General features: G+C 70.2%; 58 protein-coding genes (1 of these 58 running past the window's edge). 29 read left to right on the top strand and 29 right to left on the bottom strand.

What is annotated here, in order from left to right; all coding sequences use genetic code 11:
* Both AB0E90_RS27955 and AB0E90_RS27950 read right to left on the bottom strand, forming a co-directional pair.
* Positions 1-366: the 5' end (the start) of a D-alanyl-D-alanine carboxypeptidase gene (locus tag AB0E90_RS27955; RefSeq protein ID WP_360412546.1), read on the bottom strand. The gene continues 909 nt to the left of window position 1, outside the view; only the first 366 of its 1,275 coding nucleotides appear in the window; its start codon is at positions 364-366; the stop codon falls past the left edge of the window.
* A complete protein-coding gene (locus tag AB0E90_RS27950) occupies positions 366-794 on the bottom strand; it encodes a hypothetical protein (RefSeq protein ID WP_360411885.1) in 429 nt (142 codons plus the stop codon). The genes AB0E90_RS27955 and AB0E90_RS27950 overlap by 1 nt, the downstream gene beginning before the upstream one ends.
* Before the next feature lie 282 nt (positions 795-1,076).
* On the opposite strand from AB0E90_RS27950, the gene AB0E90_RS27945 reads away from it, so the two are divergent.
* Positions 1,077-1,418, top strand: coding sequence for an Lsr2 family protein (locus tag AB0E90_RS27945; protein ID WP_360411882.1), 342 nt, complete (start codon positions 1,077-1,079; stop codon positions 1,416-1,418).
* Here AB0E90_RS27945 and AB0E90_RS27940 read toward each other — a convergent pair whose 3' ends face one another.
* The 4 genes from AB0E90_RS27940 to AB0E90_RS27925 all read right to left on the bottom strand — a co-directional run bounded on the left by AB0E90_RS27940 (position 1,419) and on the right by AB0E90_RS27925 (position 4,451).
* The gene (locus tag AB0E90_RS27940) at positions 1,419-2,297 is read right to left on the bottom strand and encodes an LLM class flavin-dependent oxidoreductase (RefSeq protein ID WP_360411879.1); all 879 of its coding nucleotides are present in this window, start codon (positions 2,295-2,297) and stop codon (positions 1,419-1,421) included. It lies immediately after the preceding gene.
* Between the two features lie 15 nt (positions 2,298-2,312).
* A complete protein-coding gene (locus AB0E90_RS27935; protein ID WP_360411876.1) occupies positions 2,313-2,762 on the bottom strand; it encodes a MarR family winged helix-turn-helix transcriptional regulator in 450 nt (149 codons plus the stop codon).
* A 72-nt stretch (positions 2,763-2,834) separates the two neighbouring features.
* Positions 2,835-3,983, bottom strand: coding sequence for a PP2C family protein-serine/threonine phosphatase (locus tag AB0E90_RS27930; protein WP_360411873.1), 1,149 nt, complete (start codon positions 3,981-3,983; stop codon positions 2,835-2,837).
* An 81-nt stretch (positions 3,984-4,064) separates the two neighbouring features.
* Positions 4,065-4,451 carry an ATP-binding protein gene (locus AB0E90_RS27925; RefSeq protein ID WP_360411870.1) on the bottom strand — a complete coding sequence of 129 codons (387 nt, stop codon included), beginning with the start codon at positions 4,449-4,451 and terminating at the stop codon, positions 4,065-4,067.
* A gap of 246 nt (positions 4,452-4,697) precedes the next feature.
* Here AB0E90_RS27925 and AB0E90_RS27920 point away from each other — a divergent pair, with 246 nt between their 5' ends.
* Both AB0E90_RS27920 and fgd read left to right on the top strand, forming a co-directional pair.
* Positions 4,698-6,497 carry a sigma-70 family RNA polymerase sigma factor gene (locus AB0E90_RS27920; protein ID WP_360411867.1) on the top strand — a complete coding sequence of 600 codons (1,800 nt, stop codon included), beginning with the start codon at positions 4,698-4,700 and terminating at the stop codon, positions 6,495-6,497.
* Positions 6,498-6,506: 9 nt separating this feature from the next.
* The gene (gene fgd / locus AB0E90_RS27915; RefSeq protein ID WP_360411864.1) at positions 6,507-7,505 is read left to right on the top strand and encodes a glucose-6-phosphate dehydrogenase (coenzyme-F420); all 999 of its coding nucleotides are present in this window, start codon (positions 6,507-6,509) and stop codon (positions 7,503-7,505) included.
* Between the two features lie 4 nt (positions 7,506-7,509).
* Here fgd and AB0E90_RS27910 read toward each other — a convergent pair whose 3' ends face one another.
* The gene (locus AB0E90_RS27910; protein WP_360411861.1) at positions 7,510-8,634 is read right to left on the bottom strand and encodes a glycosyltransferase family 2 protein; all 1,125 of its coding nucleotides are present in this window, start codon (positions 8,632-8,634) and stop codon (positions 7,510-7,512) included.
* 286 nt (positions 8,635-8,920) lie between these two features.
* Here AB0E90_RS27910 and AB0E90_RS27905 point away from each other — a divergent pair, with 286 nt between their 5' ends.
* The 3 genes from AB0E90_RS27905 to AB0E90_RS27895 are packed head-to-tail and all read left to right on the top strand — an operon-like array spanning position 8,921 to position 11,225.
* Entirely contained in the window at positions 8,921-9,787 is an 867-nt protein-coding gene (locus AB0E90_RS27905) for an LLM class F420-dependent oxidoreductase (RefSeq protein WP_360411858.1), read from the top strand.
* Positions 9,784-10,440 (top strand): HAD family phosphatase, encoded by a 657-nt coding sequence (locus AB0E90_RS27900; protein WP_360411855.1) that lies wholly within the window; start codon positions 9,784-9,786, stop codon positions 10,438-10,440. Before AB0E90_RS27905 ends, AB0E90_RS27900 begins: the two co-directional genes overlap by 4 nt.
* On the top strand, positions 10,440-11,225 hold the full coding sequence (locus AB0E90_RS27895; RefSeq protein ID WP_360411852.1) for an alpha/beta hydrolase: 786 nt from the start codon (positions 10,440-10,442) through the stop codon (positions 11,223-11,225). Before AB0E90_RS27900 ends, AB0E90_RS27895 begins: the two co-directional genes overlap by 1 nt.
* Here AB0E90_RS27895 and AB0E90_RS27890 read toward each other — a convergent pair.
* Positions 11,177-12,376 (bottom strand): FAD-dependent monooxygenase, encoded by a 1,200-nt coding sequence (locus tag AB0E90_RS27890; RefSeq protein ID WP_360411849.1) that lies wholly within the window; start codon positions 12,374-12,376, stop codon positions 11,177-11,179. The genes AB0E90_RS27895 and AB0E90_RS27890 overlap by 49 nt on opposite strands.
* 63 nt (positions 12,377-12,439) lie before the next feature.
* Here AB0E90_RS27890 and AB0E90_RS27885 point away from each other — a divergent pair, with 63 nt between their 5' ends.
* From AB0E90_RS27885 to AB0E90_RS27870, 4 genes are all read left to right on the top strand, one after another.
* Entirely contained in the window at positions 12,440-13,096 is a 657-nt protein-coding gene (locus tag AB0E90_RS27885) for a TetR/AcrR family transcriptional regulator C-terminal domain-containing protein (protein WP_360411846.1), read from the top strand.
* A gap of 56 nt (positions 13,097-13,152) precedes the next feature.
* The gene (locus tag AB0E90_RS27880; RefSeq protein ID WP_360412543.1) at positions 13,153-14,814 is read left to right on the top strand and encodes a sodium:solute symporter family protein; all 1,662 of its coding nucleotides are present in this window, start codon (positions 13,153-13,155) and stop codon (positions 14,812-14,814) included.
* A 12-nt stretch (positions 14,815-14,826) separates the two neighbouring features.
* On the top strand, positions 14,827-15,096 hold the full coding sequence (locus AB0E90_RS27875; protein ID WP_360411843.1) for a hypothetical protein: 270 nt from the start codon (positions 14,827-14,829) through the stop codon (positions 15,094-15,096).
* Between the two features lie 89 nt (positions 15,097-15,185).
* Positions 15,186-15,431 (top strand): hypothetical protein, encoded by a 246-nt coding sequence (locus AB0E90_RS27870; protein ID WP_360411840.1) that lies wholly within the window; start codon positions 15,186-15,188, stop codon positions 15,429-15,431.
* Between the two features lie 43 nt (positions 15,432-15,474).
* Here the strand turns inward: AB0E90_RS27870 and AB0E90_RS27865 are convergent, their stop codons facing one another.
* On the bottom strand, positions 15,475-16,566 hold the full coding sequence (locus tag AB0E90_RS27865; RefSeq protein WP_360411837.1) for a PQQ-dependent sugar dehydrogenase: 1,092 nt from the start codon (positions 16,564-16,566) through the stop codon (positions 15,475-15,477).
* Between the two features lie 151 nt (positions 16,567-16,717).
* On the opposite strand from AB0E90_RS27865, the gene AB0E90_RS27860 reads away from it, so the two are divergent.
* The 5 genes from AB0E90_RS27860 (at position 16,718) to ggt (AB0E90_RS27840) (ending at position 25,668) form a co-directional block, all read left to right on the top strand.
* Positions 16,718-18,184: an alpha/beta hydrolase gene (locus AB0E90_RS27860; RefSeq protein WP_360411834.1), complete on the top strand. Its 1,467-nt coding sequence runs from the start codon at positions 16,718-16,720 to the stop codon at positions 18,182-18,184.
* Positions 18,185-18,238: 54 nt separating this feature from the next.
* Positions 18,239-20,020 carry an ABC transporter ATP-binding protein gene (locus tag AB0E90_RS27855; protein ID WP_360411831.1) on the top strand — a complete coding sequence of 594 codons (1,782 nt, stop codon included), beginning with the start codon at positions 18,239-18,241 and terminating at the stop codon, positions 20,018-20,020.
* 91 nt (positions 20,021-20,111) lie between these two features.
* Positions 20,112-22,037 (top strand): ABC transporter ATP-binding protein, encoded by a 1,926-nt coding sequence (locus AB0E90_RS27850; RefSeq protein WP_360412540.1) that lies wholly within the window; start codon positions 20,112-20,114, stop codon positions 22,035-22,037.
* A gap of 31 nt (positions 22,038-22,068) precedes the next feature.
* Positions 22,069-23,853 carry a gamma-glutamyltransferase gene (gene ggt / locus AB0E90_RS27845; RefSeq protein ID WP_360411828.1) on the top strand — a complete coding sequence of 595 codons (1,785 nt, stop codon included), beginning with the start codon at positions 22,069-22,071 and terminating at the stop codon, positions 23,851-23,853.
* Positions 23,854-23,883: 30 nt separating this feature from the next.
* The gene (gene ggt / locus AB0E90_RS27840; RefSeq protein WP_360411825.1) at positions 23,884-25,668 is read left to right on the top strand and encodes a gamma-glutamyltransferase; all 1,785 of its coding nucleotides are present in this window, start codon (positions 23,884-23,886) and stop codon (positions 25,666-25,668) included.
* Between the two features lie 116 nt (positions 25,669-25,784).
* Here ggt (AB0E90_RS27840) and AB0E90_RS27835 read toward each other — a convergent pair whose 3' ends face one another.
* The 10 genes from AB0E90_RS27835 to AB0E90_RS27790 form a co-directional block, all read right to left on the bottom strand.
* Positions 25,785-26,009: a hypothetical protein gene (locus tag AB0E90_RS27835; protein WP_360411822.1), complete on the bottom strand. Its 225-nt coding sequence runs from the start codon at positions 26,007-26,009 to the stop codon at positions 25,785-25,787.
* A gap of 122 nt (positions 26,010-26,131) precedes the next feature.
* Positions 26,132-27,607 carry a family 43 glycosylhydrolase gene (locus tag AB0E90_RS27830; protein WP_360411819.1) on the bottom strand — a complete coding sequence of 492 codons (1,476 nt, stop codon included), beginning with the start codon at positions 27,605-27,607 and terminating at the stop codon, positions 26,132-26,134.
* A gap of 11 nt (positions 27,608-27,618) precedes the next feature.
* Positions 27,619-28,599, bottom strand: coding sequence for an arabinan endo-1,5-alpha-L-arabinosidase (locus AB0E90_RS27825; RefSeq protein WP_360411816.1), 981 nt, complete (start codon positions 28,597-28,599; stop codon positions 27,619-27,621).
* Positions 28,600-28,713: 114 nt separating this feature from the next.
* A complete protein-coding gene (locus AB0E90_RS27820; protein WP_360411813.1) occupies positions 28,714-29,343 on the bottom strand; it encodes a hypothetical protein in 630 nt (209 codons plus the stop codon).
* Positions 29,340-30,737 carry a selenium-binding protein SBP56-related protein gene (locus tag AB0E90_RS27815; protein WP_360411810.1) on the bottom strand — a complete coding sequence of 466 codons (1,398 nt, stop codon included), beginning with the start codon at positions 30,735-30,737 and terminating at the stop codon, positions 29,340-29,342. Before AB0E90_RS27815 ends, AB0E90_RS27820 begins: the two co-directional genes overlap by 4 nt.
* 60 nt (positions 30,738-30,797) lie before the next feature.
* Complete coding sequence (locus AB0E90_RS27810; RefSeq protein ID WP_360411807.1) at positions 30,798-32,840, bottom strand: ATP-binding protein; 2,043 nt, start codon at positions 32,838-32,840, stop codon at positions 30,798-30,800.
* Between the two features lie 109 nt (positions 32,841-32,949).
* A complete protein-coding gene (trmB, locus tag AB0E90_RS27805; protein ID WP_360411804.1) occupies positions 32,950-33,627 on the bottom strand; it encodes a tRNA (guanosine(46)-N7)-methyltransferase TrmB in 678 nt (225 codons plus the stop codon).
* Positions 33,628-33,644: 17 nt separating this feature from the next.
* A complete protein-coding gene (locus AB0E90_RS27800) occupies positions 33,645-34,034 on the bottom strand; it encodes a hypothetical protein (protein ID WP_360411801.1) in 390 nt (129 codons plus the stop codon).
* A 77-nt stretch (positions 34,035-34,111) separates the two neighbouring features.
* Entirely contained in the window at positions 34,112-35,065 is a 954-nt protein-coding gene (locus tag AB0E90_RS27795) for a hypothetical protein (protein WP_360411798.1), read from the bottom strand.
* Between the two features lie 76 nt (positions 35,066-35,141).
* The gene (locus AB0E90_RS27790) at positions 35,142-35,795 is read right to left on the bottom strand and encodes a MerR family transcriptional regulator (RefSeq protein WP_360411795.1); all 654 of its coding nucleotides are present in this window, start codon (positions 35,793-35,795) and stop codon (positions 35,142-35,144) included.
* Positions 35,796-35,872: 77 nt separating this feature from the next.
* Here AB0E90_RS27790 and AB0E90_RS27785 point away from each other — a divergent pair, with 77 nt between their 5' ends.
* Positions 35,873-36,367, top strand: a complete 495-nt coding sequence (locus AB0E90_RS27785; protein ID WP_360411792.1) for a DUF4188 domain-containing protein — start codon at positions 35,873-35,875, stop codon at positions 36,365-36,367.
* A gap of 153 nt (positions 36,368-36,520) precedes the next feature.
* Here the strand turns inward: AB0E90_RS27785 and AB0E90_RS27780 are convergent, their stop codons facing one another.
* Positions 36,521-37,180, bottom strand: a complete 660-nt coding sequence (locus AB0E90_RS27780) for a hypothetical protein (RefSeq protein ID WP_360412537.1) — start codon at positions 37,178-37,180, stop codon at positions 36,521-36,523.
* Between the two features lie 442 nt (positions 37,181-37,622).
* On the opposite strand from AB0E90_RS27780, the gene AB0E90_RS27775 reads away from it, so the two are divergent.
* A complete protein-coding gene (locus AB0E90_RS27775; RefSeq protein WP_360411789.1) occupies positions 37,623-37,757 on the top strand; it encodes a hypothetical protein in 135 nt (44 codons plus the stop codon).
* Positions 37,758-37,825: 68 nt separating this feature from the next.
* On the opposite strand, the gene AB0E90_RS27770 is transcribed toward AB0E90_RS27775, so the two are convergent.
* The 3 genes from AB0E90_RS27770 to AB0E90_RS27760 form a co-directional block, all read right to left on the bottom strand.
* Positions 37,826-38,332: an alpha/beta fold hydrolase gene (locus AB0E90_RS27770; protein ID WP_360412534.1), complete on the bottom strand. Its 507-nt coding sequence runs from the start codon at positions 38,330-38,332 to the stop codon at positions 37,826-37,828.
* Between the two features lie 210 nt (positions 38,333-38,542).
* The gene (locus AB0E90_RS27765) at positions 38,543-39,160 is read right to left on the bottom strand and encodes an NAD(P)-binding domain-containing protein (RefSeq protein WP_360411786.1); all 618 of its coding nucleotides are present in this window, start codon (positions 39,158-39,160) and stop codon (positions 38,543-38,545) included.
* A gap of 29 nt (positions 39,161-39,189) precedes the next feature.
* Positions 39,190-39,924 (bottom strand): SDR family oxidoreductase, encoded by a 735-nt coding sequence (locus tag AB0E90_RS27760; RefSeq protein WP_360411783.1) that lies wholly within the window; start codon positions 39,922-39,924, stop codon positions 39,190-39,192.
* Between the two features lie 112 nt (positions 39,925-40,036).
* Between AB0E90_RS27760 and AB0E90_RS27755 the strand changes: the two genes are divergently transcribed.
* On the top strand, positions 40,037-40,612 hold the full coding sequence (locus AB0E90_RS27755; protein ID WP_360411780.1) for a helix-turn-helix domain-containing protein: 576 nt from the start codon (positions 40,037-40,039) through the stop codon (positions 40,610-40,612).
* A 5-nt stretch (positions 40,613-40,617) separates the two neighbouring features.
* On the opposite strand, the gene AB0E90_RS27750 is transcribed toward AB0E90_RS27755, so the two are convergent.
* The gene (locus tag AB0E90_RS27750; RefSeq protein WP_360411777.1) at positions 40,618-41,067 is read right to left on the bottom strand and encodes a VTT domain-containing protein; all 450 of its coding nucleotides are present in this window, start codon (positions 41,065-41,067) and stop codon (positions 40,618-40,620) included.
* Positions 41,064-41,657, bottom strand: a complete 594-nt coding sequence (locus tag AB0E90_RS27745) for a CDP-alcohol phosphatidyltransferase family protein (protein WP_360411774.1) — start codon at positions 41,655-41,657, stop codon at positions 41,064-41,066. The genes AB0E90_RS27750 and AB0E90_RS27745 overlap by 4 nt, the downstream gene beginning before the upstream one ends.
* Positions 41,658-41,773: 116 nt before the next feature.
* On the opposite strand from AB0E90_RS27745, the gene AB0E90_RS27740 reads away from it, so the two are divergent.
* Together AB0E90_RS27740 and AB0E90_RS27735 are read left to right on the top strand one after the other, a co-directional pair.
* Positions 41,774-42,883: a sensor histidine kinase gene (locus AB0E90_RS27740; RefSeq protein WP_360411771.1), complete on the top strand. Its 1,110-nt coding sequence runs from the start codon at positions 41,774-41,776 to the stop codon at positions 42,881-42,883.
* Complete coding sequence (locus tag AB0E90_RS27735; protein WP_360411768.1) at positions 42,880-43,527, top strand: response regulator transcription factor; 648 nt, start codon at positions 42,880-42,882, stop codon at positions 43,525-43,527. Before AB0E90_RS27740 ends, AB0E90_RS27735 begins: the two co-directional genes overlap by 4 nt.
* A 3-nt stretch (positions 43,528-43,530) precedes the next feature.
* Here the strand turns inward: AB0E90_RS27735 and AB0E90_RS27730 are convergent, their stop codons facing one another.
* Positions 43,531-44,394: a 2-dehydropantoate 2-reductase N-terminal domain-containing protein gene (locus AB0E90_RS27730; protein ID WP_360411765.1), complete on the bottom strand. Its 864-nt coding sequence runs from the start codon at positions 44,392-44,394 to the stop codon at positions 43,531-43,533.
* 68 nt (positions 44,395-44,462) lie between these two features.
* On the opposite strand from AB0E90_RS27730, the gene AB0E90_RS27725 reads away from it, so the two are divergent.
* From AB0E90_RS27725 to AB0E90_RS27695, 7 genes are read left to right on the top strand one after another with little or no spacing between them, the layout of a single operon-like run.
* A complete protein-coding gene (locus AB0E90_RS27725; RefSeq protein ID WP_360411762.1) occupies positions 44,463-45,095 on the top strand; it encodes a TetR family transcriptional regulator in 633 nt (210 codons plus the stop codon).
* A gap of 50 nt (positions 45,096-45,145) precedes the next feature.
* Positions 45,146-45,757 (top strand): RNA polymerase sigma factor, encoded by a 612-nt coding sequence (locus AB0E90_RS27720; protein WP_360411760.1) that lies wholly within the window; start codon positions 45,146-45,148, stop codon positions 45,755-45,757.
* A gap of 3 nt (positions 45,758-45,760) precedes the next feature.
* A complete protein-coding gene (locus tag AB0E90_RS27715) occupies positions 45,761-46,732 on the top strand; it encodes a CU044_5270 family protein (RefSeq protein WP_360411757.1) in 972 nt (323 codons plus the stop codon).
* Between the two features lie 16 nt (positions 46,733-46,748).
* Positions 46,749-47,045 (top strand): hypothetical protein, encoded by a 297-nt coding sequence (locus AB0E90_RS27710; protein WP_360411754.1) that lies wholly within the window; start codon positions 46,749-46,751, stop codon positions 47,043-47,045.
* Between the two features lie 11 nt (positions 47,046-47,056).
* The gene (locus AB0E90_RS27705) at positions 47,057-47,575 is read left to right on the top strand and encodes a pyridoxamine 5'-phosphate oxidase family protein (protein WP_360411751.1); all 519 of its coding nucleotides are present in this window, start codon (positions 47,057-47,059) and stop codon (positions 47,573-47,575) included.
* Between the two features lie 40 nt (positions 47,576-47,615).
* Positions 47,616-49,076: an ATP-binding protein gene (locus AB0E90_RS27700; RefSeq protein WP_360411748.1), complete on the top strand. Its 1,461-nt coding sequence runs from the start codon at positions 47,616-47,618 to the stop codon at positions 49,074-49,076.
* Positions 49,077-49,102: 26 nt separating this feature from the next.
* Positions 49,103-49,846 carry an alpha/beta hydrolase family protein gene (locus tag AB0E90_RS27695; RefSeq protein ID WP_360411745.1) on the top strand — a complete coding sequence of 248 codons (744 nt, stop codon included), beginning with the start codon at positions 49,103-49,105 and terminating at the stop codon, positions 49,844-49,846.
* Here AB0E90_RS27695 and AB0E90_RS27690 read toward each other — a convergent pair.
* Together AB0E90_RS27690 and AB0E90_RS27685 are read right to left on the bottom strand one after the other, a co-directional pair.
* Complete coding sequence (locus tag AB0E90_RS27690; protein WP_360411742.1) at positions 49,843-51,276, bottom strand: GGDEF domain-containing protein; 1,434 nt, start codon at positions 51,274-51,276, stop codon at positions 49,843-49,845. The two genes, AB0E90_RS27695 and AB0E90_RS27690, sit on opposite strands and share 4 nt — an antisense overlap.
* Before the next feature lie 41 nt (positions 51,277-51,317).
* Positions 51,318-52,223, bottom strand: a complete 906-nt coding sequence (locus tag AB0E90_RS27685) for a PAC2 family protein (RefSeq protein WP_360411739.1) — start codon at positions 52,221-52,223, stop codon at positions 51,318-51,320.
* Positions 52,224-52,440: 217 nt separating this feature from the next.
* On the opposite strand from AB0E90_RS27685, the gene AB0E90_RS27680 reads away from it, so the two are divergent.
* Positions 52,441-53,127: an EcsC family protein gene (locus AB0E90_RS27680; RefSeq protein WP_360411736.1), complete on the top strand. Its 687-nt coding sequence runs from the start codon at positions 52,441-52,443 to the stop codon at positions 53,125-53,127.
* Positions 53,128-53,264: 137 nt separating this feature from the next.
* On the top strand, positions 53,265-53,852 hold the full coding sequence (locus AB0E90_RS27675; RefSeq protein WP_360411733.1) for a hypothetical protein: 588 nt from the start codon (positions 53,265-53,267) through the stop codon (positions 53,850-53,852).
* Here AB0E90_RS27675 and AB0E90_RS27670 read toward each other — a convergent pair.
* The gene (locus AB0E90_RS27670) at positions 53,818-54,675 is read right to left on the bottom strand and encodes an NAD(P)-dependent oxidoreductase (RefSeq protein ID WP_360411730.1); all 858 of its coding nucleotides are present in this window, start codon (positions 54,673-54,675) and stop codon (positions 53,818-53,820) included. The two genes, AB0E90_RS27675 and AB0E90_RS27670, sit on opposite strands and share 35 nt — an antisense overlap.
* Positions 54,676-55,007: the final 332 nt, after the last annotated feature.

Below are 55,007 nucleotides of genomic sequence, written 5' to 3'. Positions count from 1 at the left end.
CACGCTCGCCGGGGTCTGGTAGACGTGCGGGCCGCAGGCGCCCAGCACCTCGCCGGTGTCCAGGTCGGCGACGATCCAGGTGGTGGCGGTGACCGCGGGCGGCTGCTTCGCGCCGGCCGGGATGATCAGGCCGTGGGTGGCCAGGGCGTCGCCGCCGACCACGCTGTTCGCCGGCACGTCGGCGGGGGGCACCGGGCGGGCCGGGATGCCCTTGGGCTTGGCGACGTTCGGCTTCGGGCACGGGATCTCGGCCGCGGTCTCTGCCTTTGCGCGGGCCGGTGCGGTCTGCGCAAAGGCCGGTGCGGCCGGGACGACGGCGGTGGCCGCCGCGAGCAGGAGAGCGGCGAGGGATGCCGAGGGGCGGATCAAGGCCAGTTGACTCCCGCATCGAGTCGCTGATCAAGCAACTGGGCCAGGGGCATGGTCTCGCCGTCGCCGCCGCCCGCGCCGACGATGAGCCGGGGCATGCTCGGGGTCAGGTCGGCGCCGGCGAACCGGGCACGCAGCGAGGCCGGGACGGTCAGCACGTAATACTCCCCGTGCTCGCCGGCCGCGACCGAGCGGTTGGATTTCAGATACCAGCCCTTTGCCTTCGTCCGGTACGTCGCGTGGCCGTCGAAGCTGCGAGCGGTGAGGGGATGGGGCGGCAGGCCACGCTCGGCGGCCCGGCGGACGAAGGTGGTGAGCAACTCGCCGGCCTGACGGGCCTCGGCCTCCCGGCTCGCCGCCTGTGCGGCCGCGTGCCCGGCGATCGCCTGCCGGCGCTGCTCGTCCCACGCCGCCCGCTCGTCCATGCTGCGACCCTAGGTGATCCACACGGTCATCGGCCACCCGGTCGATGCTCGCGATCGAGGGTTATTCAGGACCTACCTCGAGTTGCAGGTGCCGCAGGGTCAGCGTCCTGGTCTCAACCGTCCTGAATAACCCTCGTACCTGTGAATGTCGGCTCGCCATTTGAATAACGGACCGCCCGGGACGGGAAAGAATTGCGAATTCCGGCCCGAAGAGTTGCGCCGGAAGCCGGTTTCGAGCAACACTGGGCGCGGTTGATTCGGATTGTTGACTCGGGAGTCGTTATGGCGCGGCAAGTAATCACCACTCTGATCGACGATCTGGACGGAAAGAAGGCGGACCGCACCGTAGAGTTCAGCCTGGACGGCATTGGCTACACGATCGACCTTTCCGAAGCCAATGCCGGGAAGCTCCGTAAGGCTCTTGACCCGTACATCAGCGCGGGCAACCGGATCGGTCGCAGCGCCACCCGGATCAGCTTGCGGCGGACCGTTCCCGGCCGCACCGCGAGCTCCCGCGACGAGAACCGGCTGATCCGCGAGTGGGCGCAGGCGAACGGCCACCAGATTTCCGAGCGCGGTCGCATTCCGCAGTCGGTGACCGACGCCTACCGCGCCGCCCACTAGTTAGTTTCCGGCTAGTTCCGGCAGGCGCTCCGCGACCTTTTCCAGGACCTTTTCGTCGCCCGCGTACCAGCTGGTGGCGCGTGGCCAATGGGTGATGGCGTCGGTGAAGCCCAGTGCCGCGGCGCGGCCGATCGCTTCGGTGAAGGCATCCACGCTGGTCATCGAATAGAGCGGCGACGAGTCCAGGTTCAGATAGCGCGGGATCGCGTCCAGCGGGCGGCCGGCGGCGGTCAGCGCTTCCTCGAAACGTCCGACGATGCCGGCCACCGCCTGCCACCACGACTCGAGATCGTCCGCCTGCGGGCCGGTGGTCACCCAGCCGTCGCCGTGCCGGGCGGCCAGCCGCAGCGCACGCGGACCGTTGGCCGCGACCACGAACGGCGGGCGCGGCTGCTGCAGCGGGCCGGGGATGCTGCGGGCGTCGACGGCGGTGTAGAACTCGCCGCGGTGCGTGGTGGCCGGGTTGGTCAGGATCGTGCCGAGCAGGTCGAGCCACTCCGTGAAGCGGTCCACCCGCCGGCGCGGGGTCAGCTCCGGCTCGCCGAAGACGGCCGAGTCGAAACCGGTGCCGCCCGCGCCCAGGCCGAGCAGCAGCCGGCCGCCGGAGATGTCGTCGAGCGCGGTCACCTCGCGGGCGAAGTGCACCGGATGCCGGAAGTTCGGTGAGGCCACGTAGGTGCCCAGCTTGATCCGGCTGGTCACGCCGGCGGCCGCGGTCAGGGTCGGGACCGCGTCGAACCACGGGCCGTCGACCAGGTCGCGCCAGCCCAGGTGGTCGTAGGTCCAGGCGTGGTCGAAGCCGTACTCCTCGGCGCGGCGCCACCGCTGGGCGGCGGCGGACCAGCGTTGGTCCGGGAGAATCACGATGCCGATGCGCATGACCGGCACGCTATCTCAGGCCGTCCGCAGGCCCCCGTCGGCACCGTCGCGATCGGTGGCCTTGGCGAACGCCTCCAGGGAACGGACGAGCTCCAGCCGCGCGGTGTCGGGCATCCGCTCGAGCACCTCGGCCAGCGCGGCGCGACGGCGCGCGCGCAACTCGTCCAGCAGCCGCCGGGCGGTCGGGGTCACCAGCAGCCGCACCTCGCGGCGGTCGCGCGGGTCGGGCAGCCGGCGCAGCAGGCCGTTGGCCTCGAGCCGGTCGCACAGCCGGCTCGCCGACGACGGCACGACCTCGAGCGCCTCGGCCAGTCGGCTCATATTGGTGTGCCGGTTGGCCGCGACGATGGTGAGCACGCGCAGCTGCGCCGGAGGAACGGCGGTGGCCTGCGCGTCCAGCAAGGACACGAGCGACTCGGCCGCCGATTCGACGGCCGCGGCATCATCAGTGACCCGGTCGTCCATGTCGGATATGTCCCTGTTCTGCGGTTCGTACTACGCGGTAGCGAGTTGCCCACTACCCCCGTGGCGCGTGGTTCATGCCAGAAGCCGTAGCCAATCCAAGCAGACAATCACAGCGTCGTCCTCCGGGTCGATACCCGCGTGGTAGTCACGCAGGCCCCGCAGGATCGTGCCGACCGCCTCGGACGGCGGTTGGAGGCGGGTCCGGCGCAGGGCCGTGAGCAGGGAAGATGCTCCGTATTCCGGGCGACCGCCGGGGGCCGCCGCATGCACGCCGTCACTCACCACGAGCAGCCGGTCACCCGGGTCCAGCTGGAACTTCTGGATCTCGTAACGCGTGTCGCCGAACATTCCGAGCGGAAGTTGCTGTTCGAGAGTGACCGGGCGGATGTCGCCGTTGCGGGCGATCATCGCCTTCGGCGAGCCGGCGTCCACCGCTTCGACCGTGCCGTCGGACAGGTCGATCTCGAGCAACAGGGTGGCGACGTGCGTGATGCCGCCGTGCCGGGAGTAGACCGCGTCCGAGGCCAGCTCGGCCTGCTCGACGATGTTGGCGCCGGAGCGACGGGCGTTACGCATGGCGTTGACCGCCACGGTGGTCAGCAGGGTCGACTCGAGCCCGTCGCCGTTGCCGTTGAGCACGGTGACGGTGAGCCGGTCGCCGGTGATCGCCCAGTCGTAGTGGTCGCCGTAGACCGCGTACGCCGGTTCCAGGGTGCCGGCCAGCCGGAAGCGCTCGCCGTCGAGCGAGCGGCCGGGCAGCATGTCCCACTGCAGCTCGGCGGCCATGGTCAGGCGCTGCTTGCGGCGTACCAGGTGGTAGCGGTCGGTGTCCCGGTCGGCGGTGCGCAGCGCCATCGCGAACTCGCTCGCGAGCGCCTCCAGCTCCGCGGTGAGCTCGTGGGTCGGCTCCGACCCGACCTCCAGGCGAAGCACGCCGAGCCGGTCGCCCCACACGGTCAGTGGAAGCAGCACCCGGGTCGCGCCGGGCCGGGTGTCGACCAGAGCCTGCTGGCTGCCGAAGCAGCGTTGTTCGAGCTGGCCGCCGTCCGGGCCGTCCCGGTCGATCGCGGGCCGTAGCGAGGACAGACTCAGATCGCTGAGCAGCACCTCGACGTCGGAGGCGGCGTAATGAGTGCGCAAGTGCTCGGCGATGGCCTCGGGAAGCCGGTCGGGTGGCGTGGCGCGGAGTAGCGCGCCCACTGCTGCGGGGCTGTCGGACACGCGATCTCCTTTCACGGTTGGCAATAGTTGCCGGAGAGCAAGCATGATAGGTGCTTGGTCCGGCGAGGGGATACCGAGGGTCTAGGCGAACGACTTCTCGAAATGGATCAAGCTGCCGCGTCGCGGGGCGGACTGCATCCGCACGTTCTCGGCGAGTGCTCTGATCAGGAAAAGACCGCGGCCGCGCTCGCTACCCGTCTCCGGTGGGCCGATCGACTCGGGGTCGAAGCCTTCGCCGTCGTCGACCACGTCGATCGTGCAACGGTCCTCGGCCACCTCGAGCAACACCTCGAACTTCTCGGTGCCGTTCGCGTGGTCGATCACGTTGGCGCACGCCTCGGTGATCGCGATCTCCAGATCGTCCCCGTGTTCCTGATCCACGTGCAGGACGGCGAGAGCGGAGCGCAGCAGCCGGCGCACGGCCGGCACACTGCCGGTCTCACGCGGAAGGTTCAGCCGGACTGTCATACGCATAGCTCTGGTGTGCCCGGCGGGCGGCCGGACTAATCGCGACCCGCTCATCCGGGTGCTCGGGAAAAACGTGTTATCCATGGACAGCTTGCGCGTCCCCCTTACGAACCTTTTTCAACCTGGCTTCGGGCCAGCGGTCGCGGCCCGTTGATCGGTGCGGGTGGTGCCGCCCTCGCCACGTTGAAAAGTTCGATGGTCGGCTCGCAGAACCCGGAGCCGCGGACAAGGACGAGAGGCAGGAACATGGCGGACCAACCCGACATTGCGACGGTCATCGCGGCCCGCGCCGGCGACCCGGCCGCGATCGACCGGCTCGTGGCGGGATACCTGCCGTTGGTCTACACGATCGTCGGCCGCGCCCTCGAGGGGCACGCGGACGTCGACGACGTGGTGCAGGAGGTCATGCTGCGGGTTCTGCGCAACCTGGGCGACCTGCGCGAGCCCGAGTCGTTCCGCTCCTGGCTGGTGGCGATCACCGTGCGCCAGGTGCGCGAGCGGTTCCGGTCGCGGCGCGGCGCGCCCGGCGCGCTTCTGCACGAGGACATCCGCGACCCCGGAGCCGACTTCACCGACCTGGCCATCACCCGTCTCGAGCTGTCCGGCCAGCGCCGGGAGACCGCCGAGGCGACCCGCTGGCTCGACGAGGAGAACCGGGAGCTGCTCTCGCTGTGGTGGCTGGAGGCCTCCGGCGAGCTGACCCGGGACGAGATCGTCGAGGCCACCGAGGTGAGCCGGCAGCACGCGGCGGTGCGGATCCAGCGGATGAAGGGCCAGTTGGAGACGGCCCGGGCCGTGGTGCGGGCGCTTGCCGCCCAGCCGGCCTGCCCGGAGCTGCGGCTGCTCACCGTGCCGTGGGACGGTCAGCCGGGGGCGCTGTGGCGCAAGCGGATCGCCCGCCACACCCGGGACTGCTCCTACTGCAGCCCCTCCTGGAACAACCTGGTCGCGGCCGAGCGGCTGCTGGCCGGCATGGCCCTCGTCCCGATCCCGGTGACGATGACCGGCAAGATCGTGGCGGCCAAGACGGTGGCCGGCGGCAGCGCCCACCTTGCCGCCAAGATCGGCTTCGGGGTCTCGCAGAAGGTGCTGACCGCCGCCCTGTCCACCGTCGCGGTGGCGGGCGCGGCCACCGCCGTCGTGGTCATCCGGCACGACCCGCCACCGGCGACCGCGGCCGTGCTCGCCACCCAGCCGGCCGCTCCACGGCGTACACCCGGCGCAAGCCCGGCCACGACGTCGCCGCCGGCGTCTCCCTCGCCGTCACCGTCGAAAACCTCGAAGAAGCCCGTCGTGATCACCGCGAAGGCGAGCAAGAAGAAGGGCGTCGGGGTCTGGAAGTTCACCGGGCTGAAAGACGCGCTCGCCGACGTCGGGGCCGGTTGGTACTACAACTGGGCGCCGAACAACAATGACGTGCCCGGGCCGGCCGGCGTGGAGTTCGTGCCGATGATCTGGGGCAAGGCCAACGTCACCGACGCGACGATCGCCCAGGCCAAGAAGGAAAGCGAGGGCGAACTGCTCGGCTTCAACGAGCCGGACATGGCCGGGCAGGCCAACATGAGCGTCGAGGACGCTTTGGCCGGGTGGCCCAAGCTGCAGGCGACCGGGTTGCGGCTGGGATCACCGGCGGTGGCGTACGGCGGGGACACCGCCGGCGGCTGGCTCGACCGTTTCATGACCGGCGCCAAGGACAAGGGCTACCGGGTCGACTTCATCACTCTCCACTGGTACGGAAGTGATTTCAGTGACGCCGCGGTCGATCAATTCCTGGGGTACGTCGATGCCGTGCACAAGCGCTACGGCAAGCCGATCTGGGTCACCGAATACGGCCTGATGAACTTCTCCGGCTCCCCGAAATACCCGTCCGACGCGCAGAAAGTCACGTTCATCAAGGGCAGCACCAAGGGCCTGCAGAGCCGGTCGTACGTCGAGCGCTACGCCTGGTTCGGTCTGCCGGCCGTCGGCGACAGCGTCGACTTCGGGCTCTACCAGGACGGGGATTCTCCGACGGCAGCGGGGCAGGCGTACAAAGCCGCGGGTTAGATTCGAGCCATGATTCGGTTCGGGTACAAGGCCTCGGCGGAGCAGTTCGCCCCGGCGGAACTCTTGAAATATGGCGTGCTGGCCGAGGAGTTGGGCTTCGACTCGGTCTTCACCTCCGATCACCTGCAGCCGTGGCGGCACGACGACGGGCACGCCCCGGCCGCCCTGCCGTGGCTCGGCGCCCTCGCCGCCCGCACCCAGCGGGTGCTGATCGGCACCAGCGTGCTGACGCCGACGTTCCGCTACCACCCGGCAGTGGTGGCGCAGGCGTTCGCCACGCTCGGCCTGCTGGCGCCGGGCCGGGTGGTGCTCGGCGTGGGCTCCGGCGAGTCGCTCAACGAGGTGCCGCTGGGCATCCCGTGGCCGGACGGCAAGGAGCGGTTCGCCCGGCTCAAGGAGGCGGTGCAGCTGATCCAGAAGTTGTGGCGCGAGGACCGGGTGACCTATGAGGGGCAGTTCTACAAGGTCGAGAACGCCACGATCTACGACAAGCCGGAGACGCCCCTCCCGATCTACATCGGCGCGTCCGGGCCGGCCGCCACCCGCCTGGCCGGCCGGATCGCCGACGGCTTCATCACCACCAGCGGCAAGGGCGCCGAGCTCTACACCGACACGCTGCTGCCGGCCGTGCGCGAGGGCGCGGAAAAGGCCGGCCGCACGATCGACGACCTGGACCTGCTGATCGAGGTCAAGGTGTCGTTCGACGAGGACATCGAGCGGGCGAAGAACGACACCCACTACTGGGGCGCGCTGGCGCTCACGCCGGACGAGAAGACCGGCGTGGAGGACCCGATCGAGATGCAGCGCCTGTCCGACGCGCTGCCGGTCGAGCGGACGATGACCCGTTGGATCTGCTCCTCCGACCCGGAGGAGCACGCGCTGCGGATCAGCGATTACCTCGACATGGGCTTCAAGCACCTGGTCTTCCACGCCCCCGGCCCCGACCAGGAGCGCTTCCTGCGGCTCTACTCCGAGCAGATCCTGCCGCAGCTGCGCAAGCGGGCGTAACGCGTCAGTTCTCGCGCGGGACCGGGCGCAGTCGTCCGCTCCCGCGCCGGGAACCGGTGCCCTCGCCGTTGATCAGGCGCAGTTCGGGTCGCTGGCGGATCTCCATGCGGCGGCGCTGGTCGCCCACCTCGCGCGACAGCGGCAGCATGGCCTTGGTCGGCGGCTGGAAGATCGGCGACTCGATCATGCGCGGGTTGACGTCGGTGCGACCCGGGGCCGAGGCGGCGGCGTCGGAGTAACCGGAGCGCCAGGCGTGTGGCTTGCCGTTGCCGATCGGCCGGGCCGACGTGTGCGGCACCGGGTTCTCGCCGGTCCGCCACAGGTCGCGGCCCGGCGTCGGGCGGCGGCGCGGCGGACCCCACAGCGGCTCGCCGGTCGGCTGGTGGTTGGTCTGCGGCCAGGTCGGCCACACCGGCACGGTCGTCGCCCCCGGATCGGCCGGCGCATCGACCGGTGGGGCGACATGCCGGCCACGGCGCATCCGGTACTCGGCGGAGATGACCTTGAGCCAGCGGCCCAGGCCGGCCCGTTCGGCGCGGCTCATCCGCGGATAGGCCACGCTGCCGACCTCGGCGACCCGCATGCCGCGGGCCCCCGGACGCAGCGCGAGCAGCGGCTGGATCTCCGGGCCGTCGCCCCAGGCGGCGGCGTGCCGGGCGGACGGGTCGGGCAGATCGAGACGTTCGATGGCGTCCCTCCAGAAGGCGGCGTAGCCGAATCCGGGATCGGTGCGCCGGGTGCCGAACAGGGCGTTCACCAGCCAGATCAGCAGCAGGTCGGCCCAGCGGCGGAACCGGCCGCCGGTAAGGTCCCGGCCGCCCGGGCAGTACCGCGAGCCGAGCGCGACGTCGGCGCCGCCGGTCAGCGCGGCCACGTAGCGAGGGATCTCGCCGGGGTCGGTGGAACCGTCGCCGTTCAGCGTCACCACGACGTCTCCGCTGCTGGCCGCGACCCCGCTGGCCAGCGCGTTGCCCGAGCCGGGCCGGCCGGGCCGGATCACCAGCGCATCGGGGCGGGCGGAGCGGACGGCCGCGGCGGTCTCGGCGACGGAGCCGTCGCTGACCACGATGACCTCATCGACGGCGGGCAGGCCGCGCAGCAGGAGCGGGAGGCCGCCGGGATCGCGCACCGGAATCACCACACTAACGGAGGGTGATGGTCGGCGGTAACGGCTCGTCGCTGGATCCCGCGGCGAAGGAGGCATGGCGGTGCTCCTCACGATGACTGCTGATCTTCGAAGCTACCGGTCGGCAACTGAACCGCAACTCCACGGTTCGGTGGAGACGGGCAACCCCGGGGACCGAACCGGACTCCCGAAATCCGGTAACGGAGGGTACGACGCACCTGCGCGGCTACTGTGCGTACGTGAGTCAGGTAGGGTTTGACTGTTACGGATCTATTCCGGAGGTTCGGCAGTGAAACTTGGCCTGCACATTTCGAACTTCACCTGGCCCGAGGGTGCGCCGCGGCTCGCCGCGGTTCTCGCCGACGTGGCTTCCGCGGCCGACGAGGCCGGCTTCGAGCGGATCAGCGTGATGGACCACGTCTGGCAGATCGGGGTGAACGGTCCGCCCGAGATGGACATGCTCGAGGCCTACACCGCCCTCGGCTTCATCGCCGCGCACACCAGCACCGCGAAGCTGCTCACCCTGGTCACCGGCGTCACCTACCGCGACCCGGGCCTGCTGGCCAAGGCGGTCACCACTCTCGATGTGCTCTCCGGCGGCCGGGCCATCCTCGGCATCGGCGCCGCCTGGAACGACGAGGAGTCGCGCGGCCTCGGCCTGTTCTTCCCGTCGACCAAGGAGCGGTTCGAGCGGCTCGAGGAGACGCTGCGGATCTGCCGGCAGATGTTCGACGGCGACGAGACCGCCTTCGACGGCACGCATTACCAGCTCGGGCGACTGCTCAACGTGCCGGCGCCGCTGGCGAAGCCACGACTGCCGATCCTGATCGGCGGCGGTGGCGAGAAGAAGACCCTGCTGCTGGTCGCGAAGTACGCGGACGCCACCAACCTGTTCCCCGGGCCGGACGTGCAGCACAAGCTCGACGTGCTCAAGCGGCACTGCGAGGCGGTCGGCCGCGACTACGACGAGATCGAGAAGACCGTCATGTACCGGTTCGACCTCGGCGCGCAGAAGGTCGGCGAGATCATCGAGGACCTCCGCGGCCTCGCGGCGATGGGCTTCACCGTCGGGCACGGCGGGATCCGCAACGTCTACGACACCAACCAGCTCGAGATCTTCCGGAAGGAGATCATCCCCGCGGTTGAGGCCCTATGAGCATCGCGGCGGTCGTGTTCGACCTCGACGGGGTCATCATCGACTCCGAGGAGGTGTGGGAGGAGGTCCGCCGCGGTTACGTGGCGGAGTTCGGCCGTTCCTTCCTCCCGGACAGCCAGGACCGGATGATGGGGATGAGCACCGGCGAGTGGTCCTCCCACCTGGCCGAGGAGGTCGGGGTGCCGCGCATCCCGGCCCAGGTCGCCGACGACGTGCTCGGCCGGATGGCGGCGCGTTACCGCGACGACCTGCCGCTCATCGAGGGCTCGGTCGAGGCGGTACGCCGCATCGCCTCGCACTTTCCGGTCGCGCTGGCCAGCTCGTCGGCTCGCATCCTCATCGACCAGGTGCTCGCCACCGCCGGCCTGACCGACGTGTTCCAGGTGACCTTGTCGACCGAGGAAGTGCTGCGCGGCAAGCCGCACCCGGACGTCTATCTCACCGCGGCCGAGAAGCTGGGTCTGGCCCCGGCGGTGTGCGCGGCGGTCGAGGACTCCAGCAACGGGCTGCGCTCGGCCGCCGCGGCCGGGCTCGCGGTGGTCGCCGTCCCGCACGGCATCTACCCGCCCGCCCCCGACGCGCTGGCGATGGCGAGCCTTGTCGTGCCGCGTTTGAGCGAGCTGACCGTGGAAGCCATCGATAGGCTCCGCTGATGGGGGTTTTTACATCGGCTGCTGGCACGGAACTGCACTATGAGCTTCGCGGCAGCGGGCCGCTGCTGATCTGTCATCCCGGCGGCCCTGGCCGGCCCGCGTCCTACCTGGACGCTCTGGGCGGGGTCGCGCACACCCTGGTGCTGCTCGACCCGCGCGGCACCGGCGAGTCGGAGCCGGCCGAGTCGTGCGCGTTCACCGACCTCGCCGACGACCTGGAACTGCTGCGGGTGCACCTGGGTGTCGAGCGTGTCGACGTGCTCGGTCACTCGGCGGGCGCCTGGCCGGTGCTCGCCTACGCCGCCCGGCACCCGTCCCGGGTGTCCCGGCTGGTGGTGCTCACCCCGTCGCGGGTGCCGATCGCGCACGGGGCCGACGAGCCCAGCCAGGACGAGCTGGTGAAGCGCTGGTTCGCCGCCGAGCCGTGGTACGCGACGGCGAAGACCGCCTGGGACGCCCAGGATTACGACCACGCGATGCCGATGATCTATGCGGCCGACACCCCGGCCGTGCGGGCGCACGCGGCCCGGCCGGAGGTGACCGCCGACTACTACGACGATTTCTGGTCGGCCGGTCTCGGCCCCGACGACCTGGCCGGGGTCGGCGTGCCGGTGACGATCATCGCGGCCGACCGGGACGTGGTGACCGGCCTGGCCGCGCCGCATGTGCTGGCCGACTGGCTGCCGAACGCCGCGATCATCTGGCTGCCCGACACCGGCCACTTCCCGTGGGTCACTCACCCCTCGTTGACCCGCGCGGCGATCGACGAGGCACTGGTCTCGTAGGGCGGCAGCTCGATGTTGGTGCTCCGGTCGCCAGCGATCTTGAAGGTCATGTCGAGGAACCACTTGCGGTTGTTGAAGTAGTTCCGCAGCCCGATGCCGGTGGCCGACTTCGGCGCCAGGAACATGCCGGTGGTGTCGCCGCCCTTCTGGGTGCCCCGGGCGAACTTGCCGATCCGCTTCTCGTACGCCGGGAACGCCACCCGGTGGTCGCCGCCGGCCGCGGCCAGCTCGCCGGCCAGCACGTACGCCGAGACGAGCGCCGTGCCGTTGCCCTGCCCGCCGATCGTGGCGCCACAGGCGGCATCGCCGACCAGCGCGACGCGGCCCTTCGTCCAGGACGGATTGTCGACCCGGCAGATCGCGTCGAACCAGAAGTCCTCGGCGGTGTCGAGCCGCTCCAGCAGGCACGGGGCCAGCCAGCCCATGCCGGCGAACCGGTCGCGCACGATCTGCTGCATCGCACTGCGGTCGCGCCGGTCGTAATCCAGCGCGGGGGAGCGGAAGACCGCGAACGCGCTCGCCCGCCCCGGGTCACGGTGGTCGCCGCAGACGCTGAGCATCCGGCCGGGCAGGTTGTGCAGCAGGCTGTCGTGGCCGAGGCCCCACTCGTTGGGCACGTCCCAGCCGGCCACGTAATAGCCGAGGTGCTTGACGAACTGCTCCTCCGGCCCGAACGCCAGCCGCCGCACCCCGGAGTGCACGCCGTCGGCGCCGACGACCAGGTCGAAGCGGCGCTGAAGACCGCTCGCGAACGTGACATCCACCCCGTCGGCGGAGGAGGTCATCGCAGTGATCTTGTCGCCGAACAGGTATTGCGTGCCCTCGGCGGCGGAACACAGGATGCGGGCCAGGTCGCCGCGCTGCACCTCGATGTCGCCGCCGGCCAGCCCGGCGGGCCACTCCATCAGCTTCCGGCCGTCGGCGTCGACGAACCGCATCGCGTTGCCGCCGGTCTGCGCCGCACGCAGCGCCGGCAGCACGCCCATCTTGTCGAGCAGACCCATGTGCAGCGGGCCGCGGAAGTCGACCGCGTTGCCGCCGGTGCGCAGGCTCGGCGCCACCTCGACGATGGTCGGCCGGAAGCCGAAACGACCGAGCCAGTAGGCGAGTGCGGGCCCGGCGATGCTGGCGCCCGAAATGAGAATCTCCATTACTGTGTCCTCCGTAAGCAGTTATTTCTGTGTACGGTAGACGCAGTTGACGAGGAGGGCAAGATGTTTCTCTGGGACGAGCGGCCCAAGCCGACGCGAGGGCCGAAGCCGGCGCTGACGCTCGACCAGATCGCCGACGCCGCGATCGCGATCGCCGACGCCGAGGGCCTGGCGGCCGTCTCGATGCAGCGGGTGGCGACCGATCTCGGCTACACGAAGATGTCCCTCTACCGCTATCTGCCGGGCAAGGCCGAGATGGTCGCGGCCATGCTGGAGCGGGGAATCGGCCCGGCGCCCGATTTATCCGGGCAGGACTGGCGCGCGGGCTTGAAGGCCTGGGCCACGGCCCTCATGTCACGATATTTCGAACACGCTTGGACCATCGAGGCCTCCACCGGCGACCGCCCGATCGGGCCCAGCGAACTGAGCTGGATGGAGGCGGCGCTCCAGGTGCTCCCCACGGGGCTGACCGGCGCCGAGCGGCTGGACACGGTCGCCACCGTCGCCGGCCACGTGCGCGCCCTGGCCGGCCAGGGCGGCGGCGAGAGTCAGCTCACCGAGGCGATGGGTCTGGTGCTGCGCGAGCACGCCGAGCGCTTCCCGGCGGTCGCCGCGGCCCTCTCCGACACGGCCGCGAGCGGCGGCGCCGACCAGGCTTTCACCTTCGGGCTCGACCGCATTCTGGACGGGCTCGAGGTGCTGCTGAGACGGCGGGTGTGAAAGAGATTCATTTGGGGTAACCGAGGCCGACTCAGCCTTGGAGGTGGCCCGTGGTAATCGCGGCGAGCGGTTTAAGACTCGACCTCGACATCTTCGATTACCTGATCCTCGCGCTGTACTTCATCACCGTCCTGGGCATCGGTTTCGCGGCCCGCGCGGCGATCAAGACAAGCGCCGACTTCTTTCTCTCCGGCCGCTCGATGCCGGCCTGGGTGACTGGTCTCGCCTTCGTCTCGGCGAACCTCGGCGCCCTGGAGATCCTCGGAATGGCCGCCAACGGCGCCCAGTACGGTCTGATGACCCTGCACTACTACTGGATCGGCGCGGTTCCCGCGATGGTCTTCCTGGGCATCGTGATGATGCCCTTCTACTACGGCTCGAAGGTGCGCAGCGTCCCCGAGTTCCTGCGGCGCCGCTTCAACAACAGCACGCACCTGTTCAACGCGATCAGCTTCGCGGTCGCCCAAATGTTGATCGCCGGCGTCAACCTGTTCGCGCTCGCCCTGATCCTGCAGGCGCTGCTCGGCTGGCCGCTGTGGCTGTCCATCGCCATCGGCGCGGCGATCGTGCTCATCTACATCACGGTCGGCGGCCTCTCGTCGGCGATCTACAACGAGGTGCTCCAGTTCTTCGTGATCCTCGCCGGGCTCATCCCGATCACCATCGTCGGCCTGGTCAAGGTCGGCGGCGTGGACGGCCTGGTCGACAAGGTCAAGCAGACCAAACTCGGCGACGCCGCCCTGCACACCTGGGCGAACACCGGGAGCAGCGGCAACCCGCTCGGCGCCAACTGGATCGGCATCATCTTCGGGCTCGGCTTCGTGCTGTCGTTCGGCTACTGGACGACCAACTTCGCCGAGGTGCAGCGGGCGCTGTCGGCCAAGAACATGAACGCCGCCCGGCGGACCCCGATCATCGGCGCCTTCCCGAAGCTGCTGATCCCGGTCGTCACCGTGGTCCCCGGCCTGATCGCGCTGGTCACCGTGCAGGGGCTGGGCGCCGACAAGGGCGAGCTGACCTACAACAACGCGATCCCGCTGCTGATGCGCGACCTGCTGCCGAACGGCGTGCTGGGCGTTGCGGTCACCGGCCTGCTGGCGAGCTTCATGGCGGGCATGGCGGCCAACGTCTCCGGCTTCAACACCGTCTTCACGTACGACATCTGGCAGTCCTACATCCGCAAGGACCGCGACGACGCCTATTACCTGAAGGTCGGGCGGATCGCCACGATCGGCGGGGTGGTCGTCGGCATCGGCACCGCGTTCATCGCGGCCGGCTTCAACAACATCATGAACTACATCCAGGCGCTGTTCTCGCTGTTCAACGCGCCGCTGTTCGCCACCTTCATCGTCGGCATGTTCTGGAAGAAGATGTCGTCCTGGGCCGGCTTCTGGTCCCTGGCGCTCGGCACCCTGTCCGCGCTCACGCTCTACCTGCTCTACCTGGGCGACGTGGTCAAGTTCAACTCCGACCTGGAGGAGAGCTTCTGGGGCGCGGGCCTCGCGTTCGTGACTGCGGTCGTGGTGGCGCTCGTCGTCACCCAGTTCACCCCCTCGAAACCCGAGAACGAACTGCAGGGCCTGGTGTACGGCATGGCCGGTGACGGCACCTCGGCCGAGGCGATCATCGCCGGCGAGAAGGTCTGGTGGCGTAACCCGGTGTTGCTCGGCGCGATCGCCGTCGTGCTGGCCCTGGTCCTCTACATCCCGTTCTGGTAAAGGAGGTCCGACATGACCGACGAATCGCGGACCAGCAAGGCAGCCCGGCTCTTCGACGTACGGCGGGTGATCGGTGGCCTGTTCGTCGTCTACGGGGTGATCGTCACGCTGCTCGGCCTGTTCGACTCGAAGGCGGAGATCGACAAGGCGCAGGGCGTGCGGATCAACCTCTGGATGGGCATCGCGATGCTCGTTCTGGGCCTGCTCATGTTGCTGTGGTTGAGATTGAGCCCACCCGAGACCCCGGAAGAACCGCCCGAAACGGATAACGCGGGCCACTGATGGTCGCGGCGGTGCCGGCCGGGTGCGATCCGGTTGCACAGCTTCCTCATATCTTCGAGTCGGGCCCCTCACCGTCCGATACACAGGGCATGGAACCCCTCGCAGCAGTCAGCTACGCCTCCTCCGGCGGTGGCCGCACCGCCGGCTGGCAGGCTCAGGTGAGAATCGACTACGCCATCAACCGGGTCGCGCAGACCCACCGCGGTCAATCCGAGGACCAGGTGGCGCAGGCCATTCACGATCAGCTCCGAGCCATCGGAGTGGTGCCGAACGGACGCAAGGTCGCCCAGTACGCCACGGCGATCTCCGCGCTTCCCCAACTACCACCGAAATAGCAATGAGCGAGTCGTGGCCCGGTCACCGTTGACCGGGCCACGCTTATCCGGCGGCGAAGCGCAGGATCCGGTCGTCGCCCGACTTGGGGTCGCCCCGGCCGTCCCGGTTCGAGGTGGTCAGCCACAGCGCGCCGTCCGGTGCGACCGCCACCGTGCGTAGCCGGCCGTACTTACCGGTCAGCTCCGCCTTCGGGTCGCCGCCACCGAGCGGCACCGTCCACAACCGCTCGCCCTTGAGCCCGGCCACGTAGAGCGTGTCGCCGGCGATCGCCGCCCCCGACGGCGACGCGTCGTCGGTGCGCCACTGCACGATCGGGTTGACGAAGCGCGAGTCGTCCGCCTTGCCCTCGACGGTCGGCCAGCCGTAGTTCTTGCCCGGCTCGATGACGTTCACCTCGTCCCAGGTGTCCTGGCCGAACTCGATGCCGTACATCTTCTGGTCCGCGTCCCAGGCCATGCCCTGCACGTTGCGGTGCCCCATGCTCCACACCGGGGAGCCCGCCGTGGGGTTGCCCGGCGCCGGCTTGCCGTCGGTGGTCAGCCGCAGGATCTTGCCGTTGACGTCCTTCGGGTCCTGCGACTCCGCGCCGTCCCCCGCGTCGCCGGTGCCGACGTAGAGCATCCCGTCCGGCCCGAACGCGAGCCGCCCGCCGTTGTGCCGGCCACCCTTGGTGATGCCCTCGAAGATCACCTGCGGTGACTTGTCGTCGAGCGTGAACTTCACGATCCGGTTGTCCTTGGCCGCCGTGACGTAGGCGTACACCAATTTGTTCTCGGCATAGGCCGGGTCGACCGCCAGCCCGAGCAGACCGCCCTCGCCGCCGGAATCGACGCCCGGCATCTCATAGACCTTCTCCGGGTCGCCGCCACCGACCGGGATCTGCCGGATGTCGCCCTGGTCGCGCTCGCTGACCAGCGCGCCGCCGTCCGGCAGGAAGGCGAGGCCCCACGGCACCTCGAGCCCGGTCACCAGCGTCTGCGGGTTCGAAAGATCGGGTTCGGCGGGCGCGGCGGCGGAGGCCGGCGGCGCGGCCGCGGAGGGCACGGTGCTCTCCGCCCGCGGAGTCTGTTCCGCCGAGCTGCAGGCGGTCAGGGCGGCGACGCCGGCGGTGGCGAGCAGAAGACGCGTTCGCATCGCTCAACCGTGCCACGCTCCGGCGAACTTCACCCGTTTCCCGGATCCACGATCAAGATCCGTTTCAAGATGGGGCCGCGCGGTGCGGCAGCCGGGCAGGGCGGAGAAACACGCGGTGCGAGCTCTAGCGGCGGCGGTCACGGTCACAACCTTGCTTTTGTACGGCGTGAGCCCGGCCCAGGCGCAGGTTCCCACCACCGGCAAGATCGTCTGGGCGGCGTGTCCCGAGGATGCCAAGGTCCAATGCGGTGAGATGAACGTGCCCGCCGACTGGTCGAATCCGGCCGGCCCGACCGTGATGCTGACCGTCGCCCGGCGCCCCGCCCTCGACCCGGCGCACCGGATCGGCGTGCTGATGATCAACCCGGGTGGCCCCGGCGGGTCCGCGGTGGACTTCACCTTCGACGCCACCACGTTCTTCGGCGAGCAGGTGCGCAAGCAGTTCGACATCGTCGGGATGGACCCGCGTGGGGTCGGCCGCAGCAGCCCGGTGCTCTGCTCCCAGGACCTGATCGACGCCAAGCCGTCCCCGCTGGTGGAGACCCCTCAGCAGTACGCCGCCCTGATCGATTACAACCGCAGGCTGGCCGCCGACTGCGCGTCCCGCTCCGGCCCGGTCTTCCCGCACGTCGACACCGGCAGCGTGGTCCGGGACATGGACGCGGTGCGGGCCGCCCTGGGCGAGGAGAAGATCAGCTTCTACGGCGCGTCCTACGGATCGCTGATGGGGGAGGAGTACGCCGAGCGCTATCCGACCCGGCTCCGTGCGCTCGCGCTGGACGGCGTGATGGACCACACCCCGAACGTCGGCACGTTCCTGGTCCAGGAGACCGACGCGGCCCAGGACGCGTTCCGCGAGTTCGTGGCCTGGTGCGCCCGGGACACCAAGTGCATCCTGCACGGCCGGGACGTCGACCAGATCTGGGCCGGGCTGATGGCCCGGGCGCGGGCCGGGACCCTGCAGAACCCGTACGACCTGCCGGAGAAGCTCGACCCGGCCGGCCTGGCGCACGCCGCGTTCTCGGCCTTCTACGAGCCGCAGTGGTACTCGTTCGCCTACTACCTCAAGGACGCGGCCGGGCTGAAGATCAATGGGCTGAAGATCAATGGGCTGAAGATCAATGGGCTCAAGATCCAGGCGAGGAGCGCGCCGCCGGCCGACATCAAGGACCACAGCTTCCCGGCGGTGATCTGCTCGGACTGGTACCTGCCGATCACCGGCTTCCCCGACCTGCACCGGCGGCTGTCGATCCTGGCGGCGCGCGCCCCGCAGATGCTCGGCTCGCCGCTCGCGCTGGCGGCCACGGCCGGGTGCCTGGGCTGGCCGAACCCGCCGGCGAACCCGCAGCACCAGCTCGTCCCGCCGGCCGGGCTGCCGCCGATCCTGCTGGTCGGGACGCGGCACGACCCGGCCACCGCCTACGTCTGGGCGCAGCGGATGGCCCAGCAGTTCGGCCCGGTGGCGAGCCTGCTCACCTACGAGGGCTGGGGGCACGTCGTCTACAACCGGAGCAAGTGTGTCGCCGCGGCCACCGACCGGTACCTGATCTCGCTGACCCGGCCGGTCGCCGGCGCGTCCTGCCCGCCGGTGGAACCCCAGCCGTTCGGCGTCGGCTGACCCCCGGAGTATTGTTAGCCTGGCTAACTACCTGATCTGTCCCGGGAGGCGCCCTTGAGCCGCCGCGCGCCGAAAGCGTCCATCGATCCGGACGCCCGTAAGAGCTGGCTGCGTCGCGCGCTGCCGCTCGTCAAAGCCCATCGCGGGCTGCTGATCACCTCGCTGGTGCTGTCCTTCGCCGGCCTCATCGTGCAGGTGCAGATCCCCAACCTGGTGCGCATCGGCATCGACAAGGCCGTCGTCGACCATGCCGGGCACCTCTCCACCTATGTGTGGGCCATCGTCGGGCTTGCCCTGCTGCAAGGCCTGATCAACTACCTGGCCCGGCTCTATCTGCTGCGTACGGCGTACGAGCTCGAGTACGACCTGCGCAACATCGTGTACTCCCACCTCGTACGCATGCCGTTCGGTTTCTATGACAAAGTGCAGTCCGGCGAGCTGATGTCGCGCTCCGGCTCGGACATCCGGGCCGTGCAGATGTACCTGTCGTTCGGGCCGTCAATCCTGGTGCAGTGCCTGATCGCGGTGGTGGCGTTCGTCCTGATGCTGTCGATCAACGTGCCGCTCGCGATCGTGGCGATGGCCACCATGCCGATCATCGGGATCCTCGGGGTCAGCATGCGCAAGGCGATCTTCCCGGTGTCCTGGCTGATCCAGGCCCGGCTCGCCCAGCTCGCCACCGTGGTCGACGAGAACATCCAGGGCGTGCGGATCGTCAAGGCGTTCGCGGCCGAGGGGCGGCAGTTGCGCACTCTCGCCGAGAGCGCCGACCGGATCCGCTGGGCCTACCGGCAGGACGCGAAGATCCGGAGCCGGTGGAACCCGATCCTCGACAATCTGCCCCGCCTCGGGCTGGCGCTGGTGCTGCTGGTCGGCGGGATCATGGTGATCGACGGGCACACCACGGTCGGCACGATCGTCGCGTTCAACTCGTACGTCCTGATGCTGCAGCCGCCGTTCCGCCTGCTCGGCATGATGATCATGATGGGTCAGCGGGCGTCGGCGTCGGCGCGCCGGATCTACGAGATCCTCGATACGCCGTCCGACGTCGTCGACGACCCCGATCCGCTCGCCCCCGAGCTGCGCGGTGAACTGGCGTTCGTCGACGTCGGGTTCGCGTACCCCAATGGGACCGTTGCCCTTGATCACCTGAACCTGACTCTGAGAGCGGGGGAGACGGTGGCCGTTGTCGGCGGCACCGGATCGGGGAAATCGACGCTGGGGCGGCTGGCCGCCCGGTTCTACGACGTGTCGTCGGGCAGCGTGACCATCGACGGGATCGACGTGCGGAAGATCCGTCTGTCGGCGCTGCGCGAGCAGGTCGGCATCGTGCCGGACGAGCCGTTCCTGTTCTCGTTGTCGATCCACGACAACATCGCCTACGGGCGGCCGGAGGCCACCCGGGACGAGGTGGTCGACGCGGCGGTCGCGGCCGGGGCCGACGAATTCATCAAGGATCTGCCGGAGGGCTACGAAAGCGTGGTGGGGGAGCGCGGATACACGCTTTCCGGTGGTCAGCGGCAGCGGATCGCAATTGCCCGCGCGCTGCTGGTCAATCCGCCGGTCCTGGTGCTCGACGACGCCACCAGCGCCATCGACGTGACGGTCGAGCAGCGGATCCACGGCTCGCTGAAGAATCGGATGCGCGGCCGGACGACGCTGATCGTGGCCCATCGCCTGTCCACGATCAGCCTCGCCGACCGGGTCGTGCTGATGGACGCCGGGCGGGTGATCGCCGACGGCACCCATGCCTCGCTGCTGGCCTCGGAACCCAGGTATGGGGCGGTTCTTGCTTCCGCGACTTCCTTCGAGCAAGAGGAAGAGGTGCCGGCATGACCGCCTGCACCGAGCGGCACCCAGCCGCGGCTGACGACGGCCTCGCAGGCGAGGGCCAGAAGGGCATGCCTAAGGAGGGCTCAGCGTGAGCATGTTCGGCGGGGGATTCGGCGCGTTCAACGCCGGGGGGCGGTCGACCATGGGGGCGGCCGGGAAGCCCGGAAACGGGCTGCCGTTCGCCGGCATTCCGTCCGATCTGGCGGCCGGCGTGGCGAAACTCGAGGCCGGCGAACCCGATCACGGCGATCCGCAGGTCGCGTTCGACCCGGTGGCCGACGGCGGCGGGCGGATCTCGCTCGGGCGGCTGCTGATCGGGCGGCCCGGGCTGCTCGTGGTCGCCGCGTTCGCCATTCTCGTCGAGACGCTGCTGCTGCAGGCCGGCCCCTACCTCGTGCAGATCGGCATCGACCACGGCATCGCCGGCCGCAACCTGCGGGTCCTCGTCGTCGCGACCATCTGTTTCGTGGCGGCGGTGCTGCTGACCGGGGTGGCCACCGCCGTGCGCATGCGCAAGACCGGCATGCTCGCCGCCTCGGCCACCCGGGACCTGCGGATCCGCATCTTCGCGCACCTGCAGCGGATGTCGCTGGACTACTACACCAAGGAGAAGGCCGGCGTCACGATGACCCGGATGACCTCCGACGTGGAGTCGCTGCAGAGCCTGCTGCAGGACGGCTTCGCCCAGTTCCTGATCCAGGGACTGACCATGGTGGTGGTCACCGGGGTGCTGTTCCACTACAACCCGGAACTGGCGATCCTGACGCTGGTCCTGGTGGTGCCGCCGCTCACGGCGGCGTCGCTGTGGTTCCGGCACGCCGCGGACCGCGGCTACAACCGGCAGCGCGACACCATCGCGGCGATGTTCGCGGATCTGGCCGAAAGCCTCAATGGCGTACGGGTGGTGACCGCGCACAACCGGCAGGAGCGCAACGTGGTCGCGCACCGGTCGGTCGTCGGGGCCTACCGGGACGCCAACGACTGGACCGGGCGGATCAACGCGATCTACGGGCCGGGCACGTCGGTGATCGGGCTGATCGCGATGGCGGTGATGCTGCTGCTCGGCGGCCGGATGGTGCTGCGGGGCACGCTGACCATCGGCGAGCTGACCGCCTTCGTCCTCTACATCAACTCGTTCTTCCAGCCGGTGCAGCAGCTCGTCCAGCTGTACACGCAGTACCAGCAGGCCAAGGCGGCGGTCGGGAAGATCCGTGGATTGCTGTCGACGCCCCCGTCCGTACGCCAATCGGCTTCTGCCCTGGAATTGCCCCCGGTGCACGGCGAGATCGTGTTCGACGACGTCAGCTTCGGTTATCTGCCCGACCGCCTGGTGTTGTCGCATCTGTCGCTGCGGATCGCGCCCGGCGAGACGGTGGCCTGCGTGGGGCCGACCGGGGCCGGCAAGTCGACGCTCGCCAAGCTGGTGACGCGCTTCTACGACCCGGTCGACGGCGCGGTGCTGATCGACGGGCATGACCTGCGGGACGTGACGCTCTCCTCGCTGCGCACCCAGATCGGGGTGGTGCCGCAGGAGCCGTTCCTCTTCGCCGGGACCCTGCGCGACAACATCGCGTTCGCCCGCCCGTCGGCGACCGACGACGAGGTGTGGGCCGCGGTCGACGCGGTCGGGCTGCGCGAACTGGTCGAACGGGCGCCGGAAGGGCTCGACACCCCGCTGCACGAGCGCGGCCAGTCGGTCTCCTCCGGGGAACGGCAGCTGCTCGCCCTGGCCCGGGCGTTCCTGGCCGAGCCGCGCGTGGTCGTGCTCGACGAGGCCACCTCCAACCTCGACCTGCGCTCCGAGCTGCGGGTGGAGGCGGCGCTGGACGTGCTGCTGGAGGGGCGGACCGCGATCCTGGTCGCGCACCGGCTCTCCACCGCCATGCGCGCCGACCGGATCATCGTGGTCGACGACCACGGCATCGCCGAGACCGGTTCGCACGAGGAGCTCGTGCTGGCCGGGGGTCGCTATGCCGCCATGTTCGAGACGTGGGCGGCAGCGTCTGGTAGGCAGGGCTGAAATGTAGCCCTTTGCCCACTTCGGAGAATCAATGCGGATTTTACCGGTTTTCGTCGTAGCTACTTTGGCCGCGACCCCCGCCGTTGCTGCGCCGGCTCGGTGGGGACCAACCGCTTCCGGGACCGGCGGCGCCGTCGCCACCGTCGACTCCACCGCCACCGCGGTCGGCCTGGACGTGCTGCGGCACGGCGGTAATGCGGTCGACGCGGCGGTGGCGGCGGCCGCCACCCTCGGTGTCACCGAGCCGTTCTCGGCCGGCATCGGCGGTGGCGGCTTCTTCGTCTACTACGACGCCAAGCAGCACCAGGTCTCCACCATCGACGGTCGCGAGGCCGGCCCGGCCACCATGACCTCCGGCTACTTCGTCGATCCGGCCGACGGGCAGCCGTACGACTTCCCGGAGGCCCGGGTCAGCGGCCTGTCCGTGGGCGTGCCCGGCACCCTCGCCACCTGGGAAGCCGCCGCCACCTCGTGGGGCACCCGGTCGCTGGCTTCGCTGCTGGAGCCGGCCGCCGAGGTGGCCGACCGCGGCTTTCCGGTCGACGACAACTTCCGCAAGCTGGTGACCGACAACGCGGACGCGTTCGGCCGGTTCGACTCGACCCGGGCGCTCTACCTGCCCGGCGGCGCCCCGCCCGCCCTCGGCTCGATCCAGCGCAACCCCGATCTGGCCGCTACCTATCGCCAGATCGCGGCGCAGGGCACTGGCGTGTTCTACCGCGGGGCGGTCGGCGCCGACCTCATCAAGGCCGTGCAGCACCCGCCGGTTTCGGCGAACCCGGTCGGGGTCTGGCCGTACCCGATCCGCCCCGGCGTCCTCACCGCGGCCGACCTGGCCGGCTACCGGGTGCGCACCCCGGCCCCGCTCCGCTCGGAGTTCCGGGGCCTGTCGGTCTACGGCATGCCCGCCCCGTCCAGTGGCGGGGTCGCGGTCCTCGAGGCGCTCAACCTTCTCGAGACGAGCCACCTGTCCGCCGCCGACCGGACGAAGGCGCTGCATTACTACCTCGAGGCGTCGGCACTGTCGTTCGCCGACCGCAACCGCTACCTCGGCGACGGCACCCCGCAGGCGGTCGTCGACAAACTGATCTCCGACTCGTGGGCCCGGCAGCGCGCCTGCCGGATCGCACCGACCACCGCCATGATCAAGCCGGCCGCGCCCGGCGACATCACCGGCCCCGGCTGCGCGACCGCGAAGGTCGGTGGCCCCACCGAGCAGGGCCAGTCGACGACCAACCTCACCGTCGCCGACCGGTGGGGCAACGTCGTCGAATACACCTTCACCATCGAGCAGACCGGCGGCAGCGCCATCGTCGTGCCCGGCCGTGGCTTCCTGCTGAACAACGAGTTGACCGACTTCAACTTCACCAACACCCAGGCCCCCGCCGCCGACCCGAACCTGCCCGGCCCGGGCAAGCGGCCACGCAGCTCGATGGCCCCCACGATCGTGTTCAAGAACGACAAGCCGTTCCTCGCGGTCGGCGCACCCGGCGGCGTCACCATCATCACCACGGTCCTGCAGATCCTGGTCAACCGCCTCATTCTCGGGATGTCCCTGCCGGCGGCCATGGCGGCGCCCCGGGCGTCCCAGCGCAACACCGACGGCATCCAGGCCGAACCGGGCTTTCACGCCACCTACGGCCCGGCCCTGACCGCCCTGGGTCACACGTTCGGCCCCGACGTTCCCGAGCTGGGAGCGGCCACCGCCGTCGAGATCACCGGCTACGGCGGCTTCATCGCCTCCGCCGAACCCACCCGTCGCGGCGGAGGCGCCGCCGCCGTGCTGTGGCCGTCAAACTCTGGTAGGCAGGAATAGACAGCTACCTTTGCCTACTTCGGAGGATCGATGCGGATCTTGCCAGTAATAGCAGTAGCTTCACTGGCCTCCACCCTTGTTGCGGCGCCAGCCGTCGCTTCACCGGCAACAACCAACGGCCCGACGGCTTACGGATACGGCGGTGCGGTCGCGACCGTCGACCCCACCGCCACCGCCGTCGGCCTCGACGTGTTGCGTCGCGGGGGCAACGCGGTCGACGCGGCGATCGCCACGGCCGCCACCCTCGGCGTCACCGAGCCGTTCTCGGCCGGCATCGGCGGTGGCGGCTTCTTCGTCTACCACGACGCCAAGCGGCACACCGTCTCCACCATCGACGGCCGCGAGGCCGGGCCGGCCACCATGACCTCGACCTACTTCATCGACCCGGCCGACGGCCAGCCGTACGACTTCCAGGAAGCCCGGGTCAGCGGCCTCTCGGCCGGCGTGCCCGGCACCGTCGCCACTTGGGAGACCGCGTCGAAGCAGTGGGGCACGCGCCCGCTGTCCTCGCTGCTGCGCCCGGCGGCCACGGTCGCCGACCGCGGCTTCACCGTCGACGCGACCTTCCGCCAGCAGGTGGCCGACAATGCGGCCGCGTTCGGGCAGTTCGACGCGACCAGCGCTCTCTATCTGCCCGGCGGTCAGCCGCCCGCGGTCGGCTCGACCCAGCGCAATCCCGATCTGGCCGACACCTACCGGCTGATCGCCGATCGCGGTGCCGGCGCGTTCTACCGGGGCGCGGTCGCCGCCGACATCGTCCGCACCGTGCAGCACCCGCCGGTGTCCGCACACCCCATCGGCACCTGGGCCTACCCGATCCGCCCGGGCGTGCTGACCACGGCCGACCTGGCCACATACGAGGCGCCGCGGCGCGCTCCGACCCGCTCCGACTTCCGCGGCCTGTCCATCTACGGCATGTCCACGCCGTCCAGCGGCGGCACTGCGGTCTCCGAGGCGCTGAACATTCTCGAGCAGAGCGGGCTGTCCGCCGCCGACAAGACCAAGGTGCTGCACTACTACCTGGAGGCGTCGGCGCTGTCCTTCGCCGACCGGGGCCGTTACGTCGGCGCCGACACCCCGCAGCGGGTCCTCGACAAGCTCGCCTCCGACTCGTGGGCGCGCCAGCGGGCCTGCCAGATCTCGCCCTCGAAGGCGCTGACCAAGCCGGTCCCGCCGGGCGACATCAACGCGCACGGCTGCACGCCCGCTTCGGTGGGCGGCCCGACCGAGCAGGGCCAGTCGACCACCAACCTGACCGTCGCCGACAAGTGGGGCAACGTGGTGGAGTACACCTTCACCATCGAGCAGATCGGCGGCAACGCCATGGTCGTCCCCGGCCGCGGCTTCCTGCTGAACAACGAGTTGACCGACTTCAACTTCACCAACACCCAGGCCCCCGCCGCCGACCCGAACCTGCCCGGCCCGAGCAAGCGGCCGCGCAGCTCGATGAGCCCGACGATCGTGCTGAAGGACGGAAAGCCGTTCCTGGCGCTGGGCTCCCCGGGCGGCGCCACCATCATCACCACGGTCCTGCAGATCCTGGTGAACCGCCTGATCCTGGGCATGTCCCTGCCGGACGCGATGGCCGCTCCGCGAGCGTCCCAGCGCAACTCCGCCGGCATCCAGGCCGAACCGGCCTTCCACACCGCTTACGGCCCAGCGCTGGAGGCGCTGGGGCACACCTTCGGCCCCGACGTCCCCGAACTGGGCGCCGCAACCGCCATCGAGTTCACCGGCCACGGCGGCTTCATCGCCTCGGCCGAGCCAACCCGCCGCGGCACCGGCTCCGCCGGCGTCGTCCACCCCAACCGCTGACCGGCAGGCCCCGGCCGCGCACGCGGCCGGGGCACGCCGCTCAGGCGGCCAGCGTCTCGACGCCGCCTCGCCGCGCCGCAGCCGAATATATGCCGACTTGTCGATCAGTTAGCTCGTCATCGCCACGCGTTGTCCATCACCGTGGGGTCGCTCAGGTCGGCAAATGTTTCCGCGGAGCGGTGCCAATCATCTTCGGTCATCGCTCGCTCTTCGCTGGGGTCAACGCTCTCTTCCAGCTTGCGGCGCAGGTATTCGTTGCGTGACAGGCCGAGATTGGCGGCGGCCGCGTCGATGCGATCGACGGCGGCCTGGCTCAGGTCGCGAATGAGGATGTTGGCCATGTGCACCTCCGGGCGCTACCGGTGAGATCACGATATCGCTGTAGCTCTGGCGGCGCGGCGCCATTGGGCGCGAGCTGGGGCGCGAGGCAGCCCCCGACCCTGCGGCCGGGGGCTGCTTCCGTTCAGGCGGTGATGGTCCACTCCTGGCAGGTGTTTCCCAGGGAGGACCACTGGCGGACCGCGGCGCCGTCGGCGGCGCTGCAGTCGGTGGTGTCGAGGATCAGGCCGTTGTCCCGGTTAGCGATCAGGTAACCGCCGTTGATCGGGGTCAGGCTCCATTCCTGGCAGACGTTCGACAGGTTCGTCCACAGGTCGAGTGCGGTGCCGTTGGCGGCGCCGCAGTTCACCGAGTCCAGCACGGTGCCGCTGTTGACGTTGGTGATCCGGTAGTAGTTGCTGGTCGTCTTCGTGAAGGTCCACTGCTGGCAGGCGTTGCCGAGCGACGCCCACTGCTGGATCGCGGTGCCGTTGGCGGTGCCACAGTTCGCCGCGTCCAGCACCTTGCCGCTGTTCTTGTTGATCAGGCGGTAGTTCGTGCCGGCCGCCGGGAACGACACCGTGCCACCGGGGTCACCGGCCGGGGCCGTCAATGCCGTCGACAGTTTGTCCGGCGTACCCAAGTTGGGGCTTCCGTCGGAGTTCCAGGTGACCTTCTTGATCCGGGTGGTGCGGGTGCCGCCGCAGCCCTGGGCGGTGCTCTCGTTGGCGTGATAGGCCATCCACGTCTCGCTGCCGTCGGGCGAGGTGAAGAAGCTGTGGTGGCCCGGCCCGTACACGCTGTTGGCGTCGGACCGCTGGAAGAGCGGGGTGGATTTCTTGGTCCAGGCCGAGGCGGTGAGCGGGTTGCTGCCGGTCAGGGTCAGCATGCCGATCTTGTAGTCGGGGGTGTTGCACGAGCTGGCCGAGAAGGTCAGGTAGGTGACCCCGTTGTGCTGCAGCACGTACGGGCCCTCCTCGGTGTTCCCGCCGACCTTCTCCCAGTCGTACGTCGGATAGGAGATCCGGGTGCCGTAGGCCGACACGGTCCACGGGTTGCTCAGCGGGGCGATGAACAGGCTCTGCAGGTCACCGACCCACGACGAGTACAGGAAGTAGTTCGTCCCGTTGATCGTGGCGACCGCCCCGTCGATCGCCCAGCCGTTGCCGGCCTGCACGTTGAGCTGGCCCTTGTAGGTGTACGGCCCCATCGGATCGTCGCCCGAGCTCTCCAGGACGAACGACCGTTGCCCGTCGCAGCAGGCCGCGGTGCCGGCCGAGTAGTAGAGGTACCACCGGGTTCCGTTGGGGCCAGTCAGCCGGTGCATCGACGGCGCCCAGACGTTGCAGCAGTTGGTCGAGTCGGTGCCGGTGTAGACGACCGACTCGGAGGCGCCGGGCAGCGCCGCGACCGACGTGGCCCGCTTGACGACGATCTGCGAGTTCCAGGTGGTGGCGGCCACATAGTAGTAGCCGTTGTAGTAACCCATCCACGGGTCGGCGCCGTACGGCGCGGGCGCGACCGGGTTGGTGAAGGACACGGCCGCGTCGCTGGTGCCGGGGCGCAGGAGAACGGCCGTGGCGGCGACGACGAACAGGAGGACGGCGAGGAGCTTCTTCATCGTCACGCTCCTCAGTAGACGTACGGCCAGGCGGACGAGTCCCAGCCGAGCAAGTTGATGCCGAGCTGGGGCGCGCCGGTGTTGGTGTAGTAGTGGTAGACCAGCACGTCCTGCGATCCGTCGGTGATCACGGCCGGGTGCCCCGGACCGTGGATCGAGTCGTGCGCGGCCAGGATCTCCGTGCCGCCGCCCGCCGTCGTCGCGACGCCGGCCCGGTCGGCGTACGGCCCGGTGATCGTCTTCGACCGGGCCACCATCGTGCGGTAGGTGCTGGACGCGCCCTGGCAGCAGAAGTCGAACGACATGAACAGGTAGTAGTAGCCGCCGTGGTAGTAGACGAACGGCGCCTCGACCGACTTGGAGTTCACGAACCGCTCGGCGATGTTGTACATCGCGCTGTCGGCCCGCTTCCCGCTGCTCGGGTCGAGCTTGACCATCTTGATGCCGCTCCAGAAGGAGCCGAAGGTCAGCCACCACTCACCGGACGGGGTGACGGTCAGGTTCGGGTCGATCGCGTTCCAGCCGCTCGAGGTGGTGGACTCGATGATCTTGCCGTAGTTGCTCCACGTGCCGGCCGCGCCGGTCGTCGACCCGGCCAGGAAGATCGCCGACTTGCTGGAGCCGAACGAGGAGGCCGCGTAGTACATCAGGTACTTGCCGCCGTGGTACGAGATGTCCGGCGCCCACAGGTCGGCGCTGCCGTTGGTGTACGGGGTGGCCCACGACGTACCGCTGGGGAAGGCCTTTCCGGCATCGGCGAAAGCCGTCCGGTCGGCCGAGGTCTTGAGCGTGATGCCGGCGCCGGTGGTGGCGAGGAGGTAACCACCGGTGGGCCGCTTGACGAGGGTGGGGTCGTGGGCCCCGATCGAGCCGGTGACCACCCCGGGGTTGGGGTAGGTCGCGGCGTCGGCCGAGGTGATGCCGTAGACACCGGCCGCCACCGCCACGAGGGCGGTGACACCGGCCAGCACGGTCTTGCGCAGGGATCGCATGGTGGGGGATGCCTTCCGAGTCGGGGACTACTCGAGGAAGCAGTGGCCGAAAGCGGCGCAAAGGTTGCTTCACTTCGTAGACACTCTTCGAGTCGGAAGACAACAAAAATCAGGTCAGGCGGTCAGCGCGATCGTCAATGCGCCGGCGCCGACCATCACGCCGGCCCACAGTTTGTCCATGTTGAACCAGGTCTTGCGCAGGATGTTGACACCGACGAACTCGTAGACGGCGACCGCGCACACGGCCATCACGGTGAACATGGCGAGGGTGTGCACGCCGGCCGCTGCCAGGCCGCCCAGCGCCGACGCCGGGCTGCCGGTCAGGCCGTGGTGCATGGCCGGCATCGACTCGGTCGCCAGGACCGGCAGCAGCATCAAGCCGGCGCCGTGCGCCGACGACATCAGAAACGACCAACCCGCCAGTTGTACGGAGTTCAGCCGCATCCCTGCCCAGCGGAAGTGCCGTTCGGAGAGCAGCCGCCACAGGCCGAAGCCGACCAGCAGCGCGCCGCCCACGATCCCGACGATGTTCGCCGCGACCACCGACTGGGTGGCGCTGACCACCGCCGCCACGATCGCCACCGAGGCCAGGTGGCCGGCGGCGATCGGCGGCAGCGAGGTCAGCAGCACCTTTCGGGACTTTTCCTGCATGCCCCGGGCCACCGCGAACAGCCAGCCCATGGCCGGGTTGAGGCCGTGGAAGGCGCCGAGAGCGATCAAAGCCGCGTAGGAACCCCAGGTCACGGGAAGCAGTACGAGTCGGAGCTGGCGTCGCCGCCCTGCAGCCGGGTCTGATGCACGCGCAGGCCGCGGAACTCACTCCCGTGCGGGAAGAACCGCTCGTCCAGCGAGAAGTCGTCGCTGACGTCGACCTTCGCCATCCAGGCGCCGACGCCGTCCGGGTAGAACTGGTCGTCCCAGGAGCCGTAGAGCGAGTTGGTCACGTAGACCCGCTTGCCGTCGCGGGACACCTCGACCATCTGCGGCCCGCCGGCCAGGCGCTCGTCCGGAGCGGACGGGTGGGCCGTGCGCCGGACGATGCCACCCAGGTGGATCGAGCCGGCCCGGACCGGGTTGAACGGGTCCGACACGTCGTAGCGGATCAGCTCGCCGGTGCCCCAGCAGGAGACGTAGAGGTATTTGTCGTCCACCGAGAGGTCGATGTCGGTGACCAGCGGCGGCACCGCGCCGAACGGCTTCAGGGCCGGCGGCAGGTCGTCCTCGGCAGCCGGCTCGGCCGGGATGTCGATGATCTTGCGGACGGCGAACTCGCCCTCGGCCTTGTGCCACATCCAGATCGAGGCGGACAGGTCCTCGACGCTGATCACGACACCCAGGAAGCCGTACTCCTTGGTCGGGTCGTGGGCCGGGCGCAGCTCGAGCGGCATCTGGTATTGGTCGCCGAGGTCGACCGACTGCACCAGGGTGCGCTTCGCGAGGTCCCAGAAATGGATCCGATGCCCGTACTTGCGTCCCAGCAGGAGTGCGGGGTCGATCCCGTTCTCGATCATCTCGGGGGTGCCCCACTCCGAGCTGACCAGCACGTCGCGGGTGAGGTGCCACCAGAAGTCGTACGCCAGGAATTGGTCTCCTCGATCGGCTTCCCACTGGCCGCGCACCTCGAACGTGGTGTGGTCGAGCACCGCGATGCCGCCCGGCCCGCCGCCCCCGTCGCCCGCGCCCAGCGCCGAGACGTAGATGCCGTCCGGTCCGCAGTGGATCGTGTGCGGGCGTGAATAGTTCGCCTTCGCGGCCAGCTCGGCCGCCGGGATCTCCTTGACCAGCTGCGGCGAGCGCGGGTCGGCCTTGGTGTCGAGCACGTAGATGCGCGACGAGCGCAGGCCCGGCACGATCAGGTAGCGGCGCTCGACGTGCGGGTGCGGCGCGGTCGGGCAGAGCGCGCTGCTGCACGCGTTCCACCCGAAGTGGTGCAGCTCGTCACCGGTGTGCGGCAGGTCGGTCCAGCCCACCACCCGGCCGTAGGACTCGGACTCCGGGTCGGTGTCGACGACCGCGATGGCGTCCGGTTTCTCGGCGGCGCGATCGAACGCGGCCACATAGGCCAGCTGCTCGGCGGGCGCGCCCGCGGCAGCCGACGGCGACGGATAGAACGTGGGGTCCGGGGTCCACCTGGTCATGGCAGACATCCTGCTCCGGCCAGGGCGCTTGTGGCCAGAGTCACAACTGTCAACGACTTGTCAACGCGGGTCCATGGGCAGGCGAACCAGGACGGTGGTACCGGGGCCGTCATGGTCGACCAGCTCGATGCTGCCGTGATGGCGGGAGACCACCGCCCGGCTCAGCGTCATGCCCAGGCCGGTGCCGGGGATCGTCTTGTCGTTGCCCCGGCTGGTGCGGTAGAGCCCGGTGAACATCTTCTCCCGCTCCTCGGTGGTCACCCCCAGGCCGGTGTCGGAGATGGCGAGTTCGGCGGCACGCCCGTCGGCCCGCAACGTCACCCCTACGTGGCCACCGTCCGGGCTGTACTTGACCGCGTTGCCGAGCAGGTTGTCGACGACCTGCCGCAGCCGCTTGCGATCGCCGGGCAGCACCAGGTCGACCGGCAGCTCGTCCTCGATGACCAGCGGCGCGCCGTCGATCGCGGCCCGCGCCTTGGTCACCGAGTCGCGCACCACCTCGGCCAGGTCCATCGGCATCAGCTGCACGTCGGCGTGGCCGGCGTCCAGCGCGGACAGCTCCATCAGCTCGGTGATGATGTGGCGCAGCTGGTTGGTGTTGCGGTCGATCACCTCGAGCAGCCGCGGCCCCTCGGTGACCAGGGTGTGCTCGTCGGCCTCGCGCAGCAGCTCGGTGTAGGCGCTGATCGAGGTGAGCGGGGTGCGCAGCTCGTGCCCGATCAGCGCGAGATATTCGTTCTTCGACCGGTCCAGCTGCCGTTGCAGGTCCTCGATGCGGCGGCGCTCGACGAACTGGCCGATGTGCGCGGCGATCCCGGACATCAGCGCGAGCAGCTCGTCCTCCGAGTCCTCGACCGTGTCGGCAAAGACGGTCAGCACCCCCAAGGTCTCAAAACCTTCCTTGACCGGTACGCCGAGGGCGGCGTGCAGCCTCGACGACTGGGCGGTCTCCTCGGCGATCAGGCTCTGCGGTTGTCCCACGTCCCGGATCCACAGCGGCTTGCCCACCTGCCAGACCCGGCCGGCCAGCCCGGTCCCGTACGGCAGATCGACCGGCACCTCGATCTCCGAGTCCCAGCCCGGCGCGCTCCAGTGCGCGGCCGAGCGCACCACCGCGGCGGCCTGGTCGACCAGCCACAGCTCGGCGTGCGCCCAGCCGAGGGTGTCGACCACCGCCCCGAGCACCCGCGGCCCGGCCGCCTCGATGCTGGGCGCCTCGGCCAGCGCCGCGGTGACGGCGAGCTCGCAGGTCCGGAACCGCTCGACCCGGCGGCGGCGGGTGACATCCTGCACCGCCTGCACCGCGCCGACCGTGTGCCCGTCCGGCCCGGTGATCGGGTGCGCGTCGATCAGGTAGTGGTGGATGCGGCGGTCCGGGCTGTGCAGGAGGACTTCCTCGTCGCGCAGGTGCTCGCCGCGCAGCGCCCGGAACAGCCCCAGGTCGTCCTGACCCAGCGGCCTGCCGTCGGCGTCGGTGAACCCGTCCGACGGGATGGCGGTGGGGGACAGGCCCGCTTCCGCCCACATGTGCCGCATCCGCTCGTTCACGAACACGACGTTGCCGTCGGCGTCGCAGGCGGTGACGCCGTCGTGCAGGCTGCCCAGCACCGCGTCGAGGAACCGGCGCTGCTGGTCGATCTCGTGCCGGGCCATCTGCTCGGTGATCAGCAGGGTGCACACCTGGGCGGCCTCGGCGACCGCGGCGACCTCGTCGGCGGTCCACTCGCGCGGCTCCGGGTCGCAGGCGCAGCACACGCCGAGCACGGCGCCGTGCTGATCGCGTACCGAATGGCCGAGATAACCACCGCGCCGCGCGGCGCCCAGGGTGAGCCCCCGCTCGTCGGCGTTCAGGTCGGTGATCACGATCGGGTCGTCGCTGTTGAGCACGAGCCCGGCCAGGGAATCCTCGATGGGCGTGTCGGCGACCTCGTCCCACGAGCCGGACAGCCCCCAGCCGCCGTAGAGACGCAGGCGACCGCCCTGGGCGAAGTGGATCAGCCCGACCGGCGCGTGCGCGGCCCGCGCCACCAGCGCCGCCAGTTGATCGGCGGCGCCGCTGGTCAGCACCCCGCGGTGCAGCTCGGCCGGGGCGGCCGCGAGCACGCCGGGCCGCCAACCGGTTGCCCGAGGGGGCCTGAAGGCCCGTCCAGCGTCCAGGCCGGGATCTTCTACCACCATGCCGACCTCCGGCTTTCAGCCTAAAGGTGGCAATTCAGGCGCGGCGCTGGAATCGCAGATCCGCGATGGGTCTCCCGGCTGCGTTGCCCCGGCGCTCGAACTTCGTCTCCGGCCGGCCCGCTCGGCCGTCGCCCTCCTCGACCAGGCCCGGGTCGGCGGCGAGGACCTCGGCCATCGCCTCGGCGTAGTGCGGCCAGTCGGTGGCGCAATGCAGCAGGCCGCCCGGGCGCAGGCGCTCCCGCAGCAGGGCGACATTCGCCGGGCGGACCAGGCGGCGTTTGTGATGCCGGGCCTTCGGCCACGGATCAGGGAAGAAGATGTGTACGGCGTCGAGCGCGCCGGGCGCGATCCGCTGGACCAGTTCCATCGCGTCGCCGTGCCCCACCCGTACGTTATGCAGGCCCTGCTCACCGACCAGCGCGAGCAGATTTCCGATGCCCGGGGTGTGCACCTCGACGCCCAGATAATCGCGGCCGGGATCGGCCGCCGCCATCGCGGCCGTGGTCTCACCCATCCCGAAACCGATCTCCAGCACCACCGGCGCCGTCCGCCCGAAGAGCGCCCCGAGGTCGATCGGCGTGCGGTCGCCGTCGGCCACGGCCAGGCCGAACCGCGGCCACAGCTCGGCGTGCGCGTCGTGGTGCCGGGCGCTCATCCGCCCCCGGCGGGGGTGGAAGGAGCGAATCGGCCGGTGCTCAGCGGTCTCCGTCATAGCACCGCCAACGATAGCTAGGCCGAGACGTCGATCCGGCGCGGGCCGCTCCGGGCCAGGTAGGACAGGGCCTTGTCCAGGTACGGGCCGATCGGGCTGGGTGCGCTCGCCCGCTGGTAGCGGTGGTGCAGGTCCTTGAGGTAGACCGCGGTGACCGGCTGCCCGGGCGCCAGGTGGCCGCTGGCCCGCTCGGCGGCCAGGGCGGTCGCGAAGCTGGTCGGCTTGTCCTTCTCCGGGTCGAAGTTCGGGCCCACCCGCTGACCGGTGACCTGGAAGATCAGCTCCCGGTCGGGGGCGGTCAGGGCCTCGAAGTCGGTGTGCCGGTTCTTGTCCACCGGCGTCCGCCGGGACGGCGCCGCGATGGGCGTGTAAAGGGTGCGAGCAGTTCCCAGGCCGGAGACGGTCATGTGCGGATCCCCAAATGTGTATGCGGGATGGCAACCTCGTTGCCACCGGTCTGTACCTCTGTTCGGCAGCTCGCGGGTTACCGCTTAGCGGCTAGCACGCTCGGCTGCGAGCCTTCCCGGAACGCGACCCGCGACCCGTCGGCCAGGCCCACCCGCAGCACCCAGGAGCGGCCCCGGTACTGCCCGGTGACCAGGGCGTGCGTGCTGTCGGTGTAGGCGAGCTCGCGGTCACCGGCGCCGCCGACCGTGCGCTTGGCCCGGGTGGCCGGGTCGTACTCGACCACGTGCACCGGCTCGTTGTCGGCGGCCGTCTCGCCCTCCTGGTAGGCGGTCCAGGCCAGGCGCTGCCCGTCCGACCGCCACTCCGGCACCACCGCGAAGCCCCGGTTCTGCAGGCTGCCCCCGCCGTACGCGGCCACCGTCTGCTCGCCGCCGGTCGCCACCGTGCCCACGCTCAGGCAGGCGTCGTAGACCGACTCGCAGTCGCCGCCGCGGAAGGCGATCTTCGTGCCGTCCGGCGACCAGGCCACCGTGTCGTCGGTGCGCAGCCGCTCGGTCAGCGTTGCGGTCTGCCGCCCGGCCGGCAGGGCCGGCTCGTCGGGAAGCTCCTCGGTGCGGCAGTCGCCGGGGAACAGCACCTCCGGCTGGGCGTTCGCGGCCGGCGAGATCCGGAAGACGCCCGGCCCGCCGGTGCAGGACAGCGAGGCGAAGGCGATCCACTTGCCGTCCGGCGACCAGGACGGCCCGGCGGCGGCGCGGGTGGTGAGCCGGCGGGCGACGCCGCCGTCGGCTCGCATGACCCAGAGCTGACCACCCTTGAGGTACGCGATCTGGCGGCCGTCGGGCGACCAGCGCGGGCGGGAGCGCCCGCCGCCGGTGGTCAGCCGCGCCTCCCCGCCGCCCTTGCTGACGTAGATGTCGCCGTTCCGGACGTACGCCACCGAGCTGCTGCTGCTCGTTGCCGCCGCGGCGGCATGCGGGGCCACCAGGCTGCCCAGAACCGTGGCCACGATTGCGGTGATCTTCTTCATGCCCTGCATAACGGACCGCCCCCCGACGCGTCTCGCCCTGCCGTGTACACCTCGCAGATCGTCCGCAACCGTTTCGCTACTGAGTGATTTCCGGCTTATTTGTGAAGCCGAGCTGACGGGCGCTCTCGTGCTGGTGGGCGAGCAGGCGCAGAGCGCTGAACAGGGCCTCGCCGAAGATCGTGCCGAGCACCACGAGCTCCATCCGGGAGGCCGGGTCGGGCCGGGCGAGAACCGCGCCCACCTCGGCGGCCGCGACCGATTCGGCGGAGTCGGCATAGCGGTCGAGGTTGTCGAACAGTTCGGTCACGCCGAGCAGACCACCGGCCGCGAGAGCGTCGGTCACCAGGTCGATCTCCGGGGACTCGGGGTGGATGAGCCAGCTGTGCTCGACGATCAGGGCCAGCACCCGCTTGCGGGCGGCTTGCCAGTCGGGCGTCTCCCGGTCGGGCCGGTGCCGCGGGGCGATCGCCGACTGCGCCGCGCCGAGCAGTTCGAGCGGATCGTCGGCATGCGCGGCGAGGGCCGCGACCACGTCGCGCGCGCCGGCGACCGAGACGCCGCCGACGTCGATCAGCGCCCGGACGAGCAGCAGCCGCCGCAGGTGCCCATCGCCGTAATCGGCCTGGTTGGCGGCCGTCGCGGCGCCGGGCGGCAGCAGCCCCTCCCGCAGGTAGTACTTGATCGTCGGGATCGGCACCCCGCTCCGCTTGCTCAGTTCTCCCACACGCACCTTGCGATCATCCCCTCTCGAGTGGATAGTGTAACTATCGAAAGCGGATAGTTTTACTATCCAAAATATCGGAGGCAATGATGGCGAAGGTCGTTCCCGGCTACATGACCGCCGAGATCGAGGGGGACTTCGTGGTCTTCCTGATCGGCATGCGCATCAACAAGTGGTGGAAGCTGCACAAATGGCTGCCGGTCGCGGCGGCGATGGGCCCGATGCTCCGCGAGCTGATCCGCCGCAAGGAGCTGGGCCTGCTGCATTTCACGACGTGGGTGGGCCCGCGCGGCCCGCTGATCGTGCAGTACTGGCGGAGCGCCGAGCACCTGGAGGACTTCGCGAAGGACGCCCGCCTGCCGCACCGCCCGGCGTGGAAGCGCTGGAACAAGACGGTCGGCGACAGTGGCGACGTCGGCGTCTGGCACGAGACCTACGTCGTGCACGACGGCACGTTCGAGGTCCTCTACGGCAACATGCCGCCCTTCGGCCTGGCCGAGGCCGGCCGCGCGGTGCCGCTCACCCGAGAAACCCGGAGCGCCGCGGGCCGCCGCGCCACGAATGCCGGCACCGCCGCTTGAGCCGGCCGCGCCGCCTGGGCCGCGCCGCCTGGGCCGCGCCGCCTGGGCCGCGCCGCCTGGGCCGCGTCGGCTCGGCCGCGTCGGCTCGGCCGCGCTGGATGAGGGCGCGTGGCCGCCGCCGCCCGGGCGGCGGCGGCGGCCACGAGGGGCTGGTCAGGCGACGGTCGTCGACCACATGGCGGTGAAGGCCGCGGCCTCGCCGGCCAGCCAGCTCTCGATGTCGGCCGGTTTCGCGGCCGGGTCGATGCGGTGGGTGACGCCGCGGCGCAGGTCGACCAGGACCGGCTCGGCGTTGGGCAGGATCTGATCCATGTGCCGGGCCATCAGGTGCAGGGTTGCGGTGATCGCCTCGGGAGTCGGCGGCGCCTCGTCGAAGTGCAGCCGAACCGCCTCACGCTTGCCTGCTTTCGGCGACTCCGACTCGTACCTCAATCCGAAGTGGGGGTTGATCTTCACGGCGAGTGGGCCGACCGAGGCGAGCGCGTCCCGCGTCTGCGCGAGCCCGACCTGCTCCGGATCGCCGAGCGAGGCGAGGTAGACGAGCGCCCCGGTGCTGACCGCGTCGTAGAGCGGCTTCCAGCGGTCCTTCACCAGATCGGTGACGCCGGAGAGATAACTGCCCCCGGTGCGGAACGCGATGTCGGCCTTGAGCGCCTTGACCAACTGACCGTGCGGGTTGAAGCCCGACCGGCGCTCCCGGGCCTTGCGCAGACCACCCACGAAGGTCGCCTTGGCCGGTCCGGTGCGGGTCACGTAGCGGGTGAAGCCGAGCATCGTCGCATACGGCGGAATGGCCGGGGTGGTAACGGGCACAGTGGACAAAACAGGCGCGGTCACGTTGATCTCCTCGCAGCTCACGGCCCCTTTTAGTACACACATTCTAATCGACGGGTACGACATTCCCAACCGCTGTCCACTGCCGACCTGTCCAGCCCGCCCGAACCCTGCGGGTGCGGATGTCACGGTCTTCGCCCTCTGCGAGACGCACGTGGGCAAGGTCCAGCGACCCGGCGCGGCCTACGCCGGGTCCCTGCGACGCAAGGTGGACTGACCGCTCTCGATCTCGAGAACGATTCGATCGGCGGGATTGTGGCCTGGTACTCGACGATCCACGTGCCGGACGAGGAGCTCGGCACGGCGTTCGCGCAGTTCCGCCGGGTGCTGCGGCCGGGCGCTCCGGTGCTGCTCGGGTTCCGTGCGGGCGAGGGGTCCAAGCTCAAGACCGAGGGCTACGGCGGGCACCCCATGAAGATCTATGTCCACCGCCGTACGCCCCGCGCAGGTCGGCGCGCGTCTCGAGCAGGCGGGCTTCGCCGTGGAGGCCCGCACGCTCCTGCTCGACGACAGCCACCCCGGCGGCATCGTCATAGCCCGCCGCCCAACCGTATGACCGCCGGGGAATCGGGGCGCACGTGAGCAACACGGCGGGTCAGAGTTGAACTGCTCTGATCGCGAGGCCTAGCTCAGCGCCTGGCGGAGGATGGGCTCGAAGTCGGCGGGAGCCGACAGCATCGGGTAGTGGTCACCGTCCGGCACCTCGATGAGATTCGCCTCCGGTGCCTGCTCGGCCAGGCGGCGGGCCCACAGCCGGGTGCTGGCGAGGTCGCGCCCGCCGATGACCACGTCCACCGGCACGGTGAGCTCGGCGAAGCGTGCCTTCACCGGTGGGTCGAGCTCGGCGCCGAGCGACTCCGGCAACTCGATCCAGTGCGAGTTCGCCAGCTGGAGCCCCACCATTTTGCGCCGCTCGTCCGGACCGAGGGCCGCACCCCACGTGCCGATATCCGCCTCGGCGTACGCGCCGAGCCCTCGATCAGCGAGCAGCCGCCCGAGCCGCGTGTAGTGCTCGCCCATCTCCTTGCGGGCTGCCGACTCGTCCGGCGTGGGATCCGGAAACTCCCCGAACGTGGCGCCCACCGCCACCACCCGGGCCACCCGGTCCGGAAACGCGCAGGCAAAAGCCAGTGCGCGCCGTCAATCGGCCGCGCCCCCGTGCAGCAGCACGACGTCGGGGCCTTCGCCGCAAGTGCGGCTGTACAGATAACCGTCCGGGACCTCAACAAATCGTTCGATCACAGCGACCTCCCCGTCACGATCTCGAGGACATCGAAGCGTGGCCCGAAGGCTTTGTCGATCCAGATATCGCACGGTAGCGCCGGACACTTCGCCTCGCCGTCATCCGGACTCGGCGCCCAGGGCGACGTCGAAGCCGGCGCCGTTGCCTGCCAGGCCGACCAGAAGGATGCCGGCCCATTCGAGGGCGTGGGTCATCGCGAGGCCGCCGGCGTCGAGGGGCCGCATGTCCAAACTCTCCAGAAACGCCGCGACGCGTGCCTTTGCCTCGGCGCTGTCACCGGCGAAGAGTGCGTCCAGGGGCCGGTCTGCGGCAAGGACGCCGCGGAAGATCGAGTTGAAGGCCTTCACGACGTGTGTGCCCTCGGGGGTCGCGGCGGCGATCTGCTGGGACACCGAGTTGCCCGGGGTGGTCACGAGTCCGCTTGCGTCGGCATTGAACGGGTTGGTGATGTCGACGAGGATCTTGCCGGCCAGCGCCTCGCCGTAGTGCGTCACCACATCGACCGCGCCGGCGTAGAGGACGGCCACGATGACGATGTCACCCGCGGGCCGTGCGCCGAACGTGCCGACGGTGGCTCCGTTGCCGATCTGGTCGGCGAGCGCCCGGGCCTTGGGGGCGTCGCGGCTCATGAGTTCGACGGTGTGGCCGTGCTTCGCCGCCCGGGTGCCGATGGCGGCGGCCATGTTGCCCGAGCCGATGATGCTGATGGTGCTCATGACATGTCTTCCTTACTGGGTGTCGGGGCTCAGATAACCGTGGTGCCGCCGTCGGCGACCAACTCCATGCCGTTGACGTAGCTCGAGTCGTCCGAGGCGAGGAACAACGCGACCGACGCGATCTCCTCGGGGCGGCCCATCTCGCGCCGCGGGATCACGGACTCGAACTGCGCCTTCATCTGCGCGTCCATCACCCCCGCCATCATCGGCGAGGCGACCTGGCCGGGGGTCAGCACGTTCACCCGGATGCGCCGGTCCCTCAGCTCGGACACCCACACCCGTGCGTACGCGGGCAGCACGGCCTTGCTCGCCGCGTACACGCTCCAGTCGGGGTAGCCCCGGAGCGACGCGTTCGACCCGGTCATGAAGATCGAGCCGCCGTCGTTGAACAGCGGCAGCGCTTTCTGGACGGTGAACAGCGTGCCGCGCGCGTTCAGCGAGAAGGCGGCGTCGAACTGCTCCTCGGTGACCTCGCCGAGCCGGCCCTGCTTGCCCGTCCCGGCGCTGGCCCACAGCACGTCGATCGAGCCCTTTTCCTGCTTGACCGCCTCGAACAAGCGGTCCAGGTCATCGAGGTCGGCCGAATCGGCCTGCACGCCGGTGACGTTGCGGCCGATCAGCTTGACGGCCTCGTCCAGCGCGTCCTTCCGCCGGCCCGAGATGAAGACGTGCGCTCCCTCGTCGACGAACAGCTTGGCGCCGGCCAGCGCCATCCCGCTCGTCCCGCCGGTGATCACTGCGACCTTGCCATCGAGCTTTCCCACAACTGTCTCCGTCCGAGTTATGTACACCGATCTGCGTGCTTAACGTAACCGCCGATGGCGCGGGGCGCAAGCTATGCACACCGATCGGTACCCAAGGGGCTATGCTCGACGCGTGACAGAGGTGGAGAAGGGACCGCGGGGCATGCGCCGTGGCCGGGGCGCGCGGGAGCGGATCGTCAGCGCGTCACAGCAGCTGTTCCGCGATCAGGGCATCAACTGCACCGGCATGGACCAGCTCTGCGCGGTGGCCGAGGTGTCCAAGCGCACGCTTTACCAGCACTTCGCCGGCAAGGACGAGCTGATCGCCGAGTGCCTGCGCCGATTCGATCCGGACATCCTGCCCGAGGTGTTCGACCGCACCGACCTCACACCGCGCGAACGTCTCCTCGCTGCGTTCGAGGTGCACGCGCCCCTGTGCCCGTTCATCGCGGCGGCCGTCGAGATCCCCGACCCGGGCCACCCGGCGCGCGTTTACGCCCGCGACTACAAGAAAGCCTTTACCGCGCGGCTCACCGATGCCGCCCGCGAGGCCGGCGCCGCCGACCCCGAACAGCTCGGCGAGCAACTGGCGCTGCTGCTGGACGGCGCCTCGGCCCGCAGCCGGGTCCTCAACACCGAAACCCTCGCCACCGCCGCCGCCATCGCAGCCGTCCTCGTCGAGAACGCGATCCCTGGACAGCGCGTCTAGGGGCCTCAGACGAGGGCGATGGGCAGGACCAGGCCGGCGAAACGGATCAGCCGGCCGGCGAAGCATGCGGCGGCGAACTCCCAGTGCCGCAGGTCCGCAGTGCCGGCGGCGAGGCTGACCAGGGCCAGCGGCGGGAGCCCGACCGCGGCGGAGACGAAGACGGTCGGCAGGCCGGTGCGGCGGCCGGAGAGCCAGCGCCGCACCCGTTCGGTCCAGCGGGAGACCCGGTTCCGCCGCGCGAGCATTCGGTTCCACCGGCCCGTTCCGCGCCGCGCGGCCTCGAACAGGAGCAGCTTGCCGGTGGTCTGCCCGAACGCCAGCACGACGACGATGAGCACGGCGTGGCCGGTGCGGTGCCCGGCGACCACGGCGTAGGCCTCGGCGTTGACGACCGGGATGAGGGCGGAGGCAAAGCCGTAGCCGAGCGTCACCGTCGCCTCGACGAGACCGGTCACGCCCGGCCGTCCCGGTCGAGCAGCCGGGCCACCGCCACGGCCGACCACAGCTTGACCGCGAGAACGGCGAGCGCGACGGCCAGCGCCAGCCGGAACTGCCCGAACGCGACGGCGCCGATCACTCCGGCCGTGTTGACGGCCTTGGCCGCCGGCGACCAGTTCAGCGCCCATACGCGCCGGTCGACCCGGTGGAAGTAGTTGGGACTGACCAGCGGCCAGCACAGGAAGGCCAGCGAGAGCATGGTGTCGAGCACCATGAACGAGGGCAGGAACACCAGGGCCACGGCCGCGACCTCGGGCATCCGGGCGACCAGGCTCACGCAGAGTACGGCGGTGCACGCGCGGTCGCTCACGATGTCGAGGACGGCGCCCGCCCGGGTCTCCTGGTGGAGCCGGCGGGCGGCCAGACCGTCGAGCATGTCGCCGAGCCAATAGATGCCGTAGGCCACCACGAGCAACGGCACGGAGCCGGCGAGCAGGGCGGCGACACCGACGGTGACGGCGGCCAGCGTACGGATGACGGTGATGGCATTGGCAACGGTGCGGAACGGCCCGGCCCGGACGGCGGAGCGAGCGTCGACAAGAGTCATTCCCGTACGGTCCGCGGTGTGGGCCCCAGGGCGGAACGTGCTCCGGTGCCGACCTGTCCGCGGGGACGGTACCCAGGTACCTGTTCGGCTCTGGCCCCGATCGCGAGACTGGACGGGTGCTCACCACAGTCCAGGAATGGTCGCGCACCCCGGAGCGGGTGCGCACGGTCGCCAACGGGGCGGCCGGTCTGATCGTCGTGCTCGTGGTCGCGACCGTCGATGGGGGCGTGTCGATCCCGGCCGGCTGGCTGTGGCTCGTGCTGCCCGCCGGTGTCGCGGCCGTGGCCGTGCTTTCTGCCTACCAGTCCTTCGTCTTCGCGGTCTGCGCCGCGTTCGTGGCCGCCGTGAGCACCGGCGAGTCGGTTCAGCTGGGCCTGGCGGCCGCCGCCCTGGTGTTCCTGTCGACCGGTCAAGACCGGGCCCGGCGGCCCTGGCTGGGATGGGTGGGCGGGTTCGCGGGCGCGGCCGGAGCCCTCGCCGTCGCGCTGGCGCACCACCGCGAGCTGTACGGTCAGCCGTTCGTCTTCGTCGTGGTCGGCTACCTCCTGGCGACGTTGCTCCGCTCCTGGGCGCGGGCCGATGCCATCACCCGGGAAGCGGCCGAGTTGCGCGGCCAGGCAGCCTGGCTCGAGCAGCGCACCAACCTGGCCCGCGAGTTGCACGACGTGGTCGGCCACCACGTCACGGCCATGGTCGTGCAGGCCGAGGCCGGCCAGTTCAGCGGAGACCCGGCGGCCGCGCTGGCGACGATCGCGGACAGCGGCCGCACCGCGCTGCGCGACCTCGACACCCTGGTCGTGCACCTGCGCGATCCGAGCGCCGCGATCGTGGTGAGCCGGCCGCCGCATCTGTCCGACATCGACGAGTTGCTCGCGCAGCCGTTGCGCCAGCAGGGGGTGACGGTGCACGTCCACCTGGCCACCGATCCGGGCCTGGACGAGGTGAGCGCGCTGACCGCGTACCGCATCGCCCAGGAGGCCCTCACCAACATTGCCCGGCACGCCCGGGCCACGGCCGCCTGGGTCGAACTGGTGCGCGACGGCGCCGACGCCCGGCTGCGGATCAGCGACGACGGCATCGGTCCACCCGCGACTCCGCCGGCACGCGGTTCGGGCCTGCTCGGCATCGCGGAACGCGTGGACGCGGTCGGCGGTAGCTGGCAACTGAGCCGGCGGCCCGGCGGCGGCACACTGCTGGAAGTCAGCATGCCGGTGAGGCAACCGTGATCCGGGTGGCGATCGCCGACGACCAGGAGCTGGTTCGCGACGGTTTCAGCCTGATCCTGCGTTCACAGCCGGACATCCGGGTGGCCGCCGAGGTCGCCGACGGCCGGCAACTCCTCGACGCCGTGCGCCGCGACCCCCTCATCGACCTCGCCCTGGTCGACATCCGCATGCCGGTGCTCGACGGTTTGCAAGCCACCCGGGAACTGGCCGGCATCCCGCACGCGCCGGTCGTCATCATCGTCACCACCTTCGACGACGACGCGTATGTGCTGGACGCCATCGCCGCCGGTGCGCGCGGGTTCCTGCTCAAGCGGTGCAGTGGCCGCGACCTGATCGCCGCGGTGCGCACCGTCGCGGCCGGCGAGGCGATCCTCTCCGCCGAGGTCACCGGGGCGGTGCTCGACCGGGTCCGCTCGACCGGGCCGGCGACCCCCGTCGAGCTGACGCCCTACCGCCTGACCGCGAGGGAGACGGACGTGCTCACGTTGATCGGTTCCGGCCTCAACAACGACGAGATCGCCCGGCAGCTCCACCTCTCGATGAGCACGGTCAAGACGCACGTCGCCAACGTGCTGGCCAAGACCGGCACCCGTGATCGGGTCGGCGCCGCCATCCTGGCGATCCAGGCCGGCCTGTCGCGATGACGCCTATCGAGACCGCATCTGCTCGGCCACCCGCGTAAGCTCCGCTGCCTCGGTGGCGGGGGAGGGGTTGCCGAGCCCGCTGTTCGCGGCCGTCGGGCTCCGCAGGAAGCGCCGCAGCACGGCCACAAGCAGCCCTTCCGGCAGAGTGCGCAGCGCGGCGAACGCGCGCGGGACCGGCGGCGACGGCAGGACGGTCAGGTTCTCCCGGATGAGGCGGAGCATGCCGCGGACCGCGTCCGGATCGGCGGCCAGTGCGCTCGGGCCGCCCGCTGCGATCACCGCCTGCCCGAGTGGCACCACGAACGCGGCGTGCGTCTTGAGCCAGTCGTCCATCCGCGGCTCGGCCTTGGCGTTGATCCCGGCGGTGCGGAACGCCCGCACGATCCGTTCCAGCCGCGGGGTGGTCAGACCGCCGGGTTCGCCGACCGGCATCGGGACCCGGCGCGTCAGGAGGGTGGCCGCGCGGTAACGGATCACGTCACCGTCCATGGTGCCGGCGGCCGAGGGGAAGCCGAGCAGCACCCGCTCCGGGCCGATCGCCGCGCCCAGCGGCTCCGCGCCGGCCGCCCAGTTGAGCAGGAACAGCACGTCCCCGCTGAGGTCGGCGAGTGACTCCAGCACCGCGTCCATCTGATGGGCGCGGACGACGACGGCGGTCAGGTCATATCCGCCGGCCGGGTGCTCGACCACCGGCACCGGCACCCGCCGGACGGCCGGGCTGCGGGCCTCGGCGAGCTGTAAACCGTGCCGGCGCAGGGCTTCCAGGCGCTTACCCCGGGCCAGGAGCGAGACGTCGTGCCCGGCCTCATGCAGGCGGGCAGCGAGCAGGCTGCCGCAGACCCCGGCGCCGTAGACGAGCAGCTTCACGACAATCCCCTCGTACGCGGATTAAGTCATACGTTCGTTTGAATCGAACGTATGTAGAGTACGCACACGTGGCGCCACCCGACACCCGCACCCAGCTCCTCGACGCGGCCGAACGCCTCTTCGCCGAGCGCGGTTACCGCGGCACCTCGATCCGCGCGATTACCGAACTGGCCGGCGCGAACCTCGCCGCCGTCGGTTACCACTTCGGCTCGAAGTCGGACCTGCTGGCCGCGGTCGCCCGCCGCGTCATCGAGCCGATCAACGCCGCCCAGGCCGCCGGGCTCGACCGACTGCTCGCCCGGACGCCGGACCCGCAGGTCGCCGACCTGGTGGAGGCCTTCGTGGGGCCGCTGTTCGACGAGATGCCGGCCGGCGACGAGGGCGGCGCCCGGACGTCCCGGCTGATCGTGACGATCCTCAGCGACCCCGCCGAGGAGGTGCGCAACTGGATGGGCCCGGCCGAGGACGCGGTCCGCGATCGCTACGTGGCGGCCTTCGGGCGTGCGCTGCCCAGCCTCGCGGAGGCGGAGCTCTGGTTCCGGATGCGGGGGATTCTCGCGGTGACGGCCGTGGACCGCGTCGAGATCTACCACCGGCCCACCCCGGGCTGCTCGTCCCCGGTCGCCGGCGACGAGGCCCGGCGCTGGGCGCTCACGTTCCTGGCGGCAGCGATGAGCGCGCCACCGACCGCGACGCGGTAACTTTTCGGCGGCATCCGGGAACTCACACTGCGCTGCGGACAGTCACCAACGTGGATCTACCTACTCGAACTCAGCTCCGGGCCGGTGACCGGGCTGCCTTCGGCCTGCTGTTCGACGCCTTCGCGAGTGCCGTGCACCGGTACGCGACGCGCTGGACCGGCGACCCGTCGGCCGCCGAGGACGTGGTGTCCCTGACGTTCCTCGAGGCGTGGCGGCTGCACGAGAAGCTGCGGCCCGAGGGGGACAGCGTGCTGCCGTGGCTGCTCGGCATCGCCACCAACGTGCTGCGCAACACCGGCCGGTCGGCGCGGCGGCACCGCGATGCCCTGCAACGCATGCCCGCGCCGCCGCCCGTCCCGGATTTCGCGGACGAGCTGGTCGAGCGGGCGCACGACGCGGCCCGCCTCGCCGCGGCGAGGCGGGCGATCGAGCGGCTGCGCCGGGCGGAGCGGGAGGTGGTGCTGCTCTGCGTGTGGAGCGGCCTCGACTACGCCGGCGCGGCGGAAGCGCTCGGCGTGCCGGTCGGCACCGTGCGGTCCCGGCTGTCCCGGGCCCGCGAGAAACTCCGCAAACTCGTCGCGGCGGATCCGGAACTCTTACCCCGCTCCGAGACAGCTACAGGTGGCCGCGCGTTCGCGGCCCGGTCGAACCAGAAGGGCTAGCCGATGGACAAGGACATCGAGGAACTGCGCGGGCTGCTGCCGGCGCCGGTGTCGGCGGACCTCACGGCCGACCGTCACCTGTTGCTGAAGGAGCACCTGATGCAGGAATTCACGTCGCCCGCCGCCGCACACCCGCAGCGCCGACGGCGGCTGGTGGTGTCGCTCGTGGCCGCCACCGCGGTCGCGGCGCTGGCTGCGGTCGGCGCCGTGGCGGGGCTGCGCGGCGACCCGGCCGAGGCGCCGCCGACCCAGGCGCAGGCACCGGCGTCGTCGCCGGCGAGCCCGGCCGCGGTGCTTCCGGACACCCCGGTCGGCCGGTTCGCGACCCAGGTGGCCCTGGTCGCCCAGCAGTCCGACCTCACCGTGGGCAAGAACCAGTTCCTGTACGTGAAGAGCCGCATCGCCTTCCGCAACGGCGCGGAGAAAGACACGGATCTCGGGCTCGACCCGCTGCACGACCGCGAGATCTGGCTGCCGGGCGACGCGTCGAAGAACGCCATGGTCAAGGAGAACGGCCGCACCGAGCAGTTCAAGAGCGGCCAGACCAACGAGCAGCGCTTCGCCGGGCTGCCGACCGATCCGCACAAGCTGCTGGACAAGATCTACAAGGACACGGCCGGCACCGGCCACGGCCCGAACGAGGCGGCGTTCAACCAGATCCACTACTACCTCGTCGAGGCGCTGCCGCCCACGCCCGAACTGCTCGCCGCGCTCTACCAGGCGGCCGCCCTCATCCCGGGCGTGGAGAAGGTCGACGCGGTCGACGCGATCGGCCGGCACGGCGTGGCGCTCGCCCTGCACGACAAGTTCGACGGCTCGCGCAGTGAGTGGATCTTCAATCCGAAGACCTTCGCCTACCTGGGCGAGCGCAGCGTCCAGGTGGAGTCGAAGGACGGTCGCAAAGCCGGTGGGATCAACAGCACCACGGCTGTGCTCGCGGTCGCGGTGGTCGACAAGGCCGGCCAGACCAATTAGCACTTAGGCTGCGTTCGTGGAACGTGACGTCGTGGAGCGGGTGGCGGCTGCGGTCGCCACCCGCGAGCCCGTCAACGGCGTACGCATAGTGGGAATCGACGGCCCGAGCGGCGCCGGGAAGAGCAGCCTCGCCCGGCCGTTGGCCGAGGCGCTGAAGGCGCCGATCATCGAGATCGACGACTTCGTTTCGTGGAGCGACTTCGCCGGCTGGTGGCCACGCTTCGACTTGCCGTGGATGGCGCAGGAGGAGCGGTTCTTCGCGGCGGACGGCACCCGCGACCGAGCAGACCTGGTGATCGACACCGCTCGTTAAGATCTCGGCGCATGCCGCTGACGAACCCCTGGCTCACCGAACCCATGCCGGCCGCCCGGCTGCCGCGCGAGCGCCTCGAGGAACGCCTCCTCAACCTGCTCTCGTCGCAGAACATGTGCGTGCTGGCGACCACCGGCGACGACGGCCCGCTGGCCACGCCGGTGCGCTATTACTCACTCGGCTTCGCGGTGCTGTTCACGGCCGCGCCGCGCTCGCCGAAACTGCGCAACATCGCCGCCGACCCGCGCGTCTCGGTCGGCGTCTTCGCCCCGCTGACCGGCCTGGCCAGCAGCCGAGGCGCTCAGCTGTTCGGCGAGGCGCGCGTGCTCCCACCCGGCCACCCGGACCGCGAGCACTACTGGGCGGCGTTCCGCTGGGAGAACGAACACGCCGAACGAGGCCGCCCCCTGACCGACCCACCCCAGGACACCCTGGTGGTCATCGACCCCACCCGCATCGTCTACACCGAGCACTGGCTGCGGCGCGAGGGCTACGCCGCCCGCCAGTTCTGGAAGCCGTTGCCTTTATAAGCATGGTTATAATAACCGTACCTATATGAGGGTCGTGCTGATGGAAAAGCCAACGGAGATCTTCGACCGCGACAGCGAGTGGGCCGAGCTGGTGCGCCACGCGACTGTGAAGCGGTCCGGCGCCACGCTCGGAGTTGTGTCTGGGCGTCGTCGGCAGGGGAAGACGTTCCTGCTCGACGCCTTGGTCAGGACGGCCGGCGGGTTCATCTTCACCGCCACCGAGTCATCGGCGGCAGATGCGCTGCGCCAGTACGGCGAGGCGCTCGGCGGCTATCTGCGCGAACCGACCCCGCTGCGTTTCGCCAACTGGGACGAAGCGATCGCCCGCACCATGACCCTCGCGCCGAACGGGCCGCTTCCCGTCGTCATCGACGAGTTTCCGTTCCTGGCCCGGGTGAGCCCCGAGCTCCCGTCGATCATCCAGCGGGCGCTCGAACCGGCCGGCCAGCGGTCGAACACCCAGGTCCGGCTGCTGCTGTGCGGATCGGCGTTGTCGTCCATGGGCGGTCTTCTGTCCGGCACCGCCCCGCTGCGTGGACGTGCCGGGCTGGAACTGATGGTGCCGACGCTGGACTACCGCACCGCCGCCCGGTTCTGGCAGATCGACGACCCGCGCACCGCGCTGCTGGTCAACGCGATCGTCGGCGGCACGCCGGCGTACCGGCACGAGTTCATCCAGGACGACACCCCCACGGGGCCGGACGACTTCGACGCCTGGGTGGTCCGTGCCGTGCTGAACCCGGCCCGTCCGCTGTTCCGTGAGGCCCGCTATCTGCTCGCCGAGGAACCCGACATCCGAGATGTCGCGCTCTACCACTCGGTGCTGGCCGCCATCGCGGACGGCCGCACCCGGCGAGGGGAGATCGCCAATTTCCTGGGACGGCAGTCCACCGACCTGGCCCACCCGCTCAGCGTTCTGGAGGACGTCGGGCTGGTCGTGCACGAGGAGGACGCTTTCAAAAGTAATCGGAGCGTCTACCGGATCGCCGAACCCCTGGTCAGCTTCTACCACGCGGTCATGCGGCCGGTGTGGGGCGATCTCGAACGCGCCGGCCGGGCGGCGCAGGTCTGGCCGCGGGTTCAGCCGACGTTCCTGAGCAAGGTCTTGGGGCCGCACTTCGAGGCGGTCTGCCGGGCCTGGGCGCGCTGGGAGGCCGGCCCGGAGGTGTTCGGTGGCTACCCGACCAGGGTCGCGGCCGGCGTCGTCAACGATCCGCAAGCGCAGAGCCGGCGCGAGGTGGACCTGGTCGTCTTCGGCCGGGACGGCCACAACCAGGAGGAACTGCTCGGCATCGGCGAGGCCAAATGGAACGAGACCGTCGGCGTGGGCCATTTGGAACGCCTGCAGCGCATCCGGACCCTTCTCCCCGGACGGCCGGGCCCGGCCGACGGATGCCGTCTGGTCCTGTTCAGCGGCGCCGGGTTCAGCCCGGAACTTCAGGAGCGTGCGGCTGTGGACCCAGTGGTCCAGCTCGTCGGCCTGGATCGCCTGTACGGCTGATCAAGGACGTACGCAAGACTGTCGGTATGGCCGTGATTCGGTGTGACTTCTTTGCTGAGACGCTCGAGCTCAGCACCTCGATGACCGTCGTGCTGCCGCAGGAGGGGGACACGCCGCCGCCGGTTCTCTATCTGCTGCACGGCCTTACCGACGATCACACCGCGTGGACGCGGTTCACCTCGATCGAGCGGTACGCCCACGACAAGGGGCTCGCCGTCGTCATGCCGGCCGTGCACCGCAGCTTCTACGCCAACGAGGCGGTCGGCCTGCGCTTCTGGGACTTCCTGTCGGTGGAGCTGCCGGCCGTCGTCGACCGGTTCTTCAAGGTGTCCACCGCGCGGTCGGACACGTACGTGGCGGGGCTGTCGATGGGTGGTTACGGGGCGTTCAAGTGGGCGCTGCACGACCCCGGCCGGTTCGCGGCGGCGGCCAGTCTTTCCGGTGCGCTGGACCTCGCGTACATCCAGGAGTTTGATCTTCGGCCGCATATCCGTGAGCTGGTGCCGCGGGTCTTCGCGGACCGGGAGGTCCGTGGTGGGGACGAGGATCTGCTGCACCTGATCGAGACCGTCGAGCCGGCCACGCTGCCGCGGCTGATGCTGCGCTGTGGCAGTGAGGACCACCTGGTCAAGCAGAACGAGCGGTTCGTGGCGGCGGCCGAGGCCGCGGGCGTGCCGCTGGACGCCGGCTTCAGCCCGGGCGAGCACGAGTGGCAGTTCTGGGACGACCAGATTCGCGTGGTGCTCGACTGGATGCTGCCGAAAGGCTAGGCAGCCTGCCTGCGGGCCGTCTTCTCGGCGTACATCGCGGCGTCGGCCGCGCCGAGCAGCGAGTGCGGGTTCGGGTGCTCCACCGTGCTCCATGCCGCGTGGCCGACGCTGACCCCGAAGTGAACGGCCTCGCCGTTCCAAAGGACCGGTTCCTCGGCCAGCCTGCGCAACCGGTGGCCGAGGATGTCGGCCTCACCCCCGAGTTCGGTGGCCAGCACCACGAACTCGTCGCCGCCGAGGCGTGCCGCCGTGTCCGCCGGGCGGATGGTGGCGGTGAGGCGGTGGGCGAACTCGACCAGGATCAGGTCGCCGGCCGCGTGGCCGTACCGGTCGTTGACCTGCTTGAAGCCGTTGAGGTCCAGGTAGAAGACCACCGGGCCGAGCTCGGCGGCGCGCAGCAGCGCCAGCTCCAGCTGGGCGTGCAGCGCCGCCCGGTTGGCCAGCCCGGTGAGCGGGTCGTGCTCGGCCTGGTGGGCCAGCGCGCCCTTGATGCGTTCCTGCTCGCGGACCACGAAGACGAAGCGCATCAGGATGAACGTGGTGAGCAGGGCGATCGAGACGAACAGCGAGACCCGGCTGACCAGCGTGTCGAACGAGTGCAGCCCGGTCACCGTGGGTTGCACGACCAGGGCGATGCCCAGGAACACCACCCGGGCCGGATGCAGCCGCTGCGCCGCCGTGTTGTCCGGTTCGGCGACCTTGGCCGCGTTGCGGTGCACGATCGCCGCCGCCAGCAGGCTGTTCGCGAGCAGCAGCAGGCCGTCGAACCGGTCGGCCTGGCCCGAACGCGACAGGTCCGGGAACAGGACCGGCAGCAGGGAGATGCTGATGTCGCCGATCAGGGTCAGCGTCAGGGCCGAGACCAGGTAACGGGCCGGGCCGCGGGTGCGGCCGGGGGCGAAGACCAGGATCGCGGTGGCGGCGAAGAACATCACGTCGCCGAACGGGTAGAGCGCTCCGACGAACATCGCGAGCGACAGGTCCTGATTCTCGGCCGCGGGCAGGATGAGGAACTGCCAGAACAGCCAGGCCACCACGGTCGTCATGGCGGCGGCGTCGAGCATGCCGTCGCGCAGCCGGCCGGGCGCCCGCAGCCGCACCATCCTGATCATGGCGACCACCAGGAACGGATAACCCGACAACCACAGCAGGTCAGAGGGGGTGACATCACCGAGCGGGCCGGCGATCCGATCGTGTACGTCATACAGGATGTCGCCGGCGAGCCACAGGGTCAGCGCGATCGCGACCAGGCGGTAGGCGGGCGCGCTGGGTCCGGCGATGTGCCGTAGCCCGTACCAGGCCGACGCCACCACCACGGTGAATCCGATGAGATACGCGATGTGGGCGGCGTTCGTTCCCGGCACGAAGACCGAGACCGAACCCATGACCGCGGCGAAGACCGGGATCGCGGCGGCCGGGACACGTCTCATGCGCGACTTATCGGTCCCCGGCCGCCCCGAGTGAAGATCTTCTAGGAATCGTCGCGGGTCTGCTCCGCCAGGAAGCGCTCCAGCTCGGCGCCCAGCTCCTCGGCCGTCGGCAGCGGCGCGTCCGTCTCGGCCAGCAGGTTCTGCTCGCGGCCGCGCAGGAACGCGTCATATTGCGCCTCGAGCGAGCTGACCAGCCGGGCGGCCTGTTCGTCGTCGGCGATCTGCTTGTCGATGTCGGCGCGCACCACTTCGGCGGCCTTGCGCAGTTGGTTGGTGGGCAGCGCCAGGCCGGTGCTCGACGACACCGAGTCGGCGAGCAGCTCGGCGGCCGCCGGATAGCTGGTCTGTGCCAGGTAATGCGGGACGTGCGCGGCGTACCCCAGAGCGTCCTTGCCGGCCTGGCCGAGCCGGAACTCGAGGAGGTTGCCGACGCTGGCCGGCACCTGAACCCGCTGCAACCATGACTCCCGGTCACCGAGCAGGCTCTGGTCGGTGGCGTGCGCGGTGACGCTGACCGGGCGGGTGTGCGGCACGGCCATCGGGATCGCGTTGAGACCGACGACCAGCTTGACCCCGAGCTGGTCGATGAGCCCGATCACGGCCGCGATGAAACGCTCCCACTGCAGGTCGGGCTCGGGGCCGGCGAGCAGCAGGAACTCGGCGCCGAGCTGGTCGCGCACCAGGTGCAGGGCGAGGCTGGGCTGCTCGTACGACTCCCAGTGGTCCTCGACGAAGATCATCGGTGGGCGGCGGGAGCGGTAGTCGAGCAGCTGGTCGAGGTCGAATGTCGCGACGACCTGGGTATCCAGGGTGTCCAGCAGATTTTCGCGAAACAGCTGGATCGCGCTGCCCGCGTCGACGAACCCGGTGAGCGCCTGGACCAGTACGGGCTTGTCCAGGGCCGGTAGGTCGTCAGCCAACGCGTAGAGCTCGGTTGGGTCGAGCATCTCGACGACCTCCTGTGCTTCAAATTTCGGGTAACCACACGTAACAACCACCGGCCACGGATCATTCCGGACATCGCTAGATCTTGCCAAAGGTGCGATAGATCTCAGCCTGGCGACAACCGATCTTCAACCCTCGCGTGCACGTGCATCCGCACGGCACAATGGCACGAGATCTTCCCCCCTCAAGGTCGGCACAGTCCGTTCGGAGCGTGATCTGGTGAGCGAGCCCGCCAATCTGCCCGCCGTGAAAGAACCCATCCCCGAGACCGAGGCCCCGCCCGGCACACTGTGGTCGCGCATGAAGGCCGACCCGCAATACGCTCCTGAGCACCTCGCTCTGGAAGCGGTGCGCCGGCTCGGCCCCGAAGCAGCCCAGTGGGCCGAGCGTACGCGTTTGGACCACCCCGGCATCACCCCCGATGAGCTCGCCGACCTGGCCGTCCGGCGTTTCACCACCCTGGCCCGCATCTCCGGGGCCGTCTCCGGCGCCACCGGCCTGCCCGGTGCGGTCCTCGACGTCGGCGTCCTGGCCTGGACCCAGTCCCGGATGACACTGCACATCGCAGCTTCGTACGGTCTCGACCCCGCCGCCACCGAGCGCGCCAGCGACCTTCTGGTGCTGCAACGGGTGCACAAGGTCGCCGAGACCGCCCGGCTCGCGCTGGGCGTGGCCGCGGGCCGCGAGCGAGCCAGCCGCTTCTTCACCGATGTGGCCGGCCGCCCGATCACCGGCGTGATGCTCAAGCTGACCGTCCGGCTCGCCCAGATGGCCGGCATCCGCGCCGGCCGCCGGGTGTTCGCCAAGATCATCCCTGGCGCCGCGGTCATCCTCGGCACCTGGGTCAACTCGGCCGCCACGAAAGACCTGGCCAAACGCGCCCGCGAGCGATTCAGCCGGGCGTAGGGCCTGTCCTGCCGCACACCCAGACGGCGGCTGGGCCTCGCCTCGCTCCCACGTGACCGGCAGGACAGGCCCTAAGCAAAATCCCGTTCCGGACGATTTGACCCTCGACAGGGCCAGGTCTGGACGGGAGGCGGCGGGTGCGTCGTTGGCTGTTGCTGGGCGGCAGCGCTGTCTTGCTGCTGCTGGGCGGCTGCAAGTCCAGCGCGACCACCAGCGCGACCGCGATTCCGTCGGCGACCGGCAAGCCCTGGGTGATCACCACGCAGGGCAGCGCCACACCGTCCGCGACCGGCAGCGTCTGGACCGCCACGACCAGCGCGTTTCCGAGCGGCTTCCTGCCACTGCCGTCGACCACCACGACTCCGCCGCCCACCCCCACCGGCGGCTGCACACCGGACAACGGCCGCGGCACCATCGCCGGCGCCACCGTCGTGCCCGGCAGCACCAGCGCCGCCGTCACGTTCTTCAACCCCGGGGGCGCCACTCTCCAGCAGTTCCGGGTCACCGCGATCAACGAGGACCTGGTCAGCGGCGCGCAGCGCGACGTCGGCTGGACGGTCGTCACCCCCGGCACCGCCTGCAACTACCAGACCGTGACGGTCACCGGCCTCACCGCGAAGACCCACTACGTCTTCTCGGTCGACGCCGTCTGGTCGAGCATCGGCGGCCGCGACGGCACGACGGCGAGCACTATTGCCCGCTCCGGAGTGGTGTCAACGACGTGAACGGCCGCCACCCGGTCCGCAACGCCTTACCGATGTCCAGCACCATCCCGTCGGTGACCTGGTCGATGCCGTACCGGGTGAGCGCCGGCCCCGCCACCAGCGAGGCCGCGCGAGCAACGCCGATCGGCACATGCCGCACCGGCACGCCCAGCACGGCCCCGACCGCGGCATCCCGCTGATAGACGCGGTCGTCCGCGATGTTGTAGGCGCCGCCCGGCCAGCCGATCGCCGCGAGACAGGCGGACGCGAGGTTCTCCACCGCGGTGAGGCTGAGCGGCACATCCGGCCCGGGCAGCCAGGCCCGGCCGCCGCGCACGGTCCGCCGCAGCCGCGGCATCAGGTGCGGGTCACCGTCGCCGTAAACGGCACGAGGCCGCAGAACAACGGCGCCGAAGTCAAGAGCAAGCAATTCCCCAGCCGATTTCGTACGCCCATAAGCCGTCCGCTGCCCCTCAACCGGATGATCCTCCCGAATCGCCCCGGTATACGGCCCCGGCCGATAGACGCTGGCGCTGCTGACCCACACGACGGGCCTTTGCCCGGCGGCCTCGAGCAGCCGCCGCGTCCCGCCAACGTTCACGGCGCGAAAGGCGGCTTCGGTGCGCCGGCCCGGCCGCGGGTCGCCGACCGCCGCCGCGAGATGCAGCACCGCATCGACGCCGGCCATATCGGGAATGTCGCCCGTCGTGGCGTCCCAGAAGACGTGCTTCCCCACAGGCCCGGGCCGCCGTCCCACACTGACCACCTCGGCCCCCGACGCAGCCGCGAGCCGCGCCACGTGGCCCCCACAGAAACCACTCGCGCCCGTAATCGCGACCCGCACGCGCCTCACCTCCCACTTCTTCGGCGTCCCGGTCCGCCTGCGCCCCGTCGCACTCCGCATAGCCAGGCCCTCAAGGAAACCGGGCTGGTCTGCATTCCGAGGCCCCGGCTTCGCGGAAGTCGGGCTTTGGCTGCGGTCCGGGACCGCGATTTCGCGGATATCGGGCCCGCACCCTCCGAGGCCCGCTTTTCAAGGGAACCGGGCTCTGGTCTGCACTTCGAGGCACCGGTTTCAAGGACTCGGCTTTTAAGGTGTTCTTGAGTCTTTTGGGTGGTTGCGTGGGGGGACTTTTTGGACGGGGTGACGGGGTGCTCGGCTGGTTTTGCGGCCGG

The sequence above is a fragment of the Actinoplanes sp. NPDC026619 genome (assembly GCF_040638295.1).
Classification (GTDB): Bacteria; Actinomycetota; Actinomycetes; order Mycobacteriales; family Micromonosporaceae; genus Actinoplanes.
Note: the sequence above shows the minus strand (reverse complement) of the source record. Positions and strands in the feature narration are given on the sequence as shown.

What these genes read in the sequence shown, in the direction of transcription:
- AB0E90_RS27870 (WP_360411840.1), top strand. Translation starts at nt 15,186, where the DNA reads ATGGAACCCCTCGCAGCAGTCAGCTACGCCTCCTCCGGCGGTGGCCGC.
- AB0E90_RS27690 (WP_360411742.1), bottom strand. Translation starts at nt 51,276, where the DNA reads ATGAGACGTGTCCCGGCCGCCGCGATCCCGGTCTTCGCCGCGGTCATG.
- AB0E90_RS27795 (WP_360411798.1), bottom strand. Translation starts at nt 35,065, where the DNA reads ATGAAGAAGATCACCGCAATCGTGGCCACGGTTCTGGGCAGCCTGGTG.
- AB0E90_RS27830 (WP_360411819.1), bottom strand. Translation starts at nt 27,607, where the DNA reads ATGAAGAAGCTCCTCGCCGTCCTCCTGTTCGTCGTCGCCGCCACGGCC.
- AB0E90_RS27775 (WP_360411789.1), top strand. Translation starts at nt 37,623, where the DNA reads ATGTCCACCGCCGTACGCCCCGCGCAGGTCGGCGCGCGTCTCGAGCAG.
- AB0E90_RS27745 (WP_360411774.1), bottom strand. Translation starts at nt 41,657, where the DNA reads ATGACTCTTGTCGACGCTCGCTCCGCCGTCCGGGCCGGGCCGTTCCGC.
- AB0E90_RS27885 (WP_360411846.1), top strand. Translation starts at nt 12,440, where the DNA reads ATGTTTCTCTGGGACGAGCGGCCCAAGCCGACGCGAGGGCCGAAGCCG.
- AB0E90_RS27815 (WP_360411810.1), bottom strand. Translation starts at nt 30,737, where the DNA reads ATGACCAGGTGGACCCCGGACCCCACGTTCTATCCGTCGCCGTCGGCT.
- ggt (WP_360411825.1), top strand. Translation starts at nt 23,884, where the DNA reads ATGCGGATCTTGCCAGTAATAGCAGTAGCTTCACTGGCCTCCACCCTT.
- AB0E90_RS27715 (WP_360411757.1), top strand. Translation starts at nt 45,761, where the DNA reads ATGGACAAGGACATCGAGGAACTGCGCGGGCTGCTGCCGGCGCCGGTG.
- AB0E90_RS27875 (WP_360411843.1), top strand. Translation starts at nt 14,827, where the DNA reads ATGACCGACGAATCGCGGACCAGCAAGGCAGCCCGGCTCTTCGACGTA.
- AB0E90_RS27950 (WP_360411885.1), bottom strand. Translation starts at nt 794, where the DNA reads ATGGACGAGCGGGCGGCGTGGGACGAGCAGCGCCGGCAGGCGATCGCC.
- AB0E90_RS27825 (WP_360411816.1), bottom strand. Translation starts at nt 28,599, where the DNA reads ATGCGATCCCTGCGCAAGACCGTGCTGGCCGGTGTCACCGCCCTCGTG.
- AB0E90_RS27705 (WP_360411751.1), top strand. Translation starts at nt 47,057, where the DNA reads ATGCCGCTGACGAACCCCTGGCTCACCGAACCCATGCCGGCCGCCCGG.
- fgd (WP_360411864.1), top strand. Translation starts at nt 6,507, where the DNA reads ATGATTCGGTTCGGGTACAAGGCCTCGGCGGAGCAGTTCGCCCCGGCG.
- AB0E90_RS27685 (WP_360411739.1), bottom strand. Translation starts at nt 52,223, where the DNA reads ATGCTCGACCCAACCGAGCTCTACGCGTTGGCTGACGACCTACCGGCC.
- AB0E90_RS27900 (WP_360411855.1), top strand. Translation starts at nt 9,784, where the DNA reads ATGAGCATCGCGGCGGTCGTGTTCGACCTCGACGGGGTCATCATCGAC.
- AB0E90_RS27940 (WP_360411879.1), bottom strand. Translation starts at nt 2,297, where the DNA reads ATGCGCATCGGCATCGTGATTCTCCCGGACCAACGCTGGTCCGCCGCC.
- ggt (WP_360411828.1), top strand. Translation starts at nt 22,069, where the DNA reads ATGCGGATTTTACCGGTTTTCGTCGTAGCTACTTTGGCCGCGACCCCC.
- AB0E90_RS27925 (WP_360411870.1), bottom strand. Translation starts at nt 4,451, where the DNA reads ATGACAGTCCGGCTGAACCTTCCGCGTGAGACCGGCAGTGTGCCGGCC.
- AB0E90_RS27890 (WP_360411849.1), bottom strand. Translation starts at nt 12,376, where the DNA reads ATGGAGATTCTCATTTCGGGCGCCAGCATCGCCGGGCCCGCACTCGCC.
- AB0E90_RS27895 (WP_360411852.1), top strand. Translation starts at nt 10,440, where the DNA reads ATGGGGGTTTTTACATCGGCTGCTGGCACGGAACTGCACTATGAGCTT.
- AB0E90_RS27935 (WP_360411876.1), bottom strand. Translation starts at nt 2,762, where the DNA reads ATGGACGACCGGGTCACTGATGATGCCGCGGCCGTCGAATCGGCGGCC.
- AB0E90_RS27850 (WP_360412540.1), top strand. Translation starts at nt 20,112, where the DNA reads ATGTTCGGCGGGGGATTCGGCGCGTTCAACGCCGGGGGGCGGTCGACC.
- AB0E90_RS27785 (WP_360411792.1), top strand. Translation starts at nt 35,873, where the DNA reads ATGATGGCGAAGGTCGTTCCCGGCTACATGACCGCCGAGATCGAGGGG.
- AB0E90_RS27695 (WP_360411745.1), top strand. Translation starts at nt 49,103, where the DNA reads ATGGCCGTGATTCGGTGTGACTTCTTTGCTGAGACGCTCGAGCTCAGC.
- AB0E90_RS27800 (WP_360411801.1), bottom strand. Translation starts at nt 34,034, where the DNA reads ATGACCGTCTCCGGCCTGGGAACTGCTCGCACCCTTTACACGCCCATC.
- trmB (WP_360411804.1), bottom strand. Translation starts at nt 33,627, where the DNA reads ATGACGGAGACCGCTGAGCACCGGCCGATTCGCTCCTTCCACCCCCGC.
- AB0E90_RS27945 (WP_360411882.1), top strand. Translation starts at nt 1,077, where the DNA reads ATGGCGCGGCAAGTAATCACCACTCTGATCGACGATCTGGACGGAAAG.
- AB0E90_RS27920 (WP_360411867.1), top strand. Translation starts at nt 4,698, where the DNA reads ATGGCGGACCAACCCGACATTGCGACGGTCATCGCGGCCCGCGCCGGC.
- AB0E90_RS27765 (WP_360411786.1), bottom strand. Translation starts at nt 39,160, where the DNA reads ATGAGCACCATCAGCATCATCGGCTCGGGCAACATGGCCGCCGCCATC.
- AB0E90_RS27835 (WP_360411822.1), bottom strand. Translation starts at nt 26,009, where the DNA reads ATGGCCAACATCCTCATTCGCGACCTGAGCCAGGCCGCCGTCGATCGC.
- AB0E90_RS27700 (WP_360411748.1), top strand. Translation starts at nt 47,616, where the DNA reads ATGGAAAAGCCAACGGAGATCTTCGACCGCGACAGCGAGTGGGCCGAG.
- AB0E90_RS27865 (WP_360411837.1), bottom strand. Translation starts at nt 16,566, where the DNA reads ATGCGAACGCGTCTTCTGCTCGCCACCGCCGGCGTCGCCGCCCTGACC.